This window comes from Bacillus cereus group sp. BfR-BA-01453 (assembly GCF_022662915.1).
GTDB classification, from domain to species: domain Bacteria; phylum Bacillota; class Bacilli; order Bacillales; family Bacillaceae_G; genus Bacillus_A; species Bacillus_A paranthracis.
In genome coordinates this window covers 115344-173014 of the sequence record NZ_JAKUEN010000008.1, presented here as the reverse complement: position 1 = coordinate 173014, position 57671 = coordinate 115344, and the positions used below count along the sequence as shown (strand labels likewise).

Here is a 57671-nt window from a genome sequence, read left to right as displayed (position 1 = left end):
ACTCGACTTGTAAACATCATTTCTCCTCCTATTCCCTTTATATCTTCTTTATTTGACAAACTTTCCCCTTCTTTTACAAGGATTGAACTTCCTATGAAGCGAATATATTGAAAGTGAAGGAGGCTGAAAACAATGATATATCCAAATGCATTACAACAAGGTGATACAGTAATGATTATTGCACCGTCCGGCCCACCAACAATTGAAAATGTATTAAAAGGGGTAAACGTACTACAAGAAATGGGTTTATCTGTAGTAATCGGGAAGAGTGTTTATGAGAAATACGGATATTTAGCTGGAAGGGATCAAGTCCGGCTCGATGATATACATGAAGCATTTTCAAATGATGAAGTAAAGGCCGTTTTCTGTGCACGAGGTGGTTACGGAAGTGCTCGTCTCCTCCCCCACATTCAATATGAAATCATTCGGCAAAACCCTAAAATCTTTTGGGGATATAGCGATATTACAGCTTTACATACTGCCTTTTCACGTTATGCAAAGCTTATTACTTTTCATGGCCCAATGGTTGAAGAATTAGGGAAAGATATAGATTCTCTTTCTTTATCTTCTTTCAACCAACTATTTCACCCATATTCAACTATCTTATCTGCTTCAGAATGTATCGTACCTAGCTCTTCCCGTACAGTTACAGGTCAGTTAGTTGGCGGCAATTTAGCGGTGTTAACGAGTATCATTGGCTCCTCCTACGAGATAAATACAGCCAATAAACTTTTATTGCTTGAAGACATTGGGGAAGAACCATATCGCATTGACCGCATGTTAAATCAGCTACTTTTATCTGGAAAGTTTAATGAATGTAGTGGTGTTATTTTTACAAGTTGTCATGACTGCACTCCTTCTAAACCATCTCAATCATTGCAAACAATACTATATGAATATTTCACTTCATATGCTATACCTGTCCTATTCGGTTTACCGATTGGACATATAAGCCCAAACATCGGAATCCCTCTTGGAGCTACAGCGACAATAAATACAAATAATAAAACACTCTCTATTTCTTCTGGCATAGCCACTCCGTGTTCAAATTAAAAAGGAAAAGCGATTACGCTTTTCCTTTTATTTATAATAATTAAAAATTCGTCCAGATGCGATATCTGCAATTTCTTCTGGAATAAATGTTTTACTTATATCAGTACCGACATTTAATACGGCTGTAGCATCTTTCTCAATGCTACTAAATAATTCTTTCCCACGTATCGTAATAAGGGGTGTTCCTTCTGGCAACACGTCTTTTACAAATTCCATTTGTGTAAAGAACGGAACGATCCATCTACCCTCTCCTTGGAAATGACGCAAACGAAGTATCCCTTCTGTTGCCCCTTCCTCTGCTTCTAGTGAGCCAGCAACATAAAACTCAGTAGATAAGAGCAATTCATAAAATTCCTTTTGCTTTTGTTTGTCATCCCCTGCTACAACAAGTACTTCTTCTATTCTCTTTACCGGAATTTGCTCCATATGATGCCACCCCTATTTTCAAAATAATTGTACTTAAATTATACGAAATATTCTTATTTTTTTCTACATGATTCGCAATTATTTTCTTAAAATAATTTCAATACTTCTTTTGTCGTCATAATTGTAGCAAACTCTTCATGTAAATTTACAAGTGTCATATTATGAATATCTTCTGCACTATACTCTTTACCATCTAGACCATTACGGTTAAAAGTAGCCGTCGCATCACTCACTAAATATGTTTTAAATCCTAAATTCCCTGCCATTCGTGTCGTAGTCTCCACACAATGATTTGTCGTTAATCCTACAATCACTACTGCATTACATTTGTTCTCTCTTAATTGCTCTTCTAAATTTGTCCCAATGAATGCGCTATTAACAGATTTTTGAATAACCACTTCACCTGGTAGTGGTTGCAACTCTTCTTTAAAGTTGACTGTTTCCGCTCCCTCATAAAACATCGACTGATCATTTTCTTTATTTACATGTTGAATATGAAAAACTGGTCGTTTCCTTTTTCTCCATTCTGCTAACAAAATTCTCATATTTTCTTCAGCAAAAAGATTATTTCTCTCACCCCAGTATGGTAATTGAAACGCCTTTTGTACATCAATTATAATAAGTGCTATTTGATTATTCATCATTTTCTCCTTCTTTCGGCTGCAATTGAAACAGAAAACCCAATTGTTGTGACGCAGTAATAAAACAAATATAAGCGCAAAGCTCTACAATTTCTTTTTCCGTCCAGTATTGTTTCAACACACGAAACATATTGTCATCTATCGCTTGTTTATCATGAACAAACGTATGTGCAAAAGTAACGGCTACACTTATTTCCTCTACTTTTTGCATATCATCAGGCCTTCCCTTTGCCATACAGTACGGACATTCATTCCCGTAAGCTAATGTTCTTCTTACTTGCTCCTTCAACTCTGCCGAGAGAGTTCCTTTACTATACAATGTATTCTCTACCATACTCCATGAATGTAATAACTCTGGATTATGCCCTAATAACTTTTGAAACTTTGTATTTCCCACATTTGATAATGAAATTCTCTCCATCATTTCCCCTCCTATTTCCTTCTATTTTATTGTAAAATAAATAAAGTTCTCTTTACATTTCATATGAATCTTAATTTATATTTTTCCTTTACAAAAATTATCATTTTACTGGAGGTATATTTACAAATGCAACTAGACCGTGTTGATCGAAAAATTTTAAATGAATTATATAATGATAGTCGCCTTTCCATGCGTGAATTGGCGAAACGAGTAAACTTATCTGCTCCGTCTACTGCAGAACGTGTTCGTAAACTCGAAAGTGAAGGCGTGATCCAAAAATACACAATCGATATCGATTATAAAAAAGCAGGACTTGTTTTAGACTGTATTTTAGAAATCACTTTAAAAAACGGTGATACAACACGTATGCAACAGTTTATTCAGTCCTATCCATCTGCAAGTTTTTGTTACCGCGTAACAGGAAGCTTATGCTACATTGTAAAAATTTCTGTTCCTTCACTCGTTGAACTTGAAGAATTTATTAATGATGTTTCTTCATATGCAACGACTGTTTCTCATATCGTATTATCAGAAATATCTCTTACTCCTGATATTGAACATATCTTTCCAGAAGATTAATTAATTTTTATTCATAAAATATATAAAAACCCCTTACAATAAGAATAAAAATAATATATTATGTATTAAAATACATATAGTTCGAGAAAGGGGCTTTACATTGAAAATCTGGTTTTATGAAAAAACGGCACAATTAGATGACTTGCTTGGCATTTGGGACAATGTTCCGACTATCCCTCGAATTGGTGAAAAAGTTGAGATTTTAAAAGCAGTCCGCACTGTTACAGATATTAAATATGTAAAGAACGGCAATAATTTTCGTGTGGAAATTATCACAAAGTAAAAAGTAGCTCACAAGGAGCTACTTTTTACTTATCTATCATGCGCTTTCTTTATAACGATTTTATCGTCTTCTACAGATACTGTTACATAATCATTTTCTTCTAACCCGAGCTTATTTACAGCCTCATCTGGTAGCTCTACAGCCATCAATCTATCTGTTACAATCACTTGACTATACACTTCATTTTCTTGTGATGCACTCACTACTTTTTCCTCATTTATGAAGCGCACTGGTGGCACACCCACTTCTTTTACCGTACGCCATTGTTTCCAAACGTAAGGAATTAACCAAAGTAATCCAACAACTGTAAGACCGATACCGATCCATACATTACTTTGCGCTTGTAATTCAGGAATTGAAATTGCGCTACTCTCTTCTCCGCCAACAAATTGCATACTTGTTGCAATGAAATTATTTAAAGCGTGTACAGCGATATTCGTCCATATATTTTGTGTCTTTATGTATAAAAGACACATAACAACACCAAACATGAACGCACCAATAACGTCAAAATGTCCTAAGCCAAAAATAATGGAAGATATAATGACAGCTTTTTTAATCCCCCATTTATAAGCCATTCGCTGTAAAAAGAAACCTCTAAAAATAACCTCTTCCATAATAGGTGCTAATACACATGCTGAAATGAAAGTAAATATCGTCATATATATGTTACTCGTATTAATAACAGTTCCGTCTTCTAACATAGTAACTAAGAAATTCGGTAACGTATGTGCTAATATGTAAAATTGAATATGAGATATACCAACGGAAAAAATCATTCCCATTATCGTTGCTAATACAATTAATCCCCACGGTAAACGTCCTGGTTTATCAAAAAAACTATTGAATACAACATTATTTTTATTTGTTTTTACGTATAACCAAAATAACGGAAATACAAAAAATAAAGTTATTTGTGAAATAACCTCCATCGTATTCTCAGAAACATTGGCTAGACTTAATGGGATCATCGTAAGGAACAATCCTATAATCATCCATCCAAAAAAGCTGCGTAGTCTTATACGTGAAAATGCATAGTGCACATAGAACACCTCCAAAGATAGTAAAAATAAATGGTGTGATAACTAAATTTTAATATAAATATAGTTGAAATTCTTCCTATTTTTCTCAAATTATTTCGAACGACATATATAGTAATTTTTTTCTTTCCTTTGAAATCTATGAAAAAGTTATGTAATAAAAATCCCCGTTTTTACAAGCGGGGATTTCTTTTATTATAATACGTCACGTTTTTGGAATAATGCACTTGATGCTACAAGTAATACAACAAAGTATACAGCTACAAGTAATAAGGAAGTTGTAAATGTAAACTCTGTAAATGTAGGTTCCGCTCCGCCGCTTACTAATTTATTGCTATCGTACACACTTAAATTTAAATGGAAAAACACTACAAACTTCGCTACACCTTTTGCAAACATCATTAACATCATATTAATTGCTCCTTGTAAGAAGAAGAGGAACATCGTAATAATTAATGGTAAGACAGACTTTCTAAATACGTTCGCTAAGAAAAATGCAAGTGTCGCAAAGAAGAGCGGTGAAAGTACTTGATATACAGTAGATTTCATTACGATTCCTAACGTTAATTCTGTTTTACTACCATCCATTACGATTCCGCCGATAATCATTGAAATGATCATGTTAGCAAATATGATAAATACTATAGTAAGTAATACTGTAATATATTTAGAGAATAAAACTGTCATTCGTTTTCTTGGACGGATTAATAGCTGCTTAATTGTACCTTTTTGAAACTCATCCGTAATCATACGAGAAGCAATCGTAATTCCAAAAATTGTTGCAAACAAAGTAATTAAACCAATCTCTGAACTTGCAAAATCTAAATAGGATCCTTTAAATTCAGTTCCGTCTCCCCATTTCAGCATCGCTAAAACTCCCAAAATCTCCAATACTGCAATAACACCAATTAAAATATACATACCTTTTTTCGCATGCAACTTTAAAAATTCATTTTGAATTAATTTCAACATTACGCTTTCACTCCCCCTGTAATCGCTAAGAACTCGTCCTCTAACGTTTTATTTTGAACAGTAACTCCGTATACAAGCACATCGTCATTCACAAGTTTCTTTACAAGTTGTGGAATTTCTTCTTTCGTTACAGATACTACAATGACATTTCCTTGCGCCTTACCTTGAACGATTTCATTTGCTTTCTGTACTTGATCTACTTCAAACGCTACAACTACTGTCTCATCATGTTTTGCTTGTTCATGTAAGTTGTACTCTTGTACAAACTCACCTTGCTTAATAATAACGACGCGATCACACATGAGTTCAATTTCACTTAATAAGTGACTTGATACGATTACAGCAATATTCTCTTCTTTCGCTAAACGTTGTAAATAATCACGAATTTGACGAATACCAGCTGGATCTAATCCATTTGTCGGTTCATCTAAAATTAAAATTTTCGGCTGATGAAGTAATGCCTGTGCAATTCCTAAACGCTGTTTCATACCAAGTGAATATGTTTTCACCTTTTTATGAATCGCATGCTCTAGTTCAACAAGCTTTACAATCTCAGCAATGCGCTCTTTACTAATTGGTGTAATGGCCATGTTCGCAAAATGCTTTAAGTTTTGCATTCCTGTCATATAATCATATAGTTCAGGATTTTCTACAATTGCTCCAATTTGCTCTAGTGCCTTTTCACGCTCCGTGCGAATACTATGACCACAAATTGTAATATCGCCCTCTGTCATTGAAATAAGACCTGTCATCATACGAATTGTCGTCGTTTTACCACTACCATTCGGTCCAAGGAACCCGTACACTTCCCCTTCGCGAACTTCAAATGATAAACCGCGAATAATTTCCGTTCCACCAATCCTTTTTCGAACATTCTCCAACTTTACTACTACGTTTCCCAATGCCGATTCCTCCTTTAGACTTCTAGTTTTTTATCGATTATGCGACCTGTTATATAAACAAGTAGAATAAATATTCCTATGGAAAAACTAAGGCTATATAAATTCATAAGACTTTCTGGATATAGTATGAGATTTATATCTGTTGACTGATCTATATAAACTAATTTTTTGATAAAGGCAGATGTAGGTGCCAATCCGCCTAACATTTCATATATCATATTGATTACTTTCGTCAATAGTAAAAATAAGAAGAAAATAATTACATACTTCATTTTTTTCTTTTTCAAAGAAAATACTTTCACACCAGCTACTGTAAAAAGTAAAACTAACAATATACTTGATAAATTAAATACATATAACACACTACTAAATAATTGTTTTACTATATCTATCTCAATTGTACTTTCCGTAAATAACATTCCATAGAGTTCTGTACCTTTTATTACTTTCATCGAAATACTATAGACAAATATAGCACCTATTACTTCAAAACACATGAAGCTAATTGCCGCATATGACAATATTGCTAAAACAATTTTTTTACCAGATATCGGCGTTAATCGAAATAATGTACTTTCGGTCATTTTCCCAAACGCAGATATCGCCTGCAGAAATACTAATACTGCAAAAATCATATAAACTAAGAATACTAAAGCAATAATAATCATTTGCCTTACTTCTCCTGATTCTTGTTTAATATAATTCCCCATACTTACAAAAGCGACAGCTACAATAAATATGAATGACAATAACGAAATAAAAATTTGTTTTTTATTCGCATTGTACATATATATTAAACTGGCCTTCATCTACTAAACACCTCCTTAAACAAATCCGTAACAGCTTTTCCTCGTTGGAAGCGTAACTCCTCTACATTTTCATGAAGTACACTTTCACCATCTTTTAAAAAGATTACTTCGTCAAAAATATTTTCAACTTCATTTATTAAATGAGTCGAGATTAGGATTGTACAATCTTCTCTATAAAATTGTAGAATAAGTTCCAGTACGTGTTCCCTAGAAATGAGATCAATCCCGCCCAACGGTTCATCTAGTACGTATAACTTCGCTTTCCTCGAAAATGTTAAAATGATTTGTAGCTTTTCAACCATCCCTTTTGATAAAGCTGTAATTTTTTCTTCTAACGGTATTTTAAACTCCGCAACCGTATCTACCGCTTTTTGAATGTCGAAGTCTTTATAAAAATCGCGGTAGAAAAATATAGAATCTTTTACTGTCATCCAATCATCAAATACTGGTTTATCAGACATAAAAGAAACAATTTCTTTCGTTTCTAATCCTACCTTTTTACCAGCGATTGTAATACTACCTTCAGAAGGATGCTGCAGACCAGCAATCATTTTCAATAACGTCGTTTTCCCGCTCCCGTTATCTCCAACAAGCCCAACAATTTTCCCTTCGGTAATCTCTATGTTTAATTCACGAATCACTGCTTTTAATCCGTATCTCTTCCATAAGTTTTCTATTTTTAATAGCTCTGTCATTCGCTCTCCTCCCTTTTCTCATGTAATGAAGAACGAAGAATTGTAAGAATTTCTTCTTCTGAAAAACCTAAATTGTCCATTCCATCTATAAAAGAGTGAAGTAATTCTTTCGCCATCTCTTTTCGCAGCTCCATAATTTTCTCCCCTTCATTCGTTACATATCGTCCCATTCCTCTACGCGTTACAACAACTCCATCTCGTTCTAGCTCTTGAAATGTACGCTGAATCGTATTTGGATTTACTTGTAATTCACTCGCTAATTCACGTACAGAAGGAATTTTATCACCAGGCAATAAATGTCCTGTTACGATTTCTTTTTTTATGTATTCCATTACCTGAATGTAAATTGGTGTATTTGGAGAAAACACTATTTTCATTTCTTCCCTCCTTTTGTATCGGTGTACTAGTTAAATAATACACCGATACAAAAGGATTGTAAATACCCATTTACTTACAAAAAAATTCTATCCGTTAGCTAGATAGAATTTTTCAAACAGAAATCGTTATAAGAAAATAATAGTGTTATGTAAACAAAACCATAAAGAAAAGCTGTCTTATCAATGAATAAGACAGCTTTTCTTTATGATCATATATTAAAAATTAAACACGAAGTCATCATCAGATAACTTTTCAACGTTCGTTGCTTTTACGTAACCATTTCCTTTTACAGAGAAGAAATCATGGTTTTTCGTATCTGTACGTAAACCATTTAAAACGATTGGGTTAATTTCTTCCTCTTCAAACTTCGGCTCAAGTCCTAAGTTCATAAGTCCTTTATTCGCATTGTAACGAACGAAACGATTTACATCTTCTACAAGACCGATAGAAGTGTAAATTTCTTCTGTGTATGCCATTTCGATTTCATATAGTTCCATTAATAACTCTTGCGTTTCTTTTTGCACTTCTTGTTGATCTTCTGCAGAAAGTTCCGCGAAGATTTGTTGTGCTAAAATACCGACGAATACGCCGTGAATTGACTCATCACGAATTATTAAGTTAATAATCTCACCACTTGCTGTTAGTTTTCCTTGACCAGCTAAGTAAAGCGGATAGAAGAATCCACTATAGAATAAGTAACTTTCTAAGAACACACTTGCTACCATTGCCATGTATAACTCTTTTTTCGTCACTTCAGGTTTTAATAAACGACGATAGTAACTCGTAATAATACCAGCCTTTTTCTCAAGTAACGGATGAGTATCTACCCAGTCAAAAATCTCATCGATTTCTTCTTCAGTAGCTAATGTTGTAAAGATATGACTGTAACTCTTCGCATGTACTTCTTCCATTGCACCCATGAAAGCTAATACACTCTTCGCTTGTAAATTTTCAAGATGAACAAGTACAAGTGGCATCCCTTCGCCGCCTTGTTTCGTATCTAAAAGTGTTAAACCACCTAATACACGCTTATAAGCAATTTGCTCTTCTTTTGATAATTGCACCCAAGTATTTTTGTCAGAAGACACCGCGATTTCTTCTTCTGTCCAAAACTGAGCGATGTTTTGCTTCCAAAACATTAAACTAAAATCATCTTCTTTTTTGTTCCAGTTTACCGCACGCATTCAATCGCCCCTTCTCTAAATAAACATGAAAAATTGATAACTGAGCATGAGCAGGGTTCAGAAAACCCTGCTCATCATGTCTTAATTTTTATATTAAACAGTACAAGCCACACACTCTTCCACGCTTAATTTACGTGTTCTCGTATAATACAGACTCTTTAAGCCTTTTTTATGTGCATAGATGTAGTAACGTGCTAATTCACGTGTTGAAATATCACTATTAACGTAAAGAATTGTACTAATCCCTTGGTCAATATGTTCTTGAATTTCTGCGATTAAATCAATTAATTTAAACTGATTCATATCGTAAGAAGATTTATAGTACCAGAACGTATCTTTTGATAAATACGGCATTGGATAATATGTTGTCGCATTCGCATACGTTCTTGATTCGATTTGACTTACGATCGGCATTACGCTTGAAGTTGCATTTTGAACGTAACTGATTGATTGTGTCGGAGCAATTGCAAGACGATATGAGTTGTATAAACCATTCTTCTGCACTTGCTCTTTTAAACTTGTCCAATCTTCTTTTGTCGGAATATGAATTCCTTCAAATAGTTGCTGAACTTTTTCAGTTACTGGACTATAATCTGTCGTTTCATACTTTTCAAAGTATGTCCCATTCGCATAATCAGATTTATCGAAGTCTTTAAATGTTTCGCCTTTTTCTTTAGCGATTTCCATACTTTTCTCAATAGAGTAGTAATTTAACATCATAAAGAATGTACGAGCGAACTCTTTCGCTTCTGCACTTTCATAAGCGATTTTATTTTTTGCTAAATATCCGTGTAAGTTCATTGCGCCAAGCCCAACTGAATGAAGCTCATCATTTGCTTTTTTCACAGTTGGTGCATTCGGAATGATCGTCATATCAGAAACAGCTGTTAAAGCTTCCATTCCCGCATGAACTGCTTCACGAATTTCTTTATTTTCCATTACATTTACGATATTTAACGATCCTAAGTTACAGTTAATATCACGACGGATAATGTCATCTGTACCGTAATCATTTATTTCAGAAGTTTCTTGTAGCTGGAAGATTTCTGTCTCGAATGTTCAACCGAGTTCGCTATTCCTCAGTCCGTTGCTCATGCAACTGCTGTATGTCACCATACAGGACAGACTATATCATCACCTACAGCATTACCTGATTAGGTGCTCCGCTTTTCGAACGCCAATCGCTTGCGCTCTACTCCCATAAGGGATAGTCGTTAGGCTTTTACTTATCTTAATCTTTCAGAAAGTCTCTTATAACTAGGATGTTTCTCACTATCTAAACGTCTTATCACAGTAGGGGATGATATACCTAAGGAACTAGCTGCCTCTTTAATGCTCTCATATACTATCCCATCAACACTTAGCCTACAGGTAGGATTATTAGACTGTTTTTGAATATTGTTTTTCTCCTTAATCCTTAGCCACTCTGGAAAGTTATCACTATTCAACCGATAGTTCACAGTAGTTATTCCTAAATTTAATACTTTAGCCGCCTCTGTTTGACTTTTATAATAAACTCCTTCAACAATAACAGCTCTAGAATTTGCTTGTTTTACTGCTTCTATCATTTTGTTAGTCTTAGCTTTCCCATATTGATGATTTCCTTTTCCACTCATCTGCGTTCTTCTTATTTCACGTATTTCCTCTTTACGAGGATTGTTTGTGAAAATATCTCCGCCAATTGCAGTGAGTTTCACATTATAGAATTCTTGAGAGTTTACAGCATCAAACTTTAGGATATATTCTTCCTCTAGACTGTTTAATTCTTCTTCAGAAAAAGCGTCTACCAGTATGTGCTTTTCAAAATTTTCTCTCCCATACTTTCGGATAGCTCTTTGAAGGTATAATCCAGATCCTAGATATTCACACCAATTATTTTGTCTTTTATAAATACATTTCCCAATGTATTTCATCCCATTTAACTTATTTACTGTCATATAGATAAAACCATAAGAGACTTTCTGATTCATTTTACTTCGCCATCCTCTGTACTTTAATTCCCAAAATACATTTTACAGAAAGTGACTCATTCTAAGATAAGATTTAGCACGGTAGGTTACCTCAAATTTGAGGCTTTCCCCGTTTAACGGAGTTTTCGACTAGCATTTCTACTAGAAGGTGCTACATATTTAACACAAGTTCGACATCTTCACAGTTCCAATATCCTTCAATGGATGTTGGTTATTTGCATTTGATTTAAACATTAAGTACGGATAACCAGACTCAAGCTGAATCATAGCAATTTTAATAAGCATATCACGCGCACTAATATCTAGCGGCTTCTTCTTCACTTTTGGATTGCTCATTAATTCATCGTACATTTCATCGATATCAATGTCATCTAAATGCTTTCCGTATTCTTTATACACCGTATAAGGCGCGAAAACATGGAAAGGTTCGTTTTTCTCAGCAAGCTCAAAGAACTTACTTGGAACGATAATTCCGATTGATAGAGACTGAATACGGCTCTTCTCATCGGCATTTATTTTTTTCGTATCAAGGAATTCAATAATATCCCAATGGAAAATGTTTAAATATACTGCGCCGGCACCTTTTCGTTGGCCAAGCTGATTCGCATATGAAAACGAATCTTCAAGTAATTTCATAACAGGTACTACACCACTTGCAGCGTTGTCGATACCTTTAATTTGCTCACCGCGTGCGCGTAGCTTAGATAAGTTTAAAGCTACTCCTCCGCCGATTTTTGATAATTGCATTGCAGTATTAATGTTAAAGCCGATTGAATTTAAGCTATCATCCATCTCTAACAAGAAACAAGACACCATTTCTCCTCTTCTGCTTCTTCCCGCATTTAAAAAGGTTGGTGTCGCTGGTTGGTAGTTTTGTTTGACAATCATGCTTGCGAATTGTTTTGCCTTCGCAACATCACCGCGTCCTAAGTATAATGACACAATTGCTACACGATCTTCATAGCTTTCTAAGTATTGTTTTTGATCATTTGTTTTTAACGCATAATCTTTGTAGAACTTAGATGCTGCCATATAAGATTGGAACTCGAAGTTTTCACCATAAGCGATGTTATATACCTCTTCTACTTCCTCCAAGTTATACTCGTCCAGAACGTTGTAATAGTAATCATGTTCTTTCATATACTCCATTCGCTCTGCCACGCTATTAAAATGAACGGTATTCTCTCTAGCTTCTTCCATAAAGACTTCTAATGCCTCTTTATCTTTATGAAGCTGATAAAAACCGTCCTGCATTTGCGTGATTTCATTATTCAGTTCAATGTGTCGCAATCTCCCGCACCCTTTCCTTAAAATATTCTACATCGTTATTTGTTCCTGATAACTCAAATTTTGATACAATAGGCACTTCATATTTAGCAGAAATTTTGTCAGCACTTGCACCGAACATGTCTCCCCAGTTACGATTGCCGCTTGCAGATACGCCTTTTAATTTTTCATTATTGCGCTCTAAAAATTCTAAAACACGTTCTGGTACATTGCCAAAACCTGTTGTATACGTAATTAAAATAAAATCTTCATCTATTACTAGATCTTCACCAATTTGAACGGCCGGCATATTTAATTTGTGGATGAAACGCTTCACGTTTCCTGTCATAGAATCATATGCAACTAACATTTCCGACCCTCCCTTTTCAATCTATACTCTCTGTATGTTGTTTCTTGATTTCTCTATATATTGTATTACGTTTCAAAATAAGACACAAGATATATGTATAAATTCTTTCTTTTTTTAACTTTTACTTTTCGACAAGACCGTCGATTTTTTTCAATACAATGACTATGAAACAACATTCTAAAACTCATGTCAATAAAGTGCTTTTCAAAAAAGTTGTCAACGAATTTAACCTTATTTTTAAAAAAGTTAACAATATATTTTGTCATAAAACGGCAAATGCTGGAGGAATATATTTCTCCAGCATCACGCAAAAAAGAACAGACATGAAACGATAATCTGTTCTAAAAAACGATTACATTTATCAACTTTACTTTATTAAATATTATACATATACTTTCGATTCGCGTTACATACTAAAAGATAACTATTATAGAAAAAGATTATTATTATGGAAATTCAAGTTATTTATGAAAAGATTATGCAGAGTACTCAATACGCAAAATATCTTTTACAAATATATGATGTGGATTTTCATCTTTATCAATCATTGTACATACAGGAGCTTCTTCATCAAAGTACACAATCATTCCTTCAACGTACTGACATGTATGTTGAACTTGTACAGTTACTTTAATTTCTACAGCCTCTTCATATGCTCTTTTTATTTTCTGAAGCATTTTTGTCGAACACTTTCGTTTCTCTGGATACATGACCATCCCCATAAATCGATTTCCGGCTCTATCTTTCCACATATAATCCCAATGCGGTAATATGCCTTGTTTAAAATCACCCATAAGTCTCCTCCCTATATTCTTTTAGTTACGAACGTGGCGTTTCTGAATATGTATAAATGACCTGTCCGCCGCGCTGTGCGTTACCAATGAAATGTTTAAAGTCTTCTCGATTTACTAAAACTTCTCTGAACGTATAAAATACATCTTTTGTAACAACATACTCCTTTATTTCACCATTTTTCAGCTGATCCAAAATTGTATTTGCTAATTCTTTATCCATGTATTTCACCTCTATGCAATATTTTATTTTATCTTATATTCTATAGGTCAACAACTGTAAAATTATCCAGATGCTATACCTTCATTTCATTTTCATTATTTTTCAAAAGATATCTCTTTAGTATATGTCCACTAAATATCATATACTAACATAGCTACTTCTCTATATCAAACATTTCGACATTCCATTATGCAAAGTTTCACACCGCTATGCTACAATATATGAATAGAACTAGGAGGGATACTATGATTCGGAAAGCAAAAAAGACAGATGCGAAACTGGTAGCACCTTTATTGTATAACGCTCTGCACGAAATTGCTGAAAAAATCACAGGTAGCACAGTTGAGACAGAAGTATTACTAGGACTTGAAACATGGTTCTCAAAAGAGAAAAATCGACTGAGCTATGAAAACTGTTTTGTATATGAGCAAGACGGGGATGCAGTTGGAGTTATTGTCGCTTATCACGGTAGTGAAGCAACAATGCTTGATGCACCAATCGTACATCACTTAAGAGAATTACATAAAGATGAATCGATTACGTTAGAAAAAGAAGCTGAACTTGATGAATATTACATTGATACTTTATCAGTTTCAAGTGCACATGGCGGAAAAGGAATTGGTTCTAAATTAATTGAAGCTGCTGAAATCCATGCAACTGAAAAGGAGCATGACAAAATCGCATTACTTGTTAATTTAGAAAACAAACGTGCCTATTCACTATACGAAAAACTAGGTTATAAAAAAGATCAGATCGTTATGCTTGTAGGCGAACCTTATGCACATCTCGTAAAACGATTGAACATCAAAATTTCTATATCTTAAAAAAAGCACACGATTTATATAAATCGTGTGCTTTTATGTTAAATTCGTATTTAATACATTTCCATTCATCGCCTCATGAAACGTATATGTTGTACATCCCCATGGCTCTCTGTGCAAAATAGGAGAACCAGACCATCCCATCGCTCTCAGTTCGGCACCAATCATTCCATTCACATAATTATGACCTACAAGAGCAATACTTCCATGTACGAGAGCGTAATGATGTAATAAGTAGGCCGCTTGTCTTGCCCTCTCTCTTACTTCCTTGTAGGACTCAACATCTTTATGGTAACCAAGTATCCATAATGTTCGTCCGATAAACATCCATACGTTAGGCTTGCATTTTATCCACTTCGGAGCATAAAAGCTCGTGGGAACTGCAGCTTCTCTAAAGAGAGGATTTTGTATAAACGATAAAGAATCCATTAATTCAGCTGCTGACTGTACAGCACACCGTTGATCACTTGATACAATCAATTTTGCTGCCTCAACCGCTTCTCTTGTTTCCATTGGTATAGGTGCTTTTTCTGTTATAGTATGTAAGTCATATCCTTTCATCCATTCATGAAAGGATGTAACCGTCATTGGTTCTATAGTACGATTTAAGCGACCATGACGAATAAAAGAAATCTTCATTCTTTCCACTCTCCATTCATCACTTACGAACTCTATTATGTACTATTTTTACATATCATACCACGCAAAAAAAGAAAGTTATACAACTTTACATATCCCCCCCACTCTCATGTGTGACCCCAGCATGTATCCCATCCATCCCATCAAAATATGTAGTCGTTTCATCATGACGAATCTTTTTTAAATTTATATAAGAAAATACAAATAAAGTTAATACTATAACACTCCCCACAAATTCAAACATCATTTTACCGCCTCTAATTTCTCCCACTTTAGTAGGTTATTGTATATGTTTATTATACCCCTATATAAAGATGTCTGCATTTAAACCTTTCTTTTTTTCTAATAACATGACATTTTTGCATATTTTCTTACAAAAAGTGAATATTTTTCGAATTTTTACTTTGGAAACATTTACAAAGTGGACAATATGGTTCAAAATAAGAGGAAATAAAAAAAACCAAAATTATTCTTTTTTGGGAAAACTGTAACAAGGAGAGTTGCTTATGCAGATCGCAGAAACTGGAGATATCATTGAATTTAAAGGTGGAATGCAAGGCCGTGTTCAAAAAGTAAATCAAAACTCCGTTATTGTAGATATAACAATTATGGAGAATTTTAGAGAACTAGATATGGAACCTCTTACAGTTGTAAGTCATAAAAACTATACTGTCATTAATCAAAATGCATAATATAATAGAAAGAAAGGATCTGTATGTTATACAGATCCTTTCTTTCTATTATATATTAACGATTATCAATTGTTTCTGGATATAAATCATGGTTCATCATGCGGTAGTCAGCCATTTGTTCATACTTCGTTCCTGGGCGACCGTAGTTACAGTAAGGATCAATTGAAATCCCTCCACGTGGTGTGAATTTACCCCATACCTCGATGTAACGTGGATCCATTAATTTAATTAAGTCATTCATAATAACGTTCATACAATCTTCGTGGAAGTCACCATGATTGCGGAAACTAAATAAATATAGTTTTAAAGATTTACTCTCTACCATTCTTTGTTCTGGAATGTAGCTAATATAAATTGTCGCAAAATCTGGTTGGCCTGTTTTCGGACATAAGCTTGTAAATTCAGGACAATTGAATTTTACAAAATAATCACGGTTTGGATGATTATTATCAAAAACCTCTAAAATTTCTGGGCTATATTCAAATAAATATTTTGTATTTTGATTTCCTAATAATGTTACATCTTTTAAATCTTCATCTAATCTTCCTGCCATTTTAAACATCCCTTCTCATTATACTCCGCGTTTATTTCCCCATACTAACGCATGAAGCTGCGGCAATACTTTTGCATTATTCATTTCTTTACGGTTAACCGCTTTTTCAATAAGCCACTCATACTTATCTAATAACTTTTTAATCAACATCGTATCATCCACAGTTTTTGTATCATCATTCCCTACTTGTAAGAAAAATGGTACATCTGGATAACGTTCGTGCATCTTAACTGCATACTCGAAATCATAATCGTCAAATACTACTACCTTTAAACTAATATCTTTTCCTGATAGTTTCTGAATCATAGCATCTAACTTCTGAAAATCAGTTTTCATTGTCGAACTTGGTGGTTTTGGAGAAATCGTTATTTCATCAATTTGAAGTAACCAATCTTGCCATTTACTCCCTTGCGTTTCGATTGCCGTTCGCATTCCATTCTCTTTTAATATAGAAAGGAGAAACTCAATATTTTTCAACAATGCCGGATTTCCACCTGAAATTGTAACATGAGAAAAATTTTCGCCACCAATTTCTACAAGCTCATTCCAAACGTCTTCTGCTGTCATCTGTCTAATTTGATCTTTAGCCGATCCATCCCACGTAAAAGCAGAATCACACCAAGCGCAGCTATAATCACAGCCAGCTGTACGGATAAACATCGTCTTTTGTCCTACAACCATTCCTTCACCTTGAATAGTCGGACCAAATATTTCTAAGACCGGAATTTTACTCATCGAGCATCCACTCCCGTCTTACTTCCGCATAACTAGTTGGCGTCTCAAACAGACGAACAAATTCAACACGAGCTCCTTTATATTCGTTCGCACGATTATCTTTTGTTAACGCCTCTGCCATCTTTTCATAAATCCAAACGACCATATTTTCAGCAGTTGTATTCATCGCTGGTAACGTTTCGTTTAAATAACGATGATCTAAATAAATTTCTATTTCATTCTTCCAAATTTCTTTTATATCTCCAAAGTCAATTGCAAGACCTATTTCATTTACATATCCACTAATCCCAAATACAACTTTATATGTGTGACCATGTAAGTTTTTACATTTCCCTTCATAACAGTGTAAATGGTGTGCTGCATCAAATGTAAATTCCTTGCTGACCATTACTCTTTTATTATGATATTTGAGCTGTTTACGCTGAATATCCTTGTCCATTTTTTGCAAATTTTCTACGATGCGAAATCCAAAGAAATTATCCATTAGTTACTCGCTCCTTCGCGTTCTTTTAGGTACGTATCTAATCCTGCTTTACGAAGTTGACATGCTGGACATTCACCGCAACCATCACCAATGATTCCGTTATAACATGTTAATGTTTTTTCTCGAACAAACTCGAATGCTCCAAGTTCATCTGATAATTTCCATGTTTCCGCTTTATCAATCCACATAAGTGGTGTATGAATTACAAACGGATAATCCATAGATAAATTTAAAGTAACGTTTAACGATTTCACAAACACGTCACGGCAATCTGGATAACCACTAAAATCAGTTTCACATACACCCGTTACAATATGACGTGCTCCAACTTGTTTTGCTAATACAGCAGCAAATGATAAGAACAGTAAATTTCGTCCATCTACAAACGTCGATGGTAATTCACCTTCTTCATGTGTAATCTCCATATCCGTTCTCGTTAACGCATTTGGAGCAAGTTGATTTAATAGACTCATATCTAGTACTGTATGTTTAATTCCTAGCTCTTTTGCAATTTCCGCTGCACAATCAATCTCTAGCTTATGACGTTGATTGTAATTAAACGTTACAGCCTCTACTTCTGCAAACTGCTCTATTGCCCAAAATAAACATGTCGTACTATCTTGTCCTCCACTAAAAACAACAACTGCCTTTTCTTTTTTCATTTCACTCATTCTCCTTCTCTACTACGAATAAGAAGAAAGAACGTTCTTGAACTGTCACAATAAAAAAACAAAACAATACCTAAAGATATTGTTGTTTCCATAGTTTTTTATAGAGGGAGTTCGCGAACCTCTCCCGCGCATTGCACGGAATTCCTTCTTTCATTGACAAAGCTTATTGTAACATATTGTATACTACCAGAAAAAATTTCTGATTTTTCCGCTATTTCTCATTTCATTTCTTTCATTTTATAGTATGATTAATTTAATATAAGAAGAGAGGAGGCATCCCACTGAAATCCTTTATTATTTATCTCTTTCTAAATATATTATTCATCCTTGTTACAATGCTCGTATACCATTTATTTTGGAATCAAAAAGGGAAACGCTCTCCTAAATTAAATTCAGCTATATTTATTGTATTATGCTGCCTCGTTACTATACTATGTATCACTTTCGCAGCAAAAACAAATTATGGATTTCAATTTGATATGCGTCATATCGTATTAGTTGTCGGTACATTAACCGGAGGTCCTATTGCTGGTGGATCAATATTAGTTGTATTAAATATATATCGCTTCTTATTAGGAGGAATAGGTGTTTTCCCATCGCTTATCGGTTCTATCCTTCTATTTATTGTTCTACTATTTACATATAAATTTTTCAATCGAACTTCTAATCGTATAAAAATAACACTCGCTATTATATACAGTCTCACATACGGATTGAGTTGGATACCTTTCTTCCTTTCAAAGGTTACAAATAAGACTGATTATATACCACATATTATTGTGTATGAGTTATGTACGATACTTGGTACGATTCTTATTTTATATTTACTACACATATTACAAACTCAAGTTCGTCTCCAAAACGAACTTATGAATGCTGAAAAATTTCATTTAATTGGCGAAATGGCAGCGTCCATCTCTCATGAGATTCGCAATCCATTAACTTCAACGAAAGGATTTTTGCAACTTTTACAATCAAATACATGCACTGAGGAGGAGCGAAATTTATATATTGACATAGCCATCAACGGAATCGAACAAGCAAATCACGTTCTTACAGATTATTTAACCTTTGCAAAACCAAGTATTGAAAAAGAACAAACATTACAGTTAGAAGAAGAACTACTGCATGCATTATCGTTAATTACACCGCTTGCTAATTTAACAAATGTGCGTACACATTATATAAAGCAAAGTACTTCTTTTTTTATCGCGGGAGAAAAACAAAAACTAAATCAATGTTTGTTAAATATTTTAAAAAACTGCATTGAGGCCATGCCAAAAGGCGGTGATCTTTATTTCACATTAGTTCCTGATCATAAGCATATTCAATTATATATAAAAGATACAGGAGTTGGTATGGATCAAGAACAAGTAAAACGTCTTGGATCCCCTTTCTACTCAACAAAAGAAAAAGGTACTGGTCTTGGAATGATGGTCGTATTCAGCGTTGTTCAAGCTATGAATGGAAAAATTGATATTATAAGCGAAAAAGGTACTGGTACAACTTTCTTATTAACTTTTCCACTCATACAAAAAACGTGATGAAATACTCATCACGTTTTTTCTGTTCCTTCAACTAATTCAGCAAAAGCTTTCACTTTGCCATGTGGTTTTTGATTTTCTTTACGCGCTTTCCATGCGCGCTCTTCTTCTTTCTTTTTCTTGGACATACTTTTCAACTCCTTCTTTTCTTTCTCTCTGTAGTATTCCAAAATAAGAAGAAAAACTATGCACATATGAAAAAGAAGTGGTCTCCCACTTCTTCCTAATTATCGCTGTAAAATTGCGTGTTTCGCTTCTTTTAACTGCGTAAGATGTCTTTGTTCATGCAAATCAAGAAATTGAACCCACTGATACAAATTCAAATCATTAAAAACAGGATGCTTTAACCCATTTTCAAATAGGTCTTTTTCATCTATAACGCTATGAAGCGCATGTAATAGTTCTTGTCGTGAATGTTCTAGTAATTGGATTCCTTGCTGTTTTTTCATTAGCGTTTCTGTTGGTTTCATTTGCTGAGGAGCTTCTCGTTTATGTGTGCGATCCAGCGTAAGTTGGAGGTCTTTAAATGGAGTCATGTTTCTTTCATTTTTTTGTAAGGCATATACAAGGGCAGACGTGACAGATTGTTCAACTAAATGCAAGTGATGCAAAATTTGAATAATACTCCATTTATCACGACGTGGCTTTACATTCACTTCTGTATCATTTAACATTTCAATTTCTGACAATAGCGTGCTTCGGGTAGACTGTAATGAGCTCACCAAACTTTCTAAACTCACATCCATATTAGATTGAAGCATACTTCTTTTCCCCCCTTTTGTTGGTGAAAAGAGGTGCCCCTTATTAGAAACACCTCTTTAGTATTCTGAATTTTCTTTTATTATCTCATCATTTTCTCATTATGTCGATGTTAAACATGTGAAAAAAAGCGCATGTTTTTTACAATTTTGTGTCGTCAATTGCTTGTAGCCATGCTTCAATTTCTGTAATAACACTTTTCACACAGCCTTCAGCAAATGGTGATGTTAAATTTGCAACTTCTACTAATTCCAAGAATGATTTACTTCCACCTTGTTGGCACAGATTCACATAATCTTCCCACGCCTCTTGTCTATTATCTCTTGCACGTTTCCAAAATTGCAGTGCACAAATTTGTGCTAACGTGTAGTCAATATAGTAGAACGGCGAGCTATAAATATGTCCTTGACGTTGCCAGAATCCACCGCGCTCTAAATAATCATTATCTTCATAATCACGATGCGGTAAATACTTTTTCTCTATATTACGCCATGCTGTCTTACGCTCTTCTGGTGATGCTTCAGGATTTTCATATACATAATGTTGATATTCATCAACAGATACACCATACGGTAAAAACAGAAGTGCTGAACTTAAGTGAGAGAAGTAATATTTATCTGCATCTTCTTCAAAGAATAACTTCATCCATGGCCATGTGAAGAATTCCATACTCATAGAGTGAATTTCACACGCTTCATATGTTGGCCAATTATATTCTGGAATTTCAAATTTACGACTTTCATATACTTGGAAAGCATGGCCTGCCTCATGTGTTAATACATCAATATCACCAGATGTTCCGTTAAAGTTTGAGAAGATAAACGGCGCTTTATAATTCTCAATATATGTACAATATCCACCGCCAGCTTTTCCTTTTTTTGCAACTAAATCTAATAAATCATTATCTAACATGAAATTGAAAAATTCATCTGTTTCAGCCGATAACTCTTTATACATCGTTTTCCCATGATTAACAATCCAATCCGCATCTCCTTTAGGAGTTGGATTACCTGTCGGAAATTCAAAGTTTTCGTCGTAATACGCTAACTTCTCTACACCGATACGTGCTTGTTGGCGTTTTCTTAATTCCGTTGTGACGGGAACGATATAATCTAGCACTTGCTGACGATAATTCGCTACCATTTCCGCATTATAATCTGTACGGTACATTCTTGCATATCCAAGTTCAACAAAGTTTTTGAAACCTAAAGATTTGGCGATTTTTGTTCTTACTTTAACAAGCTCGTCATAAATACGATCTAACTCTTCTTCATTCTCAGCTAAAAATCCGTAATACGCCTCACTTGCTGCTTTACGTTCACTTCTTTCTTTCCCTTGCATAAATGGAATAAGCTGTGATAACGTTCTTTCTTCTCCTGCAAAATTAATTTTTGCAGATGCTAATAATTGTGTATATTGTGAAGATAATTTATTCTCTAATTGTAAATCCTTCACGACTTCATCAGAATATGTTTTTAAATCACACTCCGCAAGAGCAAATAATTGCTTCCCATAATACGCTTCTAATTCTTCACGGAATGGAGAATGAATTAACGCATTATAATACTTTGTACCATATCCTTGTACAACTGGAGAGAATTCATCAAAGAAATCTTGCTCTTTCTTATAAAAAGCATCTGTTGTATCAACAGAATGACGAATGTAACAAAGATTCCCCATTGTACCAAAATCGTTACGAATTTCGTTAATTGAATGAATAACTTGTTTTTGTTCCTCTACAGTTTTTGCGTTATCAAACCTCTCTAAAGCAGCTGTAAATTTCTCTTTTAATTCTTCAATATTTGGCCTTTTATATTCATAGTCTTTAAATGACATGAACGAGCCTCCTCTCCATTAAATGCATCCTTTACTATAATTCAATACTTACTTCCAAATCTCCTCTTATTCTTCAACAAAATACGGCATATACTGCCATCATTACATGTAAACAAAAAAGCTTTGGATTTCTTTATCCAAAGCTCCTTTGGAACATATTATTACTTTTCATACTTTCCAATCTTTTTTAATAGATCCAGTAATTCTTCCTTTTCCTCTTTCGTTAACATTTCAAAAGACTGATGAATAACTTGCTCATGCCCTGGAAAAATAGAAGAAATAAAGTTCTCTCCAGATTCAGTTAATTGTGCATAAATAACACGTCGGTCATTCGGGCATGGAATTCTCTTTACTAGTCCCTTTTTCTCTAACTTATCTACAACATATGTAATGCTACCACTAGCTATTAAAATACGCTCACCAATTTGCTGAAGTGGTTGACCGCCTTTATGATATAGCAGTTCTAATACAGCAAACTCAGTTGGATTTAAACCGTTACTTTGTATAGACTTATTTGTCGTATCCATAACAGAACGATGTACACGAGATAATGCAATAAATACTTTTAAAGATTGAGAAATATCTTCTCGTTCATTATTTGATGTCATACAACTTTCAACCCTTCACTTAAATTCTCAATAATAAAAAGAACAAAATAGTACTTCATATAAATTCCGAATGAGTATTCACTCATTCATTATCTCTCCCCAAATATATTATGAATGATTCTTGAATAAAAACATGACAATTTTAACATAGTTTATATATAATGATAATAAAAAAGAAGGAGTACCAAATTTGAAGTTCAAATTCCACAGCATAGTTTTATATATATTGCTTGTTATCCTACCAACAACAGGGATTGGTGCTACATTTTATTCATATCATTCGTATAAAATGAAACAAGAAAATAAACAAGTTGCCCATACGGTCCTCTTTTTATATAGAGACTATTTAGATTACCACCTTGGCGAAGCAATTTCTGCCCTAGAAATGCTCGCAAAGGTCGTAGGAACCGAGACTGGAAATATGAATGGGATGAAAGAAATTGTACATGATACAGATGGAAACGATGCACGTTTTTCTGGTCTATATTACGCTACACCAGAAGGTATCATTACAATCGCATCGGAAGGTGACCGACCACCTGTTGATGTCTCAGATCGTAAATATATTCAAAACGCATTACAAACTAAGAAAACAACTGTATCATCCGTCATTACAGATCGTGTTCTTGGCCATCAAGCTATTATGATTGCTTCCCCCATTTTTAATAAACAGAAGGAGCTCTCAGGCTTATTGTTAGCAAGTTTACGCTTTGACTACATTTCATCATCTTTAAATGCCATTAAGCCACAATACCATTTTGAAGTAACTGATAAGTATGATGTAGTTTTTCTAACCGATGATAATAACGAAACAAGTGATGCACATTCTAATATGCTTACTACTCCACTCCAAAGATTAGATTGGAAGGTCTCTGTTTCTCCGTTACCTATTCATCAAAAAACTTTAAACCAGTGGGTTGCCGTAGAATGTATAGCTACTTTATTTTTAATGTCAATTTTATTTTTACTCGCTCAATATATGTTGTTAAAACGACAAACAAAACTAGAAAGACAACAAAATGAACTACAAAAAATTGAATTAGTTGGAACTTTTGCAGCTAGTACCGCCCACGAAATCCGTAATCCACTTACCGGAATTAAAGGGCTCGTCGCTCTATTAAAAGAGAAATATAAAGATGAACAAGATCAGTTCTATTTTTCCATCATCGAACAAGAAATAGAACGAATTAATGAAATTGTAAGTGAATTTCTTATTCTTGGAAAGCCAACTGCAATCATTGAACAAACATATGATGTGAGAACCATTCTAAATGAGGTAGCATTAATTATTCAATCTGAGGCGAATCTACATAATATTGTATTCCATTTACATTTGCCAGACCGTCCTGTTCATATCCGGTGCTCAAAAGACCATATGAAACAAGTGGTTTTAAACATTACAAAAAATGCAATTGAAGCTATGACTTCTGGCGATACACTAACTATTTTCGTAACAAACAATGAAACACACGCACAATTGCAAATTATAGATACTGGAAAAGGGATTCCAAAACATATTCAAAAACACCTCTTTCATCCGTTCTTTACTAATAAAGATACTGGAACAGGTCTTGGACTTGTCATATGTAAACGAATTATAGAGATGTACAACGGGCATATTTTTATTAACAGTATAGAAAACGAAGGAACGACAGTTCATATCGAAATTCCGTTACACATAGTATAATTATCCTTATCCCTAAAGGGTAATTATACTTATTTCATAAAACCAGCCACAAGCATTCGCCAAAAATTACTTGATTTCCCTTCATACCCAATTTGAAAAATAGGTACCTTTATAATTGATAACCATTTTGGTGTTTGTTTTTCTTTATAACACTGGTACTGTAAAATAAGCTTGTCCAATTCTTGACTAACTTGAATCGTCTCCGTACTATTTAACCCACTCGTTAAACCTAATTGAATCATCTCTTCACGTTTCATATGAATATCACGTGAAAGCTTTTCTAATGTGTACTTCCTTTTTACAGTAAACATTCATATCCCCCTTATTATACTTCCATGCTCTCTACTTCACTTCTCCATTGAACTTTTAACTGCTTATCATATTTGAATTTGAAGAATCAGAAAATTTAACATTTTCTCCCTGTAATTTACAAATCTTTACCCTCACTTTGAGAATTATTACAAATTATTCTATCTTTGTAAATACATTCGCAATAATAGACAATTTTTTTATCTCCTTTTTTTACAAACACCAATTAAATAGCGGATTCCCTATTTTCCATATACTTTTCTTCGACATTTTTTGTTTAATTTATATAAAAACGCAAACCATAATGGTGATTGATAATATAGAAAGGAACTATTTATATGCACAAATATACGATTGCATTGCTTATTTTGACTATGTTTTTACCATCCTTCTTGTTTCCTGTTGAGGCCAAGGCCCATACAAATAAAGTAGCTATTGTCATTGATGACTTCGGCAATAATATGAAAGGAACTGATAAAATGTTATCACTTCCTATTCCACTAACTGTTGCTGTTATGCCTTTTCTTCCTTCCACAAAGGAAGATGCGATAGCGGCTCATAAGAAAGGACACGAAGTTATTATACATATGCCAATGGAACCGCTTAAAGGTAAAAAAGAATGGCTTGGACCAAAAGCAATTACAACTGATTTAAGCGACGAAGAAATAAATAATCGACTCGAACAAGCGATTCAAGAAGTACCACATGCAATTGGGATGAATAATCATATGGGATCAAAGGTGACTGCAGACGAAAGAATTGTACGACTTATACTCGCAGCTTGTAAAAAACACGGTTTATTTTATTTAGATAGCAAAACAAATCCTAAGAGTGTCGTCCCAAAAATCGGGAAAGAATTAGGAGTACCAATTATTGAAAATCAATTATTTTTTGATGACGTGTACACAGCGGCACATATTTCAAAACAAGCCCAATTACTCATTAAAAAACTTCAAGAAAAACCGATTATGGTAGCTATCGGACATGTTGGGCCTCCAGGTGAAATTACATCACGTGTTATAGAAACCTCTATTCCTAAAATTCGTGAACATGCAGATTTTATTTTTTTATCCGATTTAGCATTATCTCCGCCTCCTGTTTCAAAATAAGATTCATGACTCAAACTAAAAAAGAGAGCAATCTGCATATAGCAAATTGCTCCCTTTCCTTTTCATCTTAAATATAATCTACATGACTCACCCTGAATCCTTTTTTCTCTATTTTTTCGATTAATTGCTTTAATCTTTTTTCATTTAACTCATCTGTTATATTGACAATAACGCGGCGAATATATTGATCGCCGTTATCTAGCGTAAATAGTCCACCGATATGAAATGCTTTCAACAATGTCCCAAGTTCTTTAATCGTTCCCTTACAATCTTGTGTTGCAATCGTTAATATATAACCACCCGTCCGCATACCAAATGAATCCTCAATAACATCAAATATATTGGAATGAGTTAAGATGCCAACAAATTCATTATAATCATTTAATACAGCTAAAAACGGCAAACGACGAATAACATAAAATGCTCTGAAAAAAGAGTCCTTTTCAAAAATAAATGCAATGGAATCTTCCAGCATATGTTCCGTACTTAATTCCTCTAATCCACCATTACACTTCTTTTCTAAAAGGTCCACTTTATAAATAATCCCCATGAATTTCTTTTCATCTTCTGCTAATACAGGGATTGCTCGAAATCCCGTTTCATTCATAATTTGCAGAGCCTTCTTACCTGAATCGTTCATTTTGCAAAATGTTACTTGCTGTTTTGGCAGAAAATGATATTTAACTCGCAAAATATGTTCCTCCTTACATGTCAACATGTAATCTATATATAATAAGGAAACCTATATTTTATGAGTAAAATTATTTTTAAAACGCTTTCATTTACTTATTGACTTGTAACGACATCACAAACATTTCATATAACAGAGCTCTTTGCACCTTTTATCATTAACAATTTTACATGGTAGTTCATTAAATATTCTATACCCTCCAACCATTTTTTCGCGTATTCTGGAGTTCTTCCCCACACAATCATGCCATAATTATGAACGAGAACTACTCCTCCACCTTCAATAAAATTCGGCACATTATTCTCTAATAAATCTGCGAATTTTTTCTCATCTTCTACAATGGGAATTGTCATTTCTGTTATACCTTCTTTTCCAAAAACACGTTCCACGCTACGTTTATCGAATGTTACTTCCCCTTTTTCTCCATACAACTCTGATATTAAATGACTATCTACAGTCTGTACTTGTAGAATACATTCTGCACTACTTTTTTTATAAATATCTGCATGCATAAATGATTCCGCAGCTGGTTTTTCTTCATTTTCAAATACTGGTTCACACATACAGTTCACAACAATAAAATCTTCTTCTGAAAATAACCCTTTATCTCTTCCTTCAACGTTTACTAAAAAAGTTAACGGCTCTTTTGACGTACAAAGTGATAAGCTAATTTTTGTACCATAAAACCAATCACGAAGTGCTAGTTCAGATTTCACATCTTTTAATTCATTCCATTTCTTTAGAAAAAATAACATTTCGTCACCCCCGGCGTAATATTCATATAATGTTCGAATCCTTTCTATGTAAAAGGAGTATTTTTTGATTATTCTAAAAATTTAATTGAATTATCACATGAGAACGCCTTTTTGTCAATATAGTTTCACGTCTCTTCTTTAAAAAGGGCTATTCATATGTCTATACTCCTGTATATTGACTATTTCATTTTATACATAAAAAATACGTTATTCTTTTTCAATCAAAGAATAACGTATTTTCTCATCTTTTATTTCGTCATTGCGTTATATAAGAACTGTGCATATTGTTCACGTGTTACAAAATCATCACCTAAAAAGTTTCCTTTTCCATCACCTTTTGATATGTTATTGTCCGCTAACGCTTTCACATATTCTTCTGCCCAATGACCAGTTGGTACATCATTAAAGTTCACTTTATTATTTTCATCTTCTTTTAGCTGAAATACTTTATATAATACTACAGACATTTCGTATCGAGTTAATACTCCATCTGGACGAAACTCCCCAGTACCATCTCCTTGCATAATTCCAGCTTGCGCAACTGTAGCAATATCTTGCTCAAACATATGTCCCTTCGTATCTGTAAATCTCTCTTTCTGCTCTACTTTATTTTCTAATTTCAAATACCTTTGTACTAAAGACGCAACTTGTCCACGAGTAATACGATCCCCAAATCCAAATTGTCCATTTCCATATCCCTTAAAAATATTTTCTTTCGCTAAATAATGAATTGCTTCCTCTGACCAATGTCCTTTTGGTACATCTTTAAATTCTACTACTCCTACTTTTTCATCTTCTTTAGAATTATTGTCTTCTTTAGAAGTGTTATCTTCTTTACTTTCTACCACATTTTGAATCACAGATCCTGTGAAGAAGATTCCTGTATCCGCAAATGGATCTTTTACACCAAATTCATATACTTTCTCACCCGGTGTACTCCACTTAACTGCATCATTACTATACGTACCACCTTCGCTCTTTAAACGAATTTTTGTAGAGATTTTACCATCTTTCTCGTATATAGGTACTTTTACTTCTTTATTTACTTCTGTTTCCTCTAAAAATACTTTTTGATTTTGAACATTGATATAGGCTGTTTTACTTAGTTCTATAACTGGTCGAACATCACGAATTTCATTTGCAACAAAACTTAAGAATACTAACTTTTTCAAATTGCTAGCTGGTGTTAAGTCTGAAATATAATTCGCTTCTAAATCAAGCTTTTGTAAGTTTACTAGACTTGATAATGGAGTAATATCTTTTAACTCATTGTTAGGTAAGTGTAATTGTTTTAACTGTGTCATCTTACTTAGAGGAGTAACATCTTTTATTTCATTTTTCCCGATCCACAATTCTTCTAATTGCTTCATTTGCTCAATACCGGATAAATCTTTTACTTTATTACGTGTTAATACTAAGTCTTTTAAAGGTAATGAATATAACGGTTTAATATCTTCAATTTGATTACCTGCTAAAGTTAAATATGTTACATTTTTCAACGCGCTTAATGGCACAACATTCGTAATTTTATTATTTGCTAAATTCAAGTAATCTAGTTGTTCCATTTTCGCTAATGCTGTTACATCTTCTATTTGGTTACCTGATAAATATAAACTTTTTACATTTTTCATTTCAATTAGTGGTGCAACGTTCGTAATTTTATTATTACTTAAATCAAGAGAATCTAAATTATCCATCTTAACAAGTGGTGTTACATCTGAAAATTCATTACCACGTAAAGCTAAATGTTTCAATTGTTTTAAGCTCGTAAAGAATGATGGATCTTTTATCTTCGCATTCGCAACTGTTAAAGATTTTAAATTTGGCATATATTTTAATGCACTATAATCCAGTATCTCATTCGTATTTAAAAACAAGTCCTTTACTTGTAATAACTCTTCTTTCGTGATTGGTGTATTTAAATCTTTTCTATTAAATACCTTTTTATTAACAAGCTCTCTTAATTTATTATCTGTTATCATATTTTGATTATCAACTGGATAATCCGTCTCCATATTGCCTGAATTAGAGTTATCATCTGGTTTCTCTGTTTCTTTGTCACCTACAGTTGGATCTTTAATTTCAAATTGAACTTGATATTTGTGATCATATCCAATAGCCGGAATAAGTATATGCATTTGCATATTGTGCTTCTTCTCAAACTCGCCAATTTCAAATTGAACTACTTTCGTTCCATTCTTCCTCTTATCTTCTGACAAAACTTTTACATCATGAAATACGCCAGGTTGGTTTTTATCCTCTATTCTAAGGTATTGAAAATAATCGCTATCTTGCATTGTTACAGTTACAATTTTTTTCCCATCCGCAATCGTTACTTTAGGATCTTTTATATATTGAGAAACCATAGATGGCTCGTCTTTTTGATCCTTATATATTTTAATCTCAGTATCGTATGTACGTTCACTAGCTGCCGCTACCGATTGGTTTGCTTCAATTTTTATTGCTGCTAACGCTGGAGTAGAGTATGCAGCAAATGGAATTGCTAATGTTGTCGCTACTACTAGCGCCTTCATATAATTTTTTTTCAAAATAATATCCCCTATCATATATAATCTTTATAATTGATAAACATTATCAATTACTCATAAATAAATGATAATGAATATCATTATCGATGTCAACGAGAATATTACATTAAATTTATATTTTTAAAGGCAAAAAATATAAAAGCCCTTTATTCAAAGAGCTTTTTTACCTATCGTATGAAGAATTTCATTTTTCTCCTTCTCATTGATGACACCAATTTTTTGCAAAATATTTGCATACAATACAAGTTTATTATATATCCGTTCTGACATGCTTCCCCTTCTTTCCTTCGACCAACTTTTTTTGTATTGGTAAATTATATGAAAGAGATGGGAAAATGTGTCCACTTTTTTTGCATAAATACAAATCTTTTATCCCGCTATTTGTAGGCAGTAAAACTCCCACCTCACAATCAGGTGGGAGTTCTACGTATTTAACAAATTGTCCATTGAATATTATGCCTTTTAACTTCCTCTTCAAAACTATAGGGCATTTTCTTATCACAAATTACATGTTGAATGCGCGAAAACGCTGCTATTCGGTAATTTCCTTTTACGCCTACCTTTGTATGATCACATAAAATATATGTTTTCTCTGCTAATTTCATCATCGCTTCTGACAGTTTAGCCTTTTCTAATTCAAAACTAGAAACTCCAAAACCAGGTAATAATCCATCAATCGAAACAAATGCTTTATGAAAATGAAATTGCTGGATAACTTGCTGCGAAATAGATCCTGATACGCGTGAATGTTTTGGAGATACTTTTCCACCAATAAATAAAACTTCACCGTGAAACATCTTTTTATTAATAGAAGAAATTAATTGTGTTGCTACTGGAAATGAACTTGTTACAATCGTTAAATTTTTGCGATGTACAAGATATGGTACCATTTGAAGTGGTGTACTTCCGTCATCAATCGCAATAACATCTCCATCTTCTACAAATGTTGCTGCTTTATACCCAATTCGCTTCTTCTCTTCTATATGTAGCATCTCTCGTTCTAACATTGGTGCCTCTATTCCAGCTCCCGGAAGTTGGACGGCTCCACCATACACTTTCTTCAACTTCTTTTCACGATCCAATTCTTCTAAATAACGACGAATCGTCTCTGTTGATACAGCAAACTCTCTCGCTAATTCTGAAACTTTTACCTTCCCTTTAAACTCTACCTTCTCAAGAATGGTTCGCTTTCTTTCTTCACCTACTACAGACATAACCTCACCCCATTGATTTCTACCTCATACGCTGCCTTACTTATACAAAGTTATAACTTTCCTTTTCAACGAAAACTTCCTCGTGAATATGAATACCACGCTTTTTTAGTTCATCAAAAATAATTTGTGGTTTGACAAAAGCTTCCTCGGGTGTCACAACACCAACTTTATTTACATTCCCATTTGCGATTAGCTCTGTAGCAATCCCAAATGGAATACCGACGTTTCTCGTATAAGCTCTTAATTTTTCCCATCCTACAACAGATCCATCAGATAACGGGTGTGTATGATATAATACACGTCTTTGTTTCTCATTATTTTTCATACCTATTACTTCTACATGAAGTGCATAACCGTAAATCTCTGTTTCTTGTCCTTCTTTCGATTGCAATAAATACTTCGCAATACAATCCATTATGCCGATTTCTTTTCCATTTATTTCAACTGGATCATTACGCAATATACCGTAATCATACAATGCACGTACGAGCTGCATATTTTGCTTTGGCCAAGTTCCTCTCGTCTCTATTAGTTTAACGCCTTTATTTTCTAATGCTTTTGCTAACGTAATCGTTTCAGAATGCGGTATGATATACTGCGTTGTCTTACCATAAGGCGCCGGTAATTCAATTTCTCTTGGACGCGCAAACGGAGGCACTTGCTTAAACTCACCATCTTCATACACTGTACGCGATGGCAAATGTGGATCATATTCATATGTCGTTGTTTCTGTAATGGATGCAGAAAAAGCAATGGGACGATACGAACCATGACTTACACGAACTGACTCTACAGTATGTAACTGATTTGCTGCATGCATCGCCATCATTTGCGTTACACCTGGCGTCATACCAAACCCAGGTAAACATGTTTTTCCGTTTTGAACAAATATAGAATGCGAATCATTTTCTTCACCAAATCCATTTAAATTCACACCGTGACAACCTGCTTCTGCAATACATCGAGTAGATAATCCATTTAACTTAATTGTTGTACCATCCATTACAATGTCATAGCCCTTCATTTTTGCAACCGTATCCTCATGATTCGTTACATCTACTTTCACAAAATCAACGCGAGGATCGTTGAGCCATTCTACTACTTTAAGCCCCTCTTCTTCGTTAAAATCTGCTACTGTAATCGTCTCAAAAGATGAAAATTGCACTAAATCTAAAATTGCTTCACGACAAATTTTACCTGCTCCACCTAAGCAAAATACTTTCAACCTATAACAACTCCTTTAGCGATACTATCAACTAAGCGATGAATATCTGCCTCATGTACATCACCGATATTTCCAATGCGGAATGTATCTACTTTTGAAATTTTACCTGGATATATAACAAATCCATCCCGCTTTAATTCATTGTATAATTGCTCAAAATCAAACCATTCTTCTGGATAAATGAAAGATGTAATAATAGGCGATTGATATTTTTCATCTACTAGTGGCTTAAATCCGATTTCTCTCATTCGATTCACTAATAGTTTTTGATTGTTATCATATCGATTGTAACGTGCTTTTACTCCGCCCTCTTTTTCTAATTCAAGTAGTGCTTGATAAAAAGCGTGTACAACATGTGTAGGTGATGTAAAACGCCATTTCCCATTTTGATTTTCCATTATTTCCCATTGATCGTATAAATCTAAAGATAATGAACGTGCCTGCCCTTTACATTTCAACAATTCATCGCGCTTTGCAATAACAAATCCGAACCCTGGAACCCCTTGAATACATTTATTCGCACTACTAATTAGAAAGTCAATTTGCAACTCAGCGATGTCTATTTCAATACCACCAAAACTACTCATTGCATCAACTAGTGTTACTTTTCCGTATTGCTTCCCTAATTTACATACATCTACAATTGGATTGATAATACCTGTTGTTGTTTCACAATGAACAACTGCAATATGTGTAATCTCTTTATCTTGTTGTAATATCTTTTCTACTTCTACAATATTAGTAGGCTCCCACTCTTCTGTTTGACTGACCACCACATCTATATGTAACATCTCTGCCATTTGTACAATTCGCTTACCATACGCACCATTTGTACAAACAAGCAGCTTTCCGTTTTTTGGAATGACAGAACCGATTACTGCTTCAACTGAAAACGTACCGCTTCCTTGCATTAATACTGTTGTATATCTCTCTTCTTCCTTCGTTGCTAACGATACAAGTTTAGCTCTTACCTGTTGCACCATCGTGTTATATTCAACATCCCACGTACACCAATCGTATAGCATAACTTCTTTTACTGTTTTTGTTGTCGTTAATGGTCCTGGCGTTAATAATAAGTAGTGATTTTCAGTCATGATCCTCTTCCCCTTTTATGAAATAATAAATTCTTGTTTCTCGATCTGTTCAATTACGTTTTCGAGTCCCTGCATCGTTTCAATTGTAAAATGAGCCCCGTTTTCAACGAAACGCTTTCGAACTACTTCCATTTTTTCACGAAGTTCTACCGGATCCATAGTTTCAGCTGCCCACTCACTTAAGCCGAGCTCACTACTACCGAGAATTACACCCACAGTCCACATACCAGCATTTCTGCCCTCTTTCATATCTGACACTGTGTCCCCGACTTTTATCATATGATTCATCGGATACACACCAAGTTCCATCGCATTTTTATAACACATCCAAGGGTATGGACGGCCTGCTGAAACATCATCTGGCGTCACAAGAACATCAGGTTTATATCCTTGTATTTCTGCTTCTTTTGCAACGATGTCCATCATTTCTCTCGTATAACCAGTTGTTGAGCCAATTTTAAGGCCTCTTTTACGTAATGAAGCAACCACTTCTTTCACCCCATCAATTGGCGTGGCATATTGTGGCAAAATAGTAAAGAGTATTTCTTCAAACTCTTCATACATCTCGTGAATGTCTGCTTCTGTTGGTAAATGTCCGAAAACACGCTCCCACTCATTCGCAATACGAGGCATTTCTGTTAGTGCCCTTACATGATCGATCTTTAATAATCCCATCGGTTTACGGGCTTCTTCATCTGTAATTTTAACACCACGTTTACGAAAAATTTTTATGAATACTTCCAGTGGTGCAAAACATCCGTAATCAACTGTCGTACCTGCCCAATCAAAAATAACTGCTTCTATTTTCATACAATCCATCACCCTTCTCACTTATCTTTTTTGCCATTGTGAAGTTCGGTTACGAAGTGCTTTCGTTCCCCATTCATATACAACTCTCACTACAATATTTGTAACAACAATAAGTACACTCATTGCAGCTGCTGGCGCTACATTTCCTGCATCATCCATATTTACGATTGATACGGCAGCTAGTTTAAAATCAGCTGCGTATAAGAATACAACCGCTGACACAGTTACCATCGAATTGACGAAATAGTACATCACCATTTCTAAAATTGCTGGTAAACACATCGGTACTGTTACTCTAAAGAATGTTTTATAAAACGGAATTCCCATCGACTGCGAAACAAGCTCAAACTCTCGGTCTAATTTCTTTAAAGCAGTCGTTGCGGTAACGAATGTTACCGAATAAAAATGAATGATGTTTACTAGTACTAGCACAGCAATTGTTCCGTATAAAGAATGAAACGGATTCGTTACTGAAAGTCCAAGTATTTGAATCGTTGGTTGACTAAAGAAAAAGACGTATCCCAATCCAAGTACTAAACCTGGGATTGCTAAAGGGACAATCGAGAAAAAGTAGCCTGTTTTTCGGAAAAACTTTAGCTGATCTATTTTCTCAATCGCATATGCGAACATAAATGTTAAAATTGCCCCAATAACTGCTGTAACTGCTGAGACAATCACACTATTTTTAAATGCTTCAAGTCCATCTCCTGTTAAACTCGAAAAATTAAAATGCTCAAATGTAAAACTCATATTATATGGCCATACTTTCACACTTGCAGCAATACCAACCGCCACAAATAAAAGAATAATCATAAATGTAATCACACTACAATATATGAATGAGACTACATCTCTTTTCTTATTAGCCGTTATTCTATATGGCACTGCTTTGGAAGATAAGAAATTCGCCTGCTTTCTTTGCGTAATGCGATCAACTGCAAATGCAAATATAGCTGGAATTAATAAAATCATTCCGACAGTTGCACCCATCGGCATATTTTGTTGTCCAATTACTTGTTTGTATACATCAGTAGCAAGTACATTATATTGCCCACCAACAATTTTTGGTGCGCCAAAATCAGTAAAACTAAGTGTAAACACAACAAACATCGCACTAATTAATCCATACTTTACACTAGGTAAAGTAACAGTGAGAAATTGCTTTGTTTTACTCGCTCCCAACATATTAGAAGCTTCGTATAAACGATAATCAGAACCTTGGAAAGCAATTAATAATATAAGAAATGCTTGCGGAAATGTATACATGACTTCAGCCATTACAATTCCTACTGGTCCATATAAAGGGATTTGTATACCTTCAAATAAACCAAACATCCCTTTCGTTACTAATCCTTGATTACCAAATAAATATGTAAGTGCGATACCATGCATCATCGTTGGTGCGAATAACGGTAACAACGCGACATATTGAAATACACGCTTTCCAAATACATTCGTACGAGCGATCGCATAGGCGTAAGCGAAAGCAAGTGTCACTGCAATAATTGTTGTCGCGCCCGAAATCCATATCGTATTTTGTAATGATTGAACTAATGTTGGGGTTGTGAAATATTTACTGAAATTCGCAACACCAATGAAAGCTCCATCTTTATCATAAAAAGCTTGTGTAAACAATTGTAATAGTGGTAATACAAGCATAATCAAAAAAGCAAGAATCATACCAATAATTAATAGTCTTTGTATCCATTCTTCTTTACCGATACGTCTCTTAATCTTTTTTTTCGTACTTTCTACCTTTAAATTTTCTAACATCTCCATCTATACAACAACCTTCTTTCCATATGACAACATATGATTTTCTGAGAAAGAGATTTGAATCGGCTTTCCTTTCCTAATAGCTGTTTTTTCTACTTCTGATGCCAATATATCTACAACGATTTTCTCATTATATAGATGCGTTTTCTCATCTATAACGCGCACTTCTGTCCGGTATACAGATCCGCGAAACTCCATGCTTTCTACAATTGTTTTCATACCATTATTTTGTACGACTGTTACATGTTCCGGACGAATTGCATGTTCTTCGTTATTTTTCGAAAAGAAATTAATAGAACCAATAAAATCTGCCACAAACGGATTGGCTGGTCTTTGGTAAATCTCCTCTGGTGTGCCAATCTGCATAATTTCCGCATGATTCATTACAACAATTTTATCAGCCATCGTTAATGCCTCTTCTTGATCATGCGTGACCATAATAGTTGTCACTCCTACTTTTTCTTGCAAATCACGCATTTCTCTACGTAACTTTTCACGTACTTTTGCATCTAAAGCAGATAACGGCTCATCGAGTAACAAAATATCCGGAGACAGAGCGAGTGCACGTGCAAGTGCTACTCGCTGCTGTTGTCCACCAGACATTTGAGCAGGATATTTATCTTTTACATTCAGTAAATCAACTAGTTCTAACGCCGATAGCGCCTTCTCTTTTACTTCTGCTTTTCCATACTTTTTTGTCTTTAAGCCGTATTCAATGTTTTCAAGTGCTGTTAAATTCGGAAATAACGCATAGGATTGAAACACCATTCCGAAATTCCTCTTTCCAGGAGGTAATGCTGTAATATCTTTTCCATTCACAGCTATACTACCTGTTGTCGCCTCTTCTAGCCCTGCTAAAATTCGAAGCAATGTTGTTTTCCCACAACCACTTGGGCCTAATAAACATACAAACTCATTTTTTTTCACAGTAAAAGAAATATCTTTTAACGCTGTAAATGCATCAAACTGTTTTTGAATGTGTTGAATTGATAAATATTCGCTCATTTTTTCTCTCTCCCACTCACTTACTTTTTCGGTTCTGCTTTTTGGCCAAACTCTTTTTCCCATTTTTCTAAAATTTTGTCTCGATTTTCTGCTGCCCACTTAAAGTCGTTCTTTTTGTATAACTTTTCCGTCACATCTTTAGGGAATCCGTCTGGAAGTTTATAATCATTTTTAATTGTCGCAAATCCATTTTTCTCGAAGTATAACTTCATTACATCATCAGTAATTGCCCAATCTAAAAATGCTTGCGCTAATTTTTCATTTTTCTCATTATCTTTTTTAATAAGTGCGTTCGCTTCTACTTCCCAACCTAATCCTTCTTTTGGCAATACAACTTCAACTGGTGCACCTTTTTGTTTCTCTTTCAAAGCACTATAAACCATCGATACACCAACTGGATATTCACCCGCACCCGCTAATTTCGCTGGTTTTGAACCTGAATGAGTATAAGTTGCCATATTATCATGAAGTTTCTTCATGTAATCCCAGCCTTTATCTTCACCCATAATTTGTAACCATGCAGAAACTGTTAAAAATCCTGTTCCAGAAGATGCTGGATGTGGCATAACAAGCGTTCCTTTATACTCTGGTTTCGTTAAGTCTTCGTATGATTCTGGCATCGGTAAATTTTTCTTCTTTAATTCTTCTTTATTTATAGCAATCCCCGTCATAAATGCAGTATTTCCTACCCATTTTTCTGGTTGTTTATCATCTTTAAATTGCGGTAAAACGCGATCCGCTCCTTTTGGAGAGTATCCTTTTAACATATCTTTTTTATCTAAAGCTAATAGACTTGAAGCTGCAGTTCCCCATACAACATCTGCTTGTGTATTTTTCCCTTCAGCTAGCAATTTTGCTGTAATAACTCCAGTTGAATCACGAACAATATTCAGCTTCACATCTGGATATTTCTTTTTAAAAGAATCAAGATAAATTGGTACAAGTTCTTCTTCAATTGCTGTGTAAACAGTTAATGATCCAGATAATTTATCATCTTTTACTTTTGCCCCAGCACTTTCTTCTTTCTTTGCACCACACCCCATTAATAACGAAAATACCATTCCAGTTGCTACAGCTTTAAAGATTATTTTTTTCACTGTCTCTCTCTCCTTTTACAAATCTTATGTACAACTCAAATATAAACAACTAGTGTAAAAGCAGTATTAAACCAACATTAATCTTTTGTTTGTTGTTTGTTTTTGTGTAATACGTTGCTACTTCTATGTTTTTTCGCATTTTTCTGCTAATAATGAACACTAAATTTACAAATAATTAAAAAAACCTTTATAATCCCACAAAAAAATGAGGCGTTTGTAAAAAACGCCTCACTTTTGTTTACCTTTTTTTGAATTACGATTTGCATACTTCGCGCTATTTTCTCCTTCATACTCTAATGCAAATTCTGCATCTGGTAAGCTTTCTTTCGGAGTTTTATTATTGTTGATTGCCGCATTTTGTTTCACTTTTCTTTTTACCAATACATTCACCTGCTCTCAAAAATTCACTTTCTACTCTAGTTTGAAGCAAGCTAAAATAATTATTACTGGCAAGTGTTAACAAGTACATAAGAACTGCTAGATGGAAATACTACATATGAAGAAATCATAATAAAAAGGAGCTCTTATTTTGAAGAAGAAAGATAAAATCCAGTCACCCATTTTAGATGAAACGCTCCCGCATCAAATGAATTTCCCATCTTTTAAAGGAACAGGAAAGAAAATGCAACAACCTTTCATCAATCAATATGACGTCGTAATCGGAGACAGTAAATATGATTCCGAGAACAGTCCACTTCACAATTGGAGTGATGATGTAGATCCTGCCATTATGGCTGGAGAAGAATGGATCCATCCTACAAATGATATCGGGTGGATTTCAGAAGAAAATCAAGAGTTACTAAAAAAAGAAGGAGATAATAAGAAGGATACTTTTATGCATCCGCAATTTGGCATTAATGACTAAAAAACCATTCTACCTAACATAGGTAGAATGGTTTCATACTATCCAATAATAATTCTCTCTTTCGGATATTTATAGCGAGGTGGCTGTTCTCTTCCGCCACTAGCTAGTATAAATGTTAAAATACCGACACGCCCGATAAACATAAGTACAATGAGTACAAGTTTACCAACAGTTGTTAAATCTGGCGTAATACCTGTCGATAGTCCTGTCGTCCCGAAAGCAGAACAGACTTCAACAATTAAACTCATAAGCGGTACATTTTCCGTAATAGATAAAATAAATAGTGCTGTGGCACATAATAAAATCCCCATTGTCATAACGACAGATGCTTTCAGCACGTCCTCTTCATGTAGCTGACGTTTGAAGACTCTAACCGTTCTCCCGCCTCTTGCAAAAGTGTATAGTGACAATATACTAACAGCAAATGTTGTTGTACGTATCCCGCCCCCAACCGAACTTGGAGATGCTCCTATAAACATTAATATACTCATAAACAAAAGCGTCGGTTGTGACAATTCAAGTATATCCATTGTAGCAAGTCCCCCGCTTCGCGTCGTCACAGATTGGAATAGTGTATAGAAAACTGTTTCATGCCATGACTTTCCTGCTAAAAAATGATTTCGTTCTAGTAAAAAAATCATAATCGTTCCAACGACCACGAGCGCAAAAAATGTTGTTGTCGTCAATTTTGTAAATAGCGAAAAACGAAATAGTTGCTGTCTCCTTTTACTAAGGAATTGTTTCACTTCCATTAATACAGGGAAGCCGATTGCTCCTAAAATAATAAGTAACATATGAATCATTTGAACAATGTAATCTTTTTTATACGGAATTAGCGATTGTCCTGTTAAATCAAATCCGCCGTTCGTAGTTGCACTAACAGCTGCAAAAAAACCGTGAAAATAAGCTTCTTGCCAAGTTGGAAAGTAAAGTAAGAATCTTGTACCTAATAATATTGCTCCAATAAGCTCTATTGAAATAATTACAATTAAAATAGAACGCATCAATTCTACAAGACCTGATAAATTCCCTTGATTATGGTCTGCCATAATGAGTCTTCTTCTCTGCAAACCAATCTTTTTTCCTGTTATAATCCAAACGAATGTACCTAACGCCATAATTCCTAAGCCGCCCAATTGTAAAATAAGGGCTAAAATAATAATTCCTGCCGTAGTAAATGTATCTGAAATCGTAACAACAGACAGTCCCGTAACACTTACCGCACTAACAGATGTAAAGAGGGCATCGATAAATGTCCATTTCACATCAGCCTTTGTAACAAACGGTAAACTAAGTAATATTACCGATACAACTACTGCTAATAAATAAAACAAAACAATGAGTTGTACAGGACGCAATTTTTGTAAAAACTTTTTTATATCTCTCATTCCATCACTTCGCTACCTTTTTTCTATCGATTAAATAAAGAAAAATCTTCACTTTCTTTATTTGTAAATAACCGCTCAAATATTTTAGCAAATACCATTCCATACACAGTTCCATTACCTCCAAAGGGCAATGCGTAAAATAAATTATGTATCTTTTTATCTTCTTTTAAAATTGGGAGACCGTCTTGACTACTGCCAAATGCTGCTGCCCAATAGTACTCTGCCTGTATATTCTTATACTGGGGGAACATCTCTTTTACAATGTTAATAAGGATATCACGCTTATGCAATAATTTCGTATCACCGATTGTTTGAATTTGCATCGCTTCATCTAATCCGCCTACAATAATACGGTTTCTATACGTACGAAAATATAAATAAGGCCTTGCTGTTTCCCAAATTAATGATTGCTCATGCCAGTCTTCAAATGAATCCACCTTATTTGTCACAACTGCATATGATGTTTCCACTGTTGTATTTTTTTCTTTCTTTCCGAAAAGTGCTTCATAACCCGTCGCCATAATAATATTCTTTGCTACAATTTGATTTCCTGTTTTCGTATAACAAATTAGATCATTTTGACGTTTTTTTATATGTATGGCCTCTGTATGTTCATATATAGTAGCACCCATTTGATTTGCTTTATGCAAAAGGCTATGCGCTAATAAATACGGATTTACCTCAGCATCACCGTGTGTATATAATGCCGCTTGTCTTGTAAAAGGATACCGTTCCTTAATATCAGATGCTGTAAAATACTCAACTGGAAACCCATAATTCTGTAACGTTTTGTATTCCTCTTGTAAAAATGAGACATCTTCACTTTTACTTGCATAATATAAACTGTTTCGCGGAATAAACTGGGGATTGATATCGAGAGTCGGTACAACTTTCTCCATTGTTCGTAACGCTTCGTAACAAAGTTTATATGCTCGCACCCCTTTTTCTTCCCCAAATGTATGGATAAGTGAGGTTAACGATTTATCATGAAGAAATTGTAATAACCCTGTATTAGCAGCTGTACTGCCACATGAAATCATATTTTTTTCAATAAGTGTAACGCGCATTCCCATTTTCGCTAACGAATACGCTATTTGAGCACCCGCTTCGCCACTTCCAACTACAAGCACATCACATATCATATCATTTTCTAACGATGGATAACAAGGCATAGAAGCTCCTGTATCCCAAAACAACTTACCAGTCATAAGTTTCATAATTATACTCCTAAAATATAAATGTCTCCTTTCTATGTTTTGTTATTTTACATAAAAAAATCCAACTAACATATGCTAGTTGGATTTTTTATTTTTACTTAGAGCGCTCGTCAAGCCAGTCTCCAATCGTCGGATATGTTTGTTTTACAGCTGTTCCACCGTAAACGATAGACATATGCCCTGTCGGTAAACATACATATTGTTTATCTGTGCTAGAAATATGGTCTAGTAATGCTTCTACTTGACATGGCAAAGCGATATGATCACGTTTCCCGGAAATATTTAAGACATTCGCCTTAATATTTGCAAGGTCTACTTTTTGTCCGCGAATCACAAGTTCACCCTTAACCAATTTATTGTTTTGATAAAAATCACGAATCCACTGTCTGTATGATTCACCTGGGAACGGAATACCATCGCCAACCCACTTTTGAACTAACCTCCAGCTTTCAACGAAGCGCTCATTCTCTGAACGATCTACTAAAGCAACATATGGACCAACAAAGTTCGTAATTGGTTTTAACATTTTGTTTCCGAAATCAATCATTTCTGGCGGAATATTTCCAAATGTATCAACCGCTTTATCTAAATTGAAGTATTTCTCATCTAATAAAGGACCATATAATCCTGTTTCAGAGAAATCAAAAGGACTTGTCATAAAGATTAGGTTACGAATTGGCATGTGCGGATGAAGTGCCGCATAAATAGAAGTTAGCGTTCCCCCCATGCAATAACCAAGTAAAGAAATCTCGTCCGATTTTGCAGTTCGCATTACTTTTTTCACTGCTTTTGCAATATAATCAAACACAAAATCATCAAATTTCAAATGACTATCTTCTAAACCAAATGTGCCCCAATCAAGCATATACACATCAAAACCACGGTCCACTAAATATTCCACTAAACTATTTCCAGGAGTTAAATCCATAATATATGGTTTATTAATAAGAGCATATATTAATAGAATTGGAACTCTTTGTGTTTTTTCTTGTTTTGGAATGTAGCGATAAAGCTTCGTCTTATTCTTCGTCCAAATAACCTCTTTCGGCGTTAATCCTACTTGTGGCTCTGGTTCACGTAATAAAATTTCACTCGCCCTTTTCACACGGCGGTACGCTTTTCGGTATTCTTCTGGGTATAGCTCTAATTGCTTTTCCCATTCTGTTGCGAATGTAGTCATTTTTCTATCTCCTTTTTGGTCAATTTCCTTCTAAAAAAAGAAGTGCATTCCTGCTATGGATATGCACTTTTTTCTTACTTCATTACATATATAATCCGCCGTTAATGTTTAATTGCTGACCTGTGATATAAGCACCGTCACGGCATAGATATACTACACCTTTCGCAATTTCATCAGCTTGACCAAAACGTTTTTTCGGGATTTTCGCAACGATTTTTTGGCGTACTTCTTCTGGTACTTCTGCTACCATTTCAGTATCAATAAATCCTGGGCAAATAGCGTTTACAGTTACATTTGTTTTTGCAAGCTCTAATGCTAATGATTTTGTAAATCCTAGCATACCTGCTTTTGCTGCTGAGTAGTTTGTTTGTCCAAATCCACCGGCTTGACCAATAATAGAAGAAATGCTAATAATTCTACCTTCTTCTGCTTCCGTTATGTATGGAAGTACCGCGCTTGTCGTATTAAACACACTGCTTAAGTTCACGTCAATTACGCGTTCCCAATCTTCACGATTTAACTTTTTGAATGTACGATCTCTTGTAATACCAGCATTATTAACAAGAATATCAACTTTACCAAAATGATTCACTGCTTCTTCTACAAGTCGGTTTGCATCTTCTACTTTAGAAACATCTGCTTGAACTGCATAAACGTCATGTCCTTCTTTTCCTAGTTCATTTACTAAGTTTTCAGCTGCTTCTTTACTGCTGTTATAGTTAATAACAACTTTTGCGCCCTCTTGTGCTAACGCTACTGTGATCGCTTTTCCAATCCCTTTTGCCCCACCTGTTACGATTGCTACTTTTCCATTTAATTGAACCATTTCTTTTCCCCCTTAAATGAATTTGTGAACGACTATTATGAATCATTTTGGTACTCATACTATGGAGTCCCTATATAATTATGTTTCGCTGTTTATACATAGAAAAGAGATTCTCCCTTTCTCTTTCATATGTTATAAACAAGCGCTATTATCACTTTTTATTTTCTGGCTTATTCGTAGGTTTTACTTCTTCTTTTACAGGTTCTTGTAGTTTTGCTAGTACTGCATTTTGCTTTTCTAGCAATTCTAAAATTTGATCAACTTTCGTTTCTAATGTGCGAATATCTTGTTTTACTTTCGTAACATCGCGCTTTAATGTAGGAGCTTGTCCTACTGACTCTACCTTATCTTCTAGAAACTCCTCAATGTTATCCACTTTATTTTCTAAGTTAATAACAAGCGTAGCCACTCTAGCGATATCCTCTTTCGTAGGCACATTCACCTGCTCTAAATAATTTTTTGTCGTATCATTTAATGCTTTTTGATAAAACAAATTCAAATCTAGAACGCTGCCCATCCAAGCAGAATATTCTTCTGTTTTAATTGTTTCATTGAGCGCTTTTCCCCAAAATGTTTCGGTTTGTTCATAAGCATTTTTCCATGCTTGTAGTGGATCGAATTTTTGATCAATCACTTTACCTACACTCCCTTTTTCGTTTTTGAAACAATTCAACCTATTCATTATTTTCTAATATTCTGAATAAAACTTCAAGTCTATATTTTATTTTTTTCTATTTTCTAACAAATGTATTGACTTTAAAAACAGATAGGTGTAAATTGCACTTATAAGCAAAAAATTCCATCTAACTGATTCATGAGGTGATGCACAATCATGCTACATAATGAACCAGAACAACGCGAAAGTTTGGAGAACAACCAAGCAAAACAACCAAACTCCATGCCAAAAAACTTCTTAGTTCCCTTCTTACTTCTCTGTCTTAAAGACTGGAGTCTTCATGGTTACAAACTTATTCAAATGCTAATGGATATCGGCTTTTCTTCTGTTGACCAAGGTAATGTGTACAGAACACTACGCAAATTAGAAAAAGAAAACCTTATTTCTTCTACTTGGGATACAAGCGACGGAGGGCCAGCAAAAAGAATTTATTCTTTAACTGAATATGGAGAGCAATATTTAACAACATGTGCGACTTCTTTTGAGCATTATCAAAATATGTTGCGGACGTTTTTCACGCTATACACCAATGCATTCTTTCCATTTTCTACTTCTCCAGAAAAGGATGAAAAAGATTCTTCATCTTCACCTGGTGATACAGCAGAGTAATCTGCGTTCACAATATGTAAAAAAACATTTGGGGGTCAAACAATGGAAACTAAACCATACGAATTAGTCGATGCATTTTGGAAAAACTGGTCTCAATCACTTTCCCTTTTCTCTTCAGCTGGGAAACAATTAGAGCAACTTACTTTAGAAACATTAAAACAACAACAAGATGCTTTGCATAAATTAACATCAGGAGTAGATGAACTAGAAAAAGAACTGCAACAATTTACTACTCAATTCAATAATCAGTATACAGATTACGTGAAGCAATTAACTGGAAACTCCTTAAATGATCAAATTAATGAGTGGCAAGACAAATGGAAAGAGTTTTCTGCTCATATGCAACAGCTAACTGTTTCTCCTACAAAAACATCTTTGTCTATCCTTACTCAAACAAGCGGTCAATTTGAAGAAACAACGAAGCAATTTATTGAACAACAACAATTACAACGTGAAGAGGCTCAAAAACAGTTAGAAGGTTTTTTGGAAGATTTCAAGACAAAACAGTTGGAACTCGCAAAAAAGTTCGAGGAAAACTCAAAAAATCTATTTACTTCCATCAAGTAAGAAAAATGTGGGAGCTAACTGCAGCACAAACAAAACTCTTTCTTCCTCCTACTACATCAAGATGGCTAGCATTTTTCGATATGGAAAATAAGGAGGACAAAATGAATCCATTTCAAGAAGCACAAACCGTCCCGGAGCTTCGTTATGATGAGATTCAAGTCGGTGATCAAGCATCACTTACAAAAACGATTACGGATGAGGACGTTATCAATTTTGCAAAATTGACTGGAGATGTGAATCCTATTCATATTTTAGATTCTTTTGCAAAAACGACAATGTTTAAAGAACGTATTGCTCATGGTATGCTCGTTTCAAGTTTTATTTCTACCATCCTTGGAACGAAACTCCCGGGTAAAAATACGATTTATTTATCTCAAAACGTTTCATTCCGCGCTCCTGTCAAAATCGGCGATACACTTCGCGTTGTGGCAGAGGTCATCAAAAAACGTGACGATAAAAAAATCATTACGTTGCAAACAAATATATATAATCAATCGGATGATATTGTCGTGGAAGGTACAGCGACAATACTAAAAAAAGAGTAGCAAAAATTGCTACTCTTTTTTCTATCCAATAACTTCTAATCACACCGATTACTTCCGCGTATGAGCACGCCGGTTCCACATAAAATAACGGTACCAGTTCAGATACATACTTAGCTGAACTGGATTACTCATAAGGATGTGTATCATCATGGCAAAAACAAACAAATTACTAGTTCCAGGTGCTGAACAAGCACTTGATCAATTTAAATATGAAATTGCACAAGAATTCGGCGTAAGCTTAGGGTCTAATACTGCATCACGTTCTAACGGATCAGTTGGCGGTGAAGTAACAAAACGTCTTGTTTCTTTAGCTCAACAACAATTACGTGGATAACACAATATAACATATGGCTTAGAGGCAGATATTCTCTGCCTCTTTCTATTTTTAACATACATAATGGTGCTTTTTCACATACTAGTAAAAGCAAACTGAAAGGAACGATATGTAACATGAAACGGATTAACATTCACATGAGTCCTCCCCGTGTTCTTACTTTGTCTTTTATTATGTTATCAATTATCGGTACATGCTTATTAAAATTGCCAATTGCTACAACGACGTCTATTTCATGGCTCGATGCTTTATTTACAACCGTTTCTGCTTGTACGGTTACAGGGCTTGGTGTTGTGGACACTGGGAAAGTATTTACCTTATTTGGCCAATGTGTCATTTTAACACTTATACAAGTGGGCGGACTTGGCATTATGAGCTTTGCCGTTTTAATTGCGATTATGCTTGGCAGAAAAATTGGCCTTCAAAACCGAATTTTACTGCAACAAGCATTAAATCAAACGAATATAGGCGGTGTCATTCGTCTTGCCAAAGCATTATTTTTATTCTCTTTTACAGTCGAATGTATCGCTGCTTTCATTCTTTCTTTTGAATGGGTACCGAAATATGGGATTGCTAAAGGGATCTATTATAGCTTTTTTCATTCCATCTCTGCTTTTAACAATGCAGGTTTTTCTGTTTGGAGCGATAATTTAATGTCCCACTCTCACAGCATTCTTGTCAATCTCGTCATTTCCTCCCTCATTATTTTAGGTGGGATTGGTTTTACAGTAATCGTAGATATAAAAAGAAAGAAAAATTTTAAAAACCTTACATTACACTCAAAACTTATGCTCTCTTCTACTCTAATCATCAATATTATTGCGACTGTTTTTATTTTTATATTCGAGTTTCACAATTCTCTTTCTATGAGAGGCTTTACCCCATTTGAAGAAGGCATGGCTGCTTATTTCCAAGCTATTTCAACGCGTACTGCCGGGTTTAATACAGTTGATATTTCCGCATTATCAAAGCCTTCCCTTTTATTAATGATGCTTCTAATGTTTATCGGAGCCGGTAGTGCTTCAACTGGCGGTGGGATTAAATTAACAACCTTTTTAATCATGTTTTTTGGGGTATTTAAATTTTTACAAGAACAAGATGATATTGTCGCGTTTAAAAAATCCATTAAAGATACTCTCATTGTCAAATCATTAACCATCGCTATTATTTCTATTTCATTTATTTTTTTGGCTATTTTAATTTTAAGCATTACTGAGCGAGTTCCTCTATTGATGAGTGCTTTCGAAGTATTCTCAGCATTTGGGACTGTCGGTCTCAGTATGAATTTCACACCACACTTAACGATGATTGGAAAAGCTATTATTATCTTTATGATGTTTTTTGGAAAGATGGGGCCTTTAACATTAGCTTTTTCATTTGCACGTAAAAAGAACCGGAAAATAAAATATCCGAATGAAGACATTTTAACAGGTTGACAACCGTATAAATTATCCATATAATGAGAGTACAATAGCATATCTCCAAAGGGGAGTAGCGTCCAAGAATATTTCTTGGAAACAAAGTCGTCATTACGTAGAACTTAGTTCTTCCGGCTTTGTTGGCATTTTCATTACATATGTCTAGCAAGACCTTTGCCTATTAACGGCAGAGGTCTTTTTTGCATTCATTACCAAATTCTTCCAAAGTTAATAGGCAGGAGTATGGGGAAACTAAATAGTGGGGAAATTCTTCACTTATTTAGTACTTATAGAAATGAGAGGAGAATGTACATGGATGTATCATTATTATTGGAGTATGGTTGGGTATTACTCATCCTAATTGCACTAGAGGGGATTTTAGCGGCTGACAACGCTCTTGTTCTTGCAATTATGGTAAAACATTTACCAGAAGAAAAAAGAAAGAAAGCACTATTTTATGGATTAGCAGGGGCATTTGTTTTCCGTTTCGGATCGTTATTTATGATTTCGTTCCTAGTCGACGTATGGCAAGTGCAAGCAATCGGTGCCATTTACCTTATGTTTATCGCTGGTAATCACTTATTTAAAACGTATGTTAAAAAGAATACAGATGAAGAAACAGAAGAAAAAGAAGCAAAGAAAAAACAAGAGAACTTTTGGTGGACTGTATTTAAAGTTGAAGTTGCAGATATCGCCTTCGCAGTTGATTCTATTTTAGCTGCTGTTGCATTAGCAATGACTTTACCAAAAACAGGATTAGGTACAATTGGTAGTCTTGATACTGGACAATTCGTTGTTATCTTTGTAGGTGGACTTATCGGATTAATCATTATGCGATTTGCGGCAACTGCTTTCGTACAAATTTTAAAACGTAAACCAGGACTTGAAACTGCGGCATTCTTAATTGTAGGTTGGGTTGGTGTGAAACTAGCAGTTTATACGTTAGCACACCCTGCATTAAATGTAATTCCGCACTCATTCCCAGAATCTACACCATGGAAGCTTACATTCTGGATTGTATTAGTTGGAATCGCAGCTGGTGGTTGGTTCTTCTCAAAAGAAGTAGAAACAAAAGTAGAAAAGAATTTAGACGAAAAAGCGCTGTAATTACAGTGCTTTTTCTTTTTTCCTTGTCCCCTCTCTATGTCCAGAAAAATTATATTATACTATTATTTGTAAGCGCTTTCTCTGTCTATGTATGTCCTTTTTGTGAAATATTGCACAAACTCATTGAAACTATGACAGAATCGATGTACTTTATTCATATAAGGAGCATTTATCCCACTTTAATGGGCAGTAAGACCTCCACCTCGAAATTCAGTCAAAGCAAAGAAGTTCGGTGGGGGTCGGGCTGCCCATAAAAGTCCGATTGGTGAGGGCTGATAATCAATGGGGGATGAAGAAAACCCCACTGATTAAAGTTTCACTTTATAGATGATGTACTAAAGGAGCGTATTACTCATGCTAGAACAAGGATTAGATTATGTTGTCAAACTGGCTAAGAGCAAAAAACAAATGTTAGATACAAACCCGATGCAATATTTCATTCGTGCCGCACTTGCGGGTATTTATATCGGTTTTATTATTGTACTATGTTTTAAATTAGGTAACTTTTTTCACATTGCAGATTCACCAGCAACTTATTTAGCTGCTTCTATGTTTTTCGGAATTGCCCTCATACTTATTATATATGGTGGTGCTGAATTGTTTACTGGAAACACAATGTACTTCACTGTAGCAACTTTAAGAAAAGAAACAACAATTGCTGATACACTTCGTAACTGGTTTGCTTGTTATGCAGGCAATTTAGCTGGTGCTTTATTCTTTGCCTTACTATTTTACGCAACTGGCATTTTTGAAGCAATTGATCACGGTCATTTCATGAATAAAGTAGTAGAAGGAAAAATGAATACACCTACAATGCAACTATTCTTTAAAGCAATTTTATGTAACTGGCTTGTATGTCTTGCTTGTTTCTTACCTTCTCAAGTTAAAGGTGATACAGCAAAAATTATTATGATGATGATGCTCGTTTTCACATTCTTCTTATCTGGTTACGAGCATAGCATCGCAAACTTATCACTGTTTGCTTTATCTTTAGTTTCACCGCATCCTGAGACAATTTCTTTTGCAGGTGCTATTCATAACTTAATTCCAGTTACAATCGGTAACATTATTGGTGGGTCTGTATTTGTCGGTATGGTATACCATTACTTAACAAAGAAAGTACCTGACATGAAACAAGAAGAAACTGAATTAGGAGCAGCTCAACAAGAAGAAATCATTCCGTTGCAAGCGCATATGAAACATTAAAAACTCCAAAGTTTTACTTTGGAGTTTTTAGCTCCCCACATATTTAACAACAAGATTAGGATTAATCTCTCCTTCTTCCTTTCCCTTATTCATTCTCTGTTTCATCTTATGCATACCGATGACATCATTCGTATGAAAGTGTATTTCATTTACATATAAACCCTCTTTACAAAAAGCTTCGACAAAATCTAATCCACTTTTTTCTCCCCATCCCATATTGAAATCAAGGGAAAGAACATTCACCTCATAATCTCGTACCATTTGCAAAGCACATTCTACTGTAGTTGCGAGCACGTAACCGTACGGACAACTTCTTTGATCATCCATATATACATTCATTTTCTATCCCCTCTCTATCTTGCATACGTGACCAACATGTAACATATTGCCCCAAGACTAATAAAAGGACCAAACGGTATTTGAGTCCTCATTTTCATACGTTTTAATACGAGACCAGCTCCAAAGAAACAAAGACTAAAGCAAGATGCTAAAAATAAAACGATAAAAATCCCTTTCAGTCCCACTATAAATCCAAGTAACGAAAGTAATTTTATATCCCCTCCCCCAAGCCCTTCTGGATATATCTTTTGCATGCAGTATAACAAAATGAATATAACGCAACTACCAACTATACTATCTATCCAAGTGACTAACGGTATAAAAGCACATTCTAAAATGAGTAAACAAGCAAACCAAGCTAAAATACGATTTGGAATTAACATATATATGTAATCTGTAACTGAAATAATAAGAAGTAACGAAAAAAGTGATAAAACGATAATAAGCTCTCGTTCCACCCCAATCATATATACAGTAAGAAGACATATCATTCCAGTTACAAGTTCAAATACTACGTACAAAATTGAAATTTTCCTCTTACAATTCGTACAACGCCCTCTTTGCATACAAAAAGAAATGATTGGAATCAATTCTTTTGGCTTTAGCACATACTTACAATAATGACAATATGAACGCGGGGTTATGATAGACTCCCCTAGCGGAACTCTCATCGCAATTAACATAAAAAAAGAACCAAACACCATCCCCGCTAACAATGCATATACATAAGTGAACATCCCTTCCTCTCCTTTCCAAAAGAACATAGCAAAAAAAGGAGAGAACTTCTACTTCATATTATCTCTATTCTATAAAAAAAGCAGGCCATTTTCTGGCCTGCTTTCCCCTATTTTATACGATGAAATATACTGCTTTTAATGGTCCATGTACTCCGACAACAAGATTCATTTCTATATCTGCCGAGTTACTAGGTCCTGTAATAAAGTTAATACAAGATGCCACTGTCTCACCATTTTCTACACGCTTGTTCATATCCTCAACTGCTTGTGTAATACGAGGTACAAGTGTTTCACGTGGAATAATAGCAAAGTATACAGTCGGTAAAAAGTGTAAAGAACGGCCTTGGCCTTTATGACTTTGTACAACGATCGTACCAGATTCGGCTAAAGTATAATCACTAAATGCAATTCCAATATTTGCTCTTTCCGCGATACGCATATTCTCTTCTTTTTTCTCAGGATCCCATACGTTCACTTCAACATTTTGCTTTGGAAGTTCTTCTTTAAATAAAGAAGTCAACCCATAAGAATCAAAACGTTCATCTGCCGATAACATAATAGGTCCCCCGCCGTTTTCAACGATTACTTTTTGAATATCCTCACGTAAACGGTCATTTGTCGTTTCCACAACAGTTGTATGAATGTTTGTACATTGATTTTTAAATACTTCTAACAATTCTTCTTGTGAATAATTTTTTAACGTTTCTTTATTCACATTGTTTTTCCATACTGGACGTTTTACACCATCCGTTTTACGCGCGCGTCCAAGTTCTTTTGCAATATTTTCCAGAAAGGACTCACGGTTTTGAATTAATCCTGTCATTATTTGTCCCCGCCTTTCTTATGATCTTTATACCAATCACGGAATCGTTCTTTACTTGGAGCCGGGAATTCACGAATATCTGTCCAGTTTTTAAGTGGCCCAACACCTTTTGATACACGGTTACCAGATGTAAATGGACTCATTGCTGCTGGCGCCATCTTTGATCCCATTTTATATAAAGCTGCTGAAGATGCACCCATACTAAACATTTTCATTGCTAATTTTTCTGCAAGTGGAGCACGCCCTTCTTGCTCAACGATAACTTGACGATGTTTTAATAATAAATCATGCAATGGAATTTTTACTGGACAAGCTTCTGTACACGCTCCGCATAAACTAGAAGCATAAGGAAGCTCTTTGTAATCATCATATCCACCTAAAAGTGGTGTTAATACCGCCCCAATTGGTCCTGAGTATATAGAGCCGTATGAATGTCCACCAACATGTCGATATACAGGGCATACGTTCACACAAGCAGCACAACGAATACATTGCAACACTTGACGGAATTCAGATCCGAGAATTTGAGAACGACCATTATCAACCACAACTAAGTGGAATTCTTCTGGGCCATCTACTTCCTCTTCTTGAATTGGTCCCGCTACCGTTACATAACTTGTTAACTTTTGACCTACTGCACTACGACATAGTAAACCAACTAAAACATCTAATTCTTCCATTGTCGGAACCATACGTTCCATACCCATAACCGCAATTTGTGTTTTTGGAATCGACATAACAAGGTCGGCATTACCTTCATTTGTTACTAAACAAAGAGAGCCAGTATTTGCAACAGCGAAGTTACAACCTGTCACACCAATTTCAGCACCCATAAATTTTTCACGAAGTTGTTTACGAACAAACTTTGTCATTTCGTATGGATCATCAGAATTTTCATAACCAAGCTTTTCTTTAAATACGTCACGAATTTGCGTTCTATTTTTATGAAGAGCAGGCGCAATAATATGTGAAGGTGGATCGTTATCTACTTGCAGAATATACTCTCCTAGATCACTTTCTAACACTTCACAACCGATTTCTTCAAGCGCATGGTTCATACTAATTTCTTCTGTTACCATTGACTTTGATTTTACTACCTTTTTTGCCTGCTTCTTTTTTGCAACGTCTTGAATATACTTTGCTGCTTCCTCTTTCGTTTTCGCAAAGTACACATGTCCGCCTCTTTTGGATACATTTTCACTTAACTGCATTAAGTAATAATCAAGATTTTCTAACGTATGTTGACGAATTTCTTCACCGAGTTCACGCCATTCTTCCCAGTTTCCTAATTCATCTGCTGCTTTTAAACGATTCGTATATAAGCGTGTTTGTGCAGAAGATACTGCTCCGCGCATAAACGAATCTTGAATTCCATCGCCAACGCGATCATTAAATTTTTTCTCACTGATTTTCATAGACATAGCTTATGTTCCCCCTTCATGAGCGACTATTCAGTACCTCAGCAATATGCATTACTTTTATTTCTTTTCCTAAACGCTCAATACGTCCGCCAATGTTTAACAAACACCCACAATCTGCACCGATTAAATAATCAGCGCCTGTTTCCATTGCACTATCTACCTTTTCATCTACCATTTGCTCAGAAATTGGAGTCATCTTCACTGAAAACGTTCCCCCAAACCCGCAACAATTTTGCACATTTGGTAACTCTCTCACAGTTAACCCTTTTACATTTGATAATAAAATTCCTGGTGCCTCTGTTACTCCAAGCATACGTGTCATATGACATGATTTATGAATAGTAGCAATCCCTGGTAAACTTGCACCAACATCAGTAACCTTTAAAACGTCTACAATAAATTGTGTAAATTCATATGTTTTATCAGCAACTTTTTGTGCACGTTTAGCCCACTTCGGATCATCTTTAAAAACATGCGGATACTCATGAAACATTGTCGCACAAGAACCAGATGGCGTAACGATATATTCTGCATCTTCAAAAGTTTCAATCATATGTTTCATCGCTTCTTTTGCAGCTTCTACATGGCCGCTATTATAAGCAGGCTGACCGCAACAAACTTGTGCTTCTGGAAATTCAATTTCACAACCTAAACGCTCCAACACCTCAACTGTTGCTTTGCCGACATTTGTTTCAAACATATCGACTAAACAAGTAACAAATAAAGTAACTTTCATAATTATTACTCCCCCTTTTTACAACTCCACCAACAAACATATGGTCATCAGATGACTAAGGAGAGAAGAAATAGGCTCAACCATGGCCTATCCTCTCCCTCTTCTAAAGAAAACGCTTACTTAATCTCTCTCTATTTTATCAGAAAATTAGATTTTTAAAAGATTAAATTAAGAATTTATATCGTTTCTACCTGTGACAATATGTTCTACATTTGTTAAATGATCTAGCATTGCTTGCTGCGCTAATTCTACATCTTGCTTTAACACTGCATCATATATAACTTGATGCTCTTCTATAAGTCGTTCTGATGTTGTTTGTTCACCATATAAAATAATGCGTCTTGATTCACCAATTGTTTCAGCAATCATCTCTGAAACATGATTCATAAGTTCAAGCAAAATGTTGTTATGCGAAGACTCTGCAATTCCCATATGGAACTGAAAATCTGCTTTTTCACCAGCTTTTTCATCTCCAACGCTCTTTGCCATTTCATCTAACCAATGCTTCATATTTTGTAAATTATCTTCCGTACGTTTTGCCGCAGCTGCTCGAACTGCCCCCACTTCAAGCACCTTTCGTACTTCTAATAAATTCAAAATATCTTCTTTCTTCATCAATAATCTATTGTTTAATGATTTTGTTAATGAAGAAGAATCGAAGTTCTTCACATATGTACCTTCTCCTTGTTTCATCTCAATTAAGCCCATTGCTCTTAGCGCACTTAGCGCTTCACGAACAGCAGATCTACCAACTTGAAACTGCTCAGCTAATTGATGTACAGGAAGTAGTTTGTCACCAGGTTTTAACGTACCATTTTTAATCATTGTTAAAATAGCTTCAGATACTTCTTCGTAAATCTTTTTCGGTTTAATAGATTTGTACTCCAGTTAAATCACCTCAGTATCTTCCAAACAACAATTGAAACGATTTATAAGAACTTTGCATCATAACTATTTTAGAACGAATTGGTAAGAAGTACAAATGTTTTGTTCATAAAATCGTCAAAATTTCGATATTTATTACATATTAATTTATATCTTACGTATAATTATTGTCTTCCATATAAAGAGCATGCTCTAAAAATTAGAACATGCTCTCCTCATCCTGTACTTTCAATTTAATACTAACCGTCGTACCGTTCCCTTTTTCACTTTCAATTCGCCACTGTCCGTCATGTATATGAACAATTTGTCTTACAATTGCCAGGCCTAAACCTGTTCCACCATGTTGACGACTTCTCGCTTTATCAACTCGGTAAAAACGCTCGCCAAGGTTTTCCAAATGCTCTGTATCAATACCGATCCCCGTATCTTTTATGTTCAATTCACAGTAATCATCTATCTGTCTGAGCGTTACCATAATATCCCCGTTTTGATTTGTATACCGTATCGCATTATCTAACACGTTATGAAGCACTTGTTGCATACGATCCTCATCAATCATTACAATGATTTCTGGATTTAAATTTGTTGAAATACGAATTTTCTTTTCTATAAACTTAATCTCATACGTATCTAACACATCTTCAATGAGTTGTGAAAAAACGATAGGTTGTTTCTTTAACGGAAAATGTTCACCTTCTAATTGTGCTAAATCTAATAAATCATGAACGAGACGCTGCATACGATCTGCTTCTTTATGAATAAGCTGTGTTACTTTTTCCTGTTGTGGTCCCTTCGCTACACCGTCTAAAATAGCCTCGCTATATCCTTTTATATAACTAAGCGGTGTTCTTAGTTCATGCGAAACGTTGGCTAAAAACTCCTTACGCTTTACGTCTTCTGTCTCCAAAGAATTTGCCATTTTATTAAATGCTTTTCCTAATCGCCCAATTTCATCTTCAGAAGAAATTGTAATTCGTTCCGAAAAATCCCCCGTAGCCAAATGATTGGCAACTCGTTCCATTTGCGAAAGTGGTTTCGTAATAGCAATAATAATTTTTCTACCAATCCATATTGTCAGTAAAGTTATAGCAAGTGCTAACGGTGCTAAAATAAGACCCATATCATATATTAAGTCTTTTATACTTTTTAAAGGAATATAAGAATATACAATACCAACTAATTTTTTATTTTCTAAAACAGGGATGACAACCCCCATAATATTACGGTCAAAATGTTCCTCGTATCCTATCTTTGTCACAGTTTTTCCATCTAATAATGCTTGCCTGTCCCCTTCACTTATAAGAGAATGATGGTGCACATCAAATGGTAAACATGCACTTAAATCACGTGGGTTCGATACGAAAAGAACGTCTGAACTAGATATTTGATCAAATGCTCTTACTTTCTCTTCAAAAATTGATATTCCTTCGCGCTTATCATATTGCGCAGAAAGACGCTTCCCTTCCATTACTAATGAATCTTTTAAATTATCAACGTATAGTTTTTCATACGAATATAAAGATACAAAATAAAGAAAGGAAACTGTTACAAATACTGCACATACTACTGTCAGCCAAAGCTTCTGTACCATCGTAAACATACGTTACACCTCAAATTTATAGCCTACACCCCAAACAGTTTGAATGTAGTTTCCACTTTCTCCAAGCTTCAAACGCATCGTTTTCACGTGCGTATCTACGGTTCTTGTACTTCCGGCATAATCATATCCCCATACCTTTTCCAGCAATTGTTCTCGGCTAAATACTTGTCCCGTATGTTGGCAAAGAAAATAGAGTAAATCAAACTCTTTTACTGTAAGAGAAATTGGCTCACCATCCACCTCAATTTTCCTACTTTTTTCATTAATAAGGATCGGCCCAAACTGAAATTCCTCTTGTTGCTCTTGCTTTGTATAACGCCTTAATACAGCTTCCATACGAGCAATTAATTCACCAGGACTAAATGGCTTTACAATATAATCATCTGCTCCCATACGTAAGCCGTTCACCCTATTCCACTCTTCACCTTTTGCTGTTAAAAATATTATTGGTACATCTGACGTTTTTCTAATTTCTTTACAAACTGAAAGTCCATCCATCTCTGGCATCATAATATCTAGTACAACG

66 protein-coding genes, 2 pseudogenes and 2 riboswitches (2 of these 70 cut by a window edge) are annotated in these 57671 nt (G+C 34.8%); of the genes and pseudogenes, 16 read left to right on the top strand and 52 right to left on the bottom strand.

Features of this window, described 5'->3' with window-relative positions:
• Positions 1–17, bottom strand: the start of a protein-coding gene (locus MR070_RS17560; protein WP_000495253.1) for an NAD(P)H-dependent flavin oxidoreductase. It extends 1078 nt beyond the left edge of the window; only the first 17 of its 1095 coding nucleotides appear in the window; its start codon is at positions 15–17; the stop codon falls past the left edge of the window.
• A gap of 115 nt (positions 18–132) precedes the next feature.
• Between MR070_RS17560 and MR070_RS17555 the strand changes: the two genes are divergently transcribed.
• Complete coding sequence (locus tag MR070_RS17555) at positions 133–1053, top strand: S66 peptidase family protein (protein WP_242261711.1); 921 nt, start codon at positions 133–135, stop codon at positions 1051–1053.
• A 27-nt stretch (positions 1054–1080) separates the two neighbouring features.
• Here MR070_RS17555 and MR070_RS17550 read toward each other — a convergent pair whose 3' ends face one another.
• The 3 genes from MR070_RS17550 to MR070_RS17540 form a co-directional block, all read right to left on the bottom strand.
• Complete coding sequence (locus MR070_RS17550; RefSeq protein WP_000435209.1) at positions 1081–1479, bottom strand: SseB family protein; 399 nt, start codon at positions 1477–1479, stop codon at positions 1081–1083.
• Positions 1480–1565: 86 nt separating this feature from the next.
• Positions 1566–2120, bottom strand: a complete 555-nt coding sequence (locus MR070_RS17545) for a cysteine hydrolase family protein (protein ID WP_001064616.1) — start codon at positions 2118–2120, stop codon at positions 1566–1568.
• Positions 2113–2541, bottom strand: a complete 429-nt coding sequence (locus tag MR070_RS17540; protein WP_000439766.1) for a carboxymuconolactone decarboxylase family protein — start codon at positions 2539–2541, stop codon at positions 2113–2115. The genes MR070_RS17545 and MR070_RS17540 overlap by 8 nt, the downstream gene beginning before the upstream one ends.
• A gap of 126 nt (positions 2542–2667) precedes the next feature.
• On the opposite strand from MR070_RS17540, the gene MR070_RS17535 reads away from it, so the two are divergent.
• Both MR070_RS17535 and MR070_RS17530 read left to right on the top strand, forming a co-directional pair.
• A complete protein-coding gene (locus MR070_RS17535; protein WP_001175495.1) occupies positions 2668–3120 on the top strand; it encodes an Lrp/AsnC family transcriptional regulator in 453 nt (150 codons plus the stop codon).
• Between the two features lie 100 nt (positions 3121–3220).
• Positions 3221–3403, top strand: coding sequence for a DUF3913 family protein (locus MR070_RS17530; RefSeq protein WP_000707103.1), 183 nt, complete (start codon positions 3221–3223; stop codon positions 3401–3403).
• Positions 3404–3432: 29 nt separating this feature from the next.
• On the opposite strand, the gene MR070_RS17525 is transcribed toward MR070_RS17530, so the two are convergent.
• The 13 genes and pseudogenes from MR070_RS17525 to MR070_RS17465 all read right to left on the bottom strand — a co-directional run bounded on the left by MR070_RS17525 (position 3433) and on the right by MR070_RS17465 (position 14003).
• Positions 3433–4446, bottom strand: coding sequence for a CPBP family intramembrane glutamic endopeptidase (locus MR070_RS17525; RefSeq protein ID WP_000558799.1), 1014 nt, complete (start codon positions 4444–4446; stop codon positions 3433–3435).
• A gap of 192 nt (positions 4447–4638) precedes the next feature.
• Positions 4639–5415 (bottom strand): ABC transporter permease, encoded by a 777-nt coding sequence (locus MR070_RS17520; protein WP_000916000.1) that lies wholly within the window; start codon positions 5413–5415, stop codon positions 4639–4641.
• Complete coding sequence (locus MR070_RS17515; RefSeq protein WP_000528824.1) at positions 5415–6317, bottom strand: ABC transporter ATP-binding protein; 903 nt, start codon at positions 6315–6317, stop codon at positions 5415–5417. The genes MR070_RS17520 and MR070_RS17515 overlap by 1 nt, the downstream gene beginning before the upstream one ends.
• Positions 6318–6331: 14 nt before the next feature.
• Positions 6332–7126 (bottom strand): ABC transporter permease, encoded by a 795-nt coding sequence (locus MR070_RS17510; RefSeq protein WP_242261710.1) that lies wholly within the window; start codon positions 7124–7126, stop codon positions 6332–6334.
• Positions 7123–7821 carry an ABC transporter ATP-binding protein gene (locus tag MR070_RS17505; protein ID WP_000137734.1) on the bottom strand — a complete coding sequence of 233 codons (699 nt, stop codon included), beginning with the start codon at positions 7819–7821 and terminating at the stop codon, positions 7123–7125. The genes MR070_RS17510 and MR070_RS17505 overlap by 4 nt, the downstream gene beginning before the upstream one ends.
• On the bottom strand, positions 7818–8198 hold the full coding sequence (locus tag MR070_RS17500; RefSeq protein WP_098596736.1) for a GntR family transcriptional regulator: 381 nt from the start codon (positions 8196–8198) through the stop codon (positions 7818–7820). Before MR070_RS17500 ends, MR070_RS17505 begins: the two co-directional genes overlap by 4 nt.
• Before the next feature lie 216 nt (positions 8199–8414).
• Entirely contained in the window at positions 8415–9383 is a 969-nt protein-coding gene (nrdF, locus tag MR070_RS17495) for a class 1b ribonucleoside-diphosphate reductase subunit beta (protein ID WP_001203038.1), read from the bottom strand.
• A 93-nt stretch (positions 9384–9476) separates the two neighbouring features.
• Positions 9477–10427 carry a ribonucleotide reductase large subunit gene (locus MR070_RS17490; protein WP_074543497.1) on the bottom strand — a complete coding sequence of 317 codons (951 nt, stop codon included), beginning with the start codon at positions 10425–10427 and terminating at the stop codon, positions 9477–9479.
• 182 nt (positions 10428–10609) lie between these two features.
• Positions 10610–11374 (bottom strand): annotated as a pseudogene (locus tag MR070_RS17485) (NUMOD1 domain-containing DNA-binding protein); the annotation flags it as partial.
• A gap of 141 nt (positions 11375–11515) precedes the next feature.
• A pseudogene (locus MR070_RS17480) lies at positions 11516–12643 on the bottom strand (ribonucleotide reductase N-terminal alpha domain-containing protein); the annotation flags it as partial.
• A complete protein-coding gene (gene nrdI / locus MR070_RS17475; protein ID WP_000959450.1) occupies positions 12630–12989 on the bottom strand; it encodes a class Ib ribonucleoside-diphosphate reductase assembly flavoprotein NrdI in 360 nt (119 codons plus the stop codon). The pseudogene MR070_RS17480 and the gene nrdI, both read right to left, overlap by 14 nt.
• Positions 12990–13465: 476 nt before the next feature.
• On the bottom strand, positions 13466–13783 hold the full coding sequence (locus MR070_RS17470; protein WP_242261708.1) for a hypothetical protein: 318 nt from the start codon (positions 13781–13783) through the stop codon (positions 13466–13468).
• 25 nt (positions 13784–13808) lie between these two features.
• Positions 13809–14003: a hypothetical protein gene (locus tag MR070_RS17465; RefSeq protein ID WP_000356683.1), complete on the bottom strand. Its 195-nt coding sequence runs from the start codon at positions 14001–14003 to the stop codon at positions 13809–13811.
• A 245-nt stretch (positions 14004–14248) separates the two neighbouring features.
• Here MR070_RS17465 and MR070_RS17460 point away from each other — a divergent pair, with 245 nt between their 5' ends.
• The gene (locus MR070_RS17460; protein ID WP_242261707.1) at positions 14249–14827 is read left to right on the top strand and encodes a GNAT family N-acetyltransferase; all 579 of its coding nucleotides are present in this window, start codon (positions 14249–14251) and stop codon (positions 14825–14827) included.
• A gap of 33 nt (positions 14828–14860) precedes the next feature.
• Here MR070_RS17460 and MR070_RS17455 read toward each other — a convergent pair whose 3' ends face one another.
• Together MR070_RS17455 and MR070_RS17450 are read right to left on the bottom strand one after the other, a co-directional pair.
• Complete coding sequence (locus tag MR070_RS17455) at positions 14861–15463, bottom strand: histidine phosphatase family protein (protein WP_242261706.1); 603 nt, start codon at positions 15461–15463, stop codon at positions 14861–14863.
• Positions 15464–15551: 88 nt separating this feature from the next.
• Positions 15552–15707 carry a hypothetical protein gene (locus MR070_RS17450; RefSeq protein WP_041184191.1) on the bottom strand — a complete coding sequence of 52 codons (156 nt, stop codon included), beginning with the start codon at positions 15705–15707 and terminating at the stop codon, positions 15552–15554.
• Between the two features lie 262 nt (positions 15708–15969).
• Between MR070_RS17450 and MR070_RS17445 the strand changes: the two genes are divergently transcribed.
• Complete coding sequence (locus MR070_RS17445) at positions 15970–16155, top strand: YkvS family protein (protein WP_001165081.1); 186 nt, start codon at positions 15970–15972, stop codon at positions 16153–16155.
• A 55-nt stretch (positions 16156–16210) separates the two neighbouring features.
• Here MR070_RS17445 and queF read toward each other — a convergent pair whose 3' ends face one another.
• Genes queF through queC form a run of 4 tightly spaced genes read right to left on the bottom strand, consistent with a single transcriptional unit; the run spans position 16211 to position 18589 of the window.
• A complete protein-coding gene (queF, locus tag MR070_RS17440) occupies positions 16211–16708 on the bottom strand; it encodes a preQ(1) synthase (protein WP_000918895.1) in 498 nt (165 codons plus the stop codon).
• 18 nt (positions 16709–16726) lie between these two features.
• On the bottom strand, positions 16727–17443 hold the full coding sequence (queE, locus tag MR070_RS17435; protein WP_000036280.1) for a 7-carboxy-7-deazaguanine synthase QueE: 717 nt from the start codon (positions 17441–17443) through the stop codon (positions 16727–16729).
• Entirely contained in the window at positions 17436–17927 is a 492-nt protein-coding gene (gene queD, locus MR070_RS17430) for a 6-carboxytetrahydropterin synthase QueD (protein ID WP_000368412.1), read from the bottom strand. Before queD ends, queE begins: the two co-directional genes overlap by 8 nt.
• Positions 17927–18589, bottom strand: coding sequence for a 7-cyano-7-deazaguanine synthase QueC (gene queC, locus MR070_RS17425; RefSeq protein WP_242261705.1), 663 nt, complete (start codon positions 18587–18589; stop codon positions 17927–17929). The genes queD and queC overlap by 1 nt, the downstream gene beginning before the upstream one ends.
• A 93-nt stretch (positions 18590–18682) precedes the next feature.
• Positions 18683–18726, bottom strand: a riboswitch (PreQ1 riboswitch).
• A gap of 207 nt (positions 18727–18933) precedes the next feature.
• On the opposite strand from queC, the gene kinB reads away from it, so the two are divergent.
• The gene (kinB, locus tag MR070_RS17420) at positions 18934–20142 is read left to right on the top strand and encodes a sporulation sensor histidine kinase KinB (protein WP_138322279.1); all 1209 of its coding nucleotides are present in this window, start codon (positions 18934–18936) and stop codon (positions 20140–20142) included.
• An 11-nt stretch (positions 20143–20153) separates the two neighbouring features.
• Here the strand turns inward: kinB and MR070_RS17415 are convergent, their stop codons facing one another.
• The 4 genes from MR070_RS17415 to MR070_RS17400 form a co-directional block, all read right to left on the bottom strand.
• The gene (locus MR070_RS17415) at positions 20154–20270 is read right to left on the bottom strand and encodes a DUF6254 family protein (protein ID WP_000038254.1); all 117 of its coding nucleotides are present in this window, start codon (positions 20268–20270) and stop codon (positions 20154–20156) included.
• A gap of 99 nt (positions 20271–20369) precedes the next feature.
• Positions 20370–20903, bottom strand: a complete 534-nt coding sequence (locus tag MR070_RS17410; RefSeq protein ID WP_044792817.1) for a DinB family protein — start codon at positions 20901–20903, stop codon at positions 20370–20372.
• A gap of 139 nt (positions 20904–21042) precedes the next feature.
• Positions 21043–22737, bottom strand: coding sequence for a M3 family oligoendopeptidase (locus tag MR070_RS17405; RefSeq protein WP_138322280.1), 1695 nt, complete (start codon positions 22735–22737; stop codon positions 21043–21045).
• A gap of 161 nt (positions 22738–22898) precedes the next feature.
• A complete protein-coding gene (locus MR070_RS17400) occupies positions 22899–23345 on the bottom strand; it encodes a MarR family winged helix-turn-helix transcriptional regulator (RefSeq protein WP_000203342.1) in 447 nt (148 codons plus the stop codon).
• Positions 23346–23535: 190 nt separating this feature from the next.
• Between MR070_RS17400 and MR070_RS17395 the strand changes: the two genes are divergently transcribed.
• Positions 23536–25032, top strand: coding sequence for a DUF3149 domain-containing protein (locus MR070_RS17395; protein ID WP_242261704.1), 1497 nt, complete (start codon positions 23536–23538; stop codon positions 25030–25032).
• Between the two features lie 29 nt (positions 25033–25061).
• On the opposite strand, the gene MR070_RS17390 is transcribed toward MR070_RS17395, so the two are convergent.
• Complete coding sequence (locus MR070_RS17390) at positions 25062–25343, bottom strand: aspartyl-phosphate phosphatase Spo0E family protein (protein ID WP_000495540.1); 282 nt, start codon at positions 25341–25343, stop codon at positions 25062–25064.
• Between the two features lie 336 nt (positions 25344–25679).
• On the opposite strand from MR070_RS17390, the gene MR070_RS17385 reads away from it, so the two are divergent.
• Positions 25680–26450 carry a divergent polysaccharide deacetylase family protein gene (locus MR070_RS17385; RefSeq protein WP_000549804.1) on the top strand — a complete coding sequence of 257 codons (771 nt, stop codon included), beginning with the start codon at positions 25680–25682 and terminating at the stop codon, positions 26448–26450.
• A gap of 67 nt (positions 26451–26517) precedes the next feature.
• Here the strand turns inward: MR070_RS17385 and cbpA are convergent, their stop codons facing one another.
• The 11 genes from cbpA to MR070_RS17330 form a co-directional block, all read right to left on the bottom strand.
• Positions 26518–27141: a cyclic di-AMP binding protein CbpA gene (gene cbpA, locus MR070_RS17380; protein ID WP_242261703.1), complete on the bottom strand. Its 624-nt coding sequence runs from the start codon at positions 27139–27141 to the stop codon at positions 26518–26520.
• A 125-nt stretch (positions 27142–27266) separates the two neighbouring features.
• Complete coding sequence (locus tag MR070_RS17375; protein ID WP_000895996.1) at positions 27267–27896, bottom strand: class II aldolase/adducin family protein; 630 nt, start codon at positions 27894–27896, stop codon at positions 27267–27269.
• 248 nt (positions 27897–28144) lie between these two features.
• Positions 28145–30463 carry an NEAT domain-containing leucine-rich repeat protein gene (locus MR070_RS17370; protein ID WP_080559651.1) on the bottom strand — a complete coding sequence of 773 codons (2319 nt, stop codon included), beginning with the start codon at positions 30461–30463 and terminating at the stop codon, positions 28145–28147.
• A gap of 413 nt (positions 30464–30876) precedes the next feature.
• Entirely contained in the window at positions 30877–31659 is a 783-nt protein-coding gene (locus MR070_RS17365) for a DeoR/GlpR family DNA-binding transcription regulator (protein ID WP_000117662.1), read from the bottom strand.
• A 40-nt stretch (positions 31660–31699) separates the two neighbouring features.
• A complete protein-coding gene (locus tag MR070_RS17360; RefSeq protein WP_000862149.1) occupies positions 31700–32884 on the bottom strand; it encodes a saccharopine dehydrogenase family protein in 1185 nt (394 codons plus the stop codon).
• Positions 32881–33978: a 2-aminoethylphosphonate--pyruvate transaminase gene (gene phnW, locus MR070_RS17355; RefSeq protein WP_242261702.1), complete on the bottom strand. Its 1098-nt coding sequence runs from the start codon at positions 33976–33978 to the stop codon at positions 32881–32883. Before phnW ends, MR070_RS17360 begins: the two co-directional genes overlap by 4 nt.
• Positions 33979–33993: 15 nt before the next feature.
• Positions 33994–34788, bottom strand: coding sequence for a phosphonoacetaldehyde hydrolase (phnX, locus tag MR070_RS17350; protein WP_242261701.1), 795 nt, complete (start codon positions 34786–34788; stop codon positions 33994–33996).
• Positions 34789–34809: 21 nt separating this feature from the next.
• A complete protein-coding gene (locus tag MR070_RS17345) occupies positions 34810–36567 on the bottom strand; it encodes a putative 2-aminoethylphosphonate ABC transporter permease subunit (protein WP_000425510.1) in 1758 nt (585 codons plus the stop codon).
• Positions 36568–37569: a putative 2-aminoethylphosphonate ABC transporter ATP-binding protein gene (locus MR070_RS17340; protein WP_000006186.1), complete on the bottom strand. Its 1002-nt coding sequence runs from the start codon at positions 37567–37569 to the stop codon at positions 36568–36570.
• A gap of 20 nt (positions 37570–37589) precedes the next feature.
• On the bottom strand, positions 37590–38666 hold the full coding sequence (locus MR070_RS17335; RefSeq protein ID WP_242261700.1) for a putative 2-aminoethylphosphonate ABC transporter substrate-binding protein: 1077 nt from the start codon (positions 38664–38666) through the stop codon (positions 37590–37592).
• A 228-nt stretch (positions 38667–38894) separates the two neighbouring features.
• The gene (locus tag MR070_RS17330; protein ID WP_000240799.1) at positions 38895–39047 is read right to left on the bottom strand and encodes a hypothetical protein; all 153 of its coding nucleotides are present in this window, start codon (positions 39045–39047) and stop codon (positions 38895–38897) included.
• 148 nt (positions 39048–39195) lie between these two features.
• Between MR070_RS17330 and MR070_RS17325 the strand changes: the two genes are divergently transcribed.
• Entirely contained in the window at positions 39196–39531 is a 336-nt protein-coding gene (locus tag MR070_RS17325) for a DUF3905 domain-containing protein (protein ID WP_000725962.1), read from the top strand.
• A gap of 38 nt (positions 39532–39569) precedes the next feature.
• Here the strand turns inward: MR070_RS17325 and MR070_RS17320 are convergent, their stop codons facing one another.
• From MR070_RS17320 to phaR, 5 genes are all read right to left on the bottom strand, one after another.
• A complete protein-coding gene (locus MR070_RS17320) occupies positions 39570–40919 on the bottom strand; it encodes a TrkH family potassium uptake protein (protein ID WP_001204696.1) in 1350 nt (449 codons plus the stop codon).
• 23 nt (positions 40920–40942) lie between these two features.
• Entirely contained in the window at positions 40943–42136 is a 1194-nt protein-coding gene (locus MR070_RS17315; protein ID WP_242261699.1) for an NAD(P)/FAD-dependent oxidoreductase, read from the bottom strand.
• A gap of 94 nt (positions 42137–42230) precedes the next feature.
• The gene (gene phaC, locus MR070_RS17310; protein ID WP_000206335.1) at positions 42231–43316 is read right to left on the bottom strand and encodes a class III poly(R)-hydroxyalkanoic acid synthase subunit PhaC; all 1086 of its coding nucleotides are present in this window, start codon (positions 43314–43316) and stop codon (positions 42231–42233) included.
• A gap of 82 nt (positions 43317–43398) precedes the next feature.
• Positions 43399–44142 (bottom strand): acetoacetyl-CoA reductase, encoded by a 744-nt coding sequence (locus MR070_RS17305; protein ID WP_000250412.1) that lies wholly within the window; start codon positions 44140–44142, stop codon positions 43399–43401.
• Positions 44143–44293: 151 nt separating this feature from the next.
• Positions 44294–44776 carry a polyhydroxyalkanoic acid synthase subunit PhaR gene (gene phaR / locus MR070_RS17300; RefSeq protein ID WP_000566940.1) on the bottom strand — a complete coding sequence of 161 codons (483 nt, stop codon included), beginning with the start codon at positions 44774–44776 and terminating at the stop codon, positions 44294–44296.
• Between the two features lie 198 nt (positions 44777–44974).
• Between phaR and phaQ the strand changes: the two genes are divergently transcribed.
• The 7 genes from phaQ (at position 44975) to MR070_RS17265 (ending at position 50604) form a co-directional block, all read left to right on the top strand.
• A complete protein-coding gene (gene phaQ / locus MR070_RS17295) occupies positions 44975–45427 on the top strand; it encodes a poly-beta-hydroxybutyrate-responsive repressor (protein ID WP_000903020.1) in 453 nt (150 codons plus the stop codon).
• Positions 45428–45469: 42 nt separating this feature from the next.
• Entirely contained in the window at positions 45470–45994 is a 525-nt protein-coding gene (gene phaP, locus MR070_RS17290; protein WP_000448588.1) for a polyhydroxyalkanoic acid inclusion protein PhaP, read from the top strand.
• A 101-nt stretch (positions 45995–46095) separates the two neighbouring features.
• Positions 46096–46539, top strand: coding sequence for a MaoC family dehydratase (locus MR070_RS17285; RefSeq protein WP_001067916.1), 444 nt, complete (start codon positions 46096–46098; stop codon positions 46537–46539).
• Positions 46540–46687: 148 nt separating this feature from the next.
• A complete protein-coding gene (locus MR070_RS17280; RefSeq protein ID WP_001140707.1) occupies positions 46688–46873 on the top strand; it encodes an alpha/beta-type small acid-soluble spore protein in 186 nt (61 codons plus the stop codon).
• A gap of 116 nt (positions 46874–46989) precedes the next feature.
• Positions 46990–48309, top strand: a complete 1320-nt coding sequence (locus MR070_RS17275; RefSeq protein WP_242261698.1) for a TrkH family potassium uptake protein — start codon at positions 46990–46992, stop codon at positions 48307–48309.
• Between the two features lie 38 nt (positions 48310–48347).
• Positions 48348–48513: riboswitch (yybP-ykoY riboswitch) on the top strand.
• 90 nt (positions 48514–48603) lie between these two features.
• Positions 48604–49398, top strand: a complete 795-nt coding sequence (locus MR070_RS17270) for a TerC family protein (RefSeq protein WP_000383322.1) — start codon at positions 48604–48606, stop codon at positions 49396–49398.
• 354 nt (positions 49399–49752) lie between these two features.
• Positions 49753–50604: a formate/nitrite transporter family protein gene (locus tag MR070_RS17265; protein WP_044792801.1), complete on the top strand. Its 852-nt coding sequence runs from the start codon at positions 49753–49755 to the stop codon at positions 50602–50604.
• Positions 50605–50631: 27 nt separating this feature from the next.
• On the opposite strand, the gene MR070_RS17260 is transcribed toward MR070_RS17265, so the two are convergent.
• The 8 genes from MR070_RS17260 to MR070_RS17225 form a co-directional block, all read right to left on the bottom strand.
• Entirely contained in the window at positions 50632–50943 is a 312-nt protein-coding gene (locus MR070_RS17260) for a cyclic-phosphate processing receiver domain-containing protein (RefSeq protein WP_001103780.1), read from the bottom strand.
• Between the two features lie 14 nt (positions 50944–50957).
• Positions 50958–51680, bottom strand: a complete 723-nt coding sequence (locus MR070_RS17255; RefSeq protein WP_000495743.1) for a prepilin peptidase — start codon at positions 51678–51680, stop codon at positions 50958–50960.
• Between the two features lie 112 nt (positions 51681–51792).
• Positions 51793–52503 carry a LutC/YkgG family protein gene (locus MR070_RS17250; RefSeq protein ID WP_044792797.1) on the bottom strand — a complete coding sequence of 237 codons (711 nt, stop codon included), beginning with the start codon at positions 52501–52503 and terminating at the stop codon, positions 51793–51795.
• The gene (locus MR070_RS17245; protein WP_000061916.1) at positions 52503–53924 is read right to left on the bottom strand and encodes a LutB/LldF family L-lactate oxidation iron-sulfur protein; all 1422 of its coding nucleotides are present in this window, start codon (positions 53922–53924) and stop codon (positions 52503–52505) included. The genes MR070_RS17250 and MR070_RS17245 overlap by 1 nt, the downstream gene beginning before the upstream one ends.
• Before the next feature lie 16 nt (positions 53925–53940).
• A complete protein-coding gene (locus MR070_RS17240) occupies positions 53941–54660 on the bottom strand; it encodes a (Fe-S)-binding protein (RefSeq protein ID WP_000869149.1) in 720 nt (239 codons plus the stop codon).
• A gap of 168 nt (positions 54661–54828) precedes the next feature.
• Positions 54829–55518: a FadR/GntR family transcriptional regulator gene (locus MR070_RS17235; RefSeq protein ID WP_254912616.1), complete on the bottom strand. Its 690-nt coding sequence runs from the start codon at positions 55516–55518 to the stop codon at positions 54829–54831.
• 226 nt (positions 55519–55744) lie between these two features.
• Positions 55745–57145 (bottom strand): sensor histidine kinase, encoded by a 1401-nt coding sequence (locus MR070_RS17230; RefSeq protein ID WP_000494834.1) that lies wholly within the window; start codon positions 57143–57145, stop codon positions 55745–55747.
• Positions 57146–57148: 3 nt separating this feature from the next.
• On the bottom strand, positions 57149–57671 hold the 3' portion of the coding sequence (locus MR070_RS17225; RefSeq protein ID WP_001046403.1) for a response regulator transcription factor. It continues 149 nt past the right edge of the window; 523 of the gene's 672 nt are visible here — the last part of the coding sequence; its start codon lies off the right edge, out of view; it ends in the stop codon at positions 57149–57151.

What these genes read in the sequence shown, in the direction of transcription:
- MR070_RS17555 (WP_242261711.1), top strand. Translation starts at nt 133, where the DNA reads ATGATATATCCAAATGCATTACAACAAGGTGATACAGTAATGATTATT.
- MR070_RS17550 (WP_000435209.1), bottom strand. Translation starts at nt 1,479, where the DNA reads ATGGAGCAAATTCCGGTAAAGAGAATAGAAGAAGTACTTGTTGTAGCA.
- MR070_RS17545 (WP_001064616.1), bottom strand. Translation starts at nt 2,120, where the DNA reads ATGAATAATCAAATAGCACTTATTATAATTGATGTACAAAAGGCGTTT.
- MR070_RS17540 (WP_000439766.1), bottom strand. Translation starts at nt 2,541, where the DNA reads ATGGAGAGAATTTCATTATCAAATGTGGGAAATACAAAGTTTCAAAAG.
- MR070_RS17535 (WP_001175495.1), top strand. Translation starts at nt 2,668, where the DNA reads ATGCAACTAGACCGTGTTGATCGAAAAATTTTAAATGAATTATATAAT.
- MR070_RS17520 (WP_000916000.1), bottom strand. Translation starts at nt 5,415, where the DNA reads ATGTTGAAATTAATTCAAAATGAATTTTTAAAGTTGCATGCGAAAAAA.
- MR070_RS17510 (WP_242261710.1), bottom strand. Translation starts at nt 7,126, where the DNA reads ATGAAGGCCAGTTTAATATATATGTACAATGCGAATAAAAAACAAATT.
- MR070_RS17505 (WP_000137734.1), bottom strand. Translation starts at nt 7,821, where the DNA reads ATGACAGAGCTATTAAAAATAGAAAACTTATGGAAGAGATACGGATTA.
- MR070_RS17500 (WP_098596736.1), bottom strand. Translation starts at nt 8,198, where the DNA reads ATGAAAATAGTGTTTTCTCCAAATACACCAATTTACATTCAGGTAATG.
- nrdF (WP_001203038.1), bottom strand. Translation starts at nt 9,383, where the DNA reads ATGCGTGCGGTAAACTGGAACAAAAAAGAAGATGATTTTAGTTTAATG.
- nrdI (WP_000959450.1), bottom strand. Translation starts at nt 12,989, where the DNA reads ATGTTAGTTGCATATGATTCTATGACAGGAAACGTGAAGCGTTTCATC.
- MR070_RS17470 (WP_242261708.1), bottom strand. Translation starts at nt 13,783, where the DNA reads ATGGGTGATTTTAAACAAGGCATATTACCGCATTGGGATTATATGTGG.
- MR070_RS17465 (WP_000356683.1), bottom strand. Translation starts at nt 14,003, where the DNA reads ATGGATAAAGAATTAGCAAATACAATTTTGGATCAGCTGAAAAATGGT.
- MR070_RS17460 (WP_242261707.1), top strand. Translation starts at nt 14,249, where the DNA reads ATGATTCGGAAAGCAAAAAAGACAGATGCGAAACTGGTAGCACCTTTA.
- MR070_RS17455 (WP_242261706.1), bottom strand. Translation starts at nt 15,463, where the DNA reads ATGAAGATTTCTTTTATTCGTCATGGTCGCTTAAATCGTACTATAGAA.
- MR070_RS17450 (WP_041184191.1), bottom strand. Translation starts at nt 15,707, where the DNA reads ATGTTTGAATTTGTGGGGAGTGTTATAGTATTAACTTTATTTGTATTT.
- MR070_RS17445 (WP_001165081.1), top strand. Translation starts at nt 15,970, where the DNA reads ATGCAGATCGCAGAAACTGGAGATATCATTGAATTTAAAGGTGGAATG.
- queF (WP_000918895.1), bottom strand. Translation starts at nt 16,708, where the DNA reads ATGGCAGGAAGATTAGATGAAGATTTAAAAGATGTAACATTATTAGGA.
- queE (WP_000036280.1), bottom strand. Translation starts at nt 17,443, where the DNA reads ATGAGTAAAATTCCGGTCTTAGAAATATTTGGTCCGACTATTCAAGGT.
- queD (WP_000368412.1), bottom strand. Translation starts at nt 17,927, where the DNA reads ATGGATAATTTCTTTGGATTTCGCATCGTAGAAAATTTGCAAAAAATG.
- queC (WP_242261705.1), bottom strand. Translation starts at nt 18,589, where the DNA reads ATGAAAAAAGAAAAGGCAGTTGTTGTTTTTAGTGGAGGACAAGATAGT.
- kinB (WP_138322279.1), top strand. Translation starts at nt 18,934, where the DNA reads ATGCTCGTATACCATTTATTTTGGAATCAAAAAGGGAAACGCTCTCCT.
- MR070_RS17415 (WP_000038254.1), bottom strand. Translation starts at nt 20,270, where the DNA reads ATGTCCAAGAAAAAGAAAGAAGAAGAGCGCGCATGGAAAGCGCGTAAA.
- MR070_RS17410 (WP_044792817.1), bottom strand. Translation starts at nt 20,903, where the DNA reads ATGCTTCAATCTAATATGGATGTGAGTTTAGAAAGTTTGGTGAGCTCA.
- MR070_RS17405 (WP_138322280.1), bottom strand. Translation starts at nt 22,737, where the DNA reads ATGTCATTTAAAGACTATGAATATAAAAGGCCAAATATTGAAGAATTA.
- MR070_RS17400 (WP_000203342.1), bottom strand. Translation starts at nt 23,345, where the DNA reads ATGACATCAAATAATGAACGAGAAGATATTTCTCAATCTTTAAAAGTA.
- MR070_RS17390 (WP_000495540.1), bottom strand. Translation starts at nt 25,343, where the DNA reads ATGTTTACTGTAAAAAGGAAGTACACATTAGAAAAGCTTTCACGTGAT.
- MR070_RS17385 (WP_000549804.1), top strand. Translation starts at nt 25,680, where the DNA reads ATGCACAAATATACGATTGCATTGCTTATTTTGACTATGTTTTTACCA.
- MR070_RS17375 (WP_000895996.1), bottom strand. Translation starts at nt 27,896, where the DNA reads ATGTTATTTTTTCTAAAGAAATGGAATGAATTAAAAGATGTGAAATCT.
- MR070_RS17370 (WP_080559651.1), bottom strand. Translation starts at nt 30,463, where the DNA reads ATGATAGGGGATATTATTTTGAAAAAAAATTATATGAAGGCGCTAGTA.
- MR070_RS17365 (WP_000117662.1), bottom strand. Translation starts at nt 31,659, where the DNA reads ATGTCTGTAGTAGGTGAAGAAAGAAAGCGAACCATTCTTGAGAAGGTA.
- phnW (WP_242261702.1), bottom strand. Translation starts at nt 33,978, where the DNA reads ATGACTGAAAATCACTACTTATTATTAACGCCAGGACCATTAACGACA.
- phnX (WP_242261701.1), bottom strand. Translation starts at nt 34,788, where the DNA reads ATGAAAATAGAAGCAGTTATTTTTGATTGGGCAGGTACGACAGTTGAT.
- MR070_RS17345 (WP_000425510.1), bottom strand. Translation starts at nt 36,567, where the DNA reads ATGGAGATGTTAGAAAATTTAAAGGTAGAAAGTACGAAAAAAAAGATT.
- MR070_RS17340 (WP_000006186.1), bottom strand. Translation starts at nt 37,569, where the DNA reads ATGAGCGAATATTTATCAATTCAACACATTCAAAAACAGTTTGATGCA.
- MR070_RS17320 (WP_001204696.1), bottom strand. Translation starts at nt 40,919, where the DNA reads ATGAGAGATATAAAAAAGTTTTTACAAAAATTGCGTCCTGTACAACTC.
- MR070_RS17315 (WP_242261699.1), bottom strand. Translation starts at nt 42,136, where the DNA reads ATGAAACTTATGACTGGTAAGTTGTTTTGGGATACAGGAGCTTCTATG.
- phaC (WP_000206335.1), bottom strand. Translation starts at nt 43,316, where the DNA reads ATGACTACATTCGCAACAGAATGGGAAAAGCAATTAGAGCTATACCCA.
- MR070_RS17305 (WP_000250412.1), bottom strand. Translation starts at nt 44,142, where the DNA reads ATGGTTCAATTAAATGGAAAAGTAGCAATCGTAACAGGTGGGGCAAAA.
- phaQ (WP_000903020.1), top strand. Translation starts at nt 44,975, where the DNA reads ATGCTACATAATGAACCAGAACAACGCGAAAGTTTGGAGAACAACCAA.
- phaP (WP_000448588.1), top strand. Translation starts at nt 45,470, where the DNA reads ATGGAAACTAAACCATACGAATTAGTCGATGCATTTTGGAAAAACTGG.
- MR070_RS17285 (WP_001067916.1), top strand. Translation starts at nt 46,096, where the DNA reads ATGAATCCATTTCAAGAAGCACAAACCGTCCCGGAGCTTCGTTATGAT.
- MR070_RS17280 (WP_001140707.1), top strand. Translation starts at nt 46,688, where the DNA reads ATGGCAAAAACAAACAAATTACTAGTTCCAGGTGCTGAACAAGCACTT.
- MR070_RS17275 (WP_242261698.1), top strand. Translation starts at nt 46,990, where the DNA reads ATGAAACGGATTAACATTCACATGAGTCCTCCCCGTGTTCTTACTTTG.
- MR070_RS17270 (WP_000383322.1), top strand. Translation starts at nt 48,604, where the DNA reads ATGGATGTATCATTATTATTGGAGTATGGTTGGGTATTACTCATCCTA.
- MR070_RS17265 (WP_044792801.1), top strand. Translation starts at nt 49,753, where the DNA reads ATGCTAGAACAAGGATTAGATTATGTTGTCAAACTGGCTAAGAGCAAA.
- MR070_RS17260 (WP_001103780.1), bottom strand. Translation starts at nt 50,943, where the DNA reads ATGAATGTATATATGGATGATCAAAGAAGTTGTCCGTACGGTTACGTG.
- MR070_RS17255 (WP_000495743.1), bottom strand. Translation starts at nt 51,680, where the DNA reads ATGTTCACTTATGTATATGCATTGTTAGCGGGGATGGTGTTTGGTTCT.
- MR070_RS17250 (WP_044792797.1), bottom strand. Translation starts at nt 52,503, where the DNA reads ATGACAGGATTAATTCAAAACCGTGAGTCCTTTCTGGAAAATATTGCA.
- MR070_RS17245 (WP_000061916.1), bottom strand. Translation starts at nt 53,924, where the DNA reads ATGTCTATGAAAATCAGTGAGAAAAAATTTAATGATCGCGTTGGCGAT.
- MR070_RS17240 (WP_000869149.1), bottom strand. Translation starts at nt 54,660, where the DNA reads ATGAAAGTTACTTTATTTGTTACTTGTTTAGTCGATATGTTTGAAACA.
- MR070_RS17230 (WP_000494834.1), bottom strand. Translation starts at nt 57,145, where the DNA reads ATGTTTACGATGGTACAGAAGCTTTGGCTGACAGTAGTATGTGCAGTA.